Here is a 57,671-nt window from a genome sequence, read left to right on the forward strand (position 1 = left end):
CATTGGCTAATACGTTTATCAGTATTGGCGCTGCATCTTCCGCCATAGTTGCCGTGTCAGCATTTGCTATTGGAGCATCATTTACAGGTGTAATAGTGATAGTTAACGTTGCTGTACTGGCGCCGCCATTGCTATCACTAACATTATAAGTAACTGTTGCTAAGCCGTTGTCGTCGGCTGCCGGTATATATTGAATTTGATTGCCAACCACTGATACAGAGCCAATATTAGCTGATGCTGTGCTCATGGTAAGGCTGTCGCCATCCACGTCTGAGTCATTGGCTAATACGTTTATTAGTATTGGCGCTGCATCTTCATCTATTGTAGCTGAGTCTGCGTTTGCTATTGGAGCATCGTTTACGGGAATAATAGTAATTGTTAAGTTAGTAGTTGCAGTACCGCCGTTACCATCACTTATTGTGTAGTTAATAATTGCGGTTCCATTTGTATTCGGAGCAGGCGTATATTGGATTTTATTATCAACAACAGATGCAGAACCTCTATCTGCAGTAGCGGCTGTTATCACAAGAGTATCGCCGTCAATGTCGGAGTCGTTAGCTAATACGTTAACTAATAACGCAGGAGCATCTTCGTTCATCGTTGCTGAGTCAGCATTTGCAGTAGGGGCATCATTAACGGGTGTAACAGTAATCGTCACACTTGCTGTTCTGTCGTTTATACCTTCATTACCAGTGCTATAACCATCAGTAATGGTATAAGTTAGTACTATTTCACCTGAAAAATTTGCTGGTGGAGTAAACTGTATTTTTCCGGCGACAATAGTCGCTTCACCAGCAGTATTTTCTATATTAGAAATACTTATTGTATCGCCATCTGCATCAGTGTCGTTAGCTAGCACATCTAAAAAAGAGGCAGAGCTGTCTTCGTCTAACGTATATTGATCGTCATTGGCTTCTGGAAAAGTATTAACGCCGCTTTCACTTAAGGTTACTTGAGCTGTTGCAGTTAAACCTTGCTCATTTGAAATTGAATAGGTAAAGCTATCTACACCAATAAAACCTAAGTCTGGCTGATAGGTAAACGAGCCATCAGCATTTAATGTTAGTTCGCCATTTTGAGTTGTATTAATTGCCGTGGTATTAACCGATAAATCACCAGCCTCAATATTAAAGTCGTTAATTAACAAGCCATTTTGTACTGTTACTTCAAATAGTTTATTTTTGCTAAATTGATAGGCATCATTTTGTGCAACAGGGTTATCGGGTTCGCTGTTTATTACTAAAGTTACTGTGGCTGTAGAGGTTGCACCTAATGAGTCTATAGCTTGATATTGAAATTGATCAACACCATTAAAATTAGCATCCGGCACATAACTAAAGCTGCCATCAGTTGCTAATAATAGTTGGCCATGTGTGGGTGCCACCATAAACGTTTCATCAACTGAAAAACTGTCATTATTTGGGTCAGTATCGTTACTAAGCACACCATTGGCTGCTGTAACCACAAGTGTTTCATCTTCGCTTAAACTATAGCTATCATTGTTTGTTACAGGGGCTACGTTAGTGTTTGAACTTACAATGGTTACATTTGCAATAGCCTGAGCACCTTGTGCATCAACAACTCTGTACTGAAAACTGTCTTGGCCTTGCATATTTTGCTCGCCTTGGTATTCAAAGCCACCATTATCAAAAAGGGTTAATTGTCCTCTTGTTGGTTCGCTAACCGGCGTTGTATCAACAGTTAAGTCATCTAAGTCTATATCGCTATCGTTTATAAGTAAGCCTGGCGATAGGACAACTAAGGTTCCATTGTTTGTAACGCTGTAAGTATTATCAAGCGCAATAGGAGCGTCGTTAACAGCTAAAATGGTTATCTCTACAACTGCGGTGTCTGTCATACCTAGCTCGTTAGCAACTTGATAGCTAAAGGCATCTTCACCATTAAAGTTTGCAATAGGGATATAAGTAAAATCCCCATTTTCATTTATATTAAGAGTGCCATGCTGCGGTAGAATTAATGCATCTGCATTTACACGTAAATCGCCACTGTATTGATTCGTATCATTCGTTAGTACGTTACCTTGCAGAGTTTGATCTTCACTTATCTGAAACTGATCGGCATTTGCCTCTGGTGCAAATGCAAGCTCTCCACCCACTGGCGCTATGTTTATTATATTAGCAAAACCACTTTCACCACTGCCATCAACACCGGTAATAAGTACTTGGTAACTTTTATTAGTAAGTGACTCGGTAATGCTTAATGCAGTATCTTGAATACTTAAAAATTGTTGCCCATTCTCTAATTCATTAATATTAGTAGATGAGACTCCAGCTTGAGTTGCAATATAAACGTTGTAACGATTAAGTTCGGGGTTGGCTTGCCACGAAAGATTAATATTATCTTCGTCTCGTTGTGCTGTAACACCTTCAATTTGATATGGTTGCCAGTTAAAAGTGATTGCATCAGCAAGTGCTTGATTATTTAAAGTGTCAGTTATCCATATTTCAAGACGTATTTCCCCTGGAGTTACGCCATAAAGCGCAGGACTGAGGCCTATAATTGACTTTTCGTAGTCAACACCACAATCAGAAGAACAAAGTGATATGCTTTTATTAACGCTAGGGAGTACTAAATTAACTTCAGCAATGCCATCAGTATCCGAAGCTTCAAGTAAAAAAGAAACATTACCTTGTACGGTGTCGTTTGTTTGTGGAAAAACAATATTAGCGCGAGTATTAGCTAAACTTGCTCCAACAACTCCTCTACTTGAAGTGACAGCACCTAAAACTTTTGTACTCTTGGTTTGATTACTCGCTATAACACCAGCCAAATTTATATAGCTAGTCACCGTTGGCGGTATTACTTCAGCTGTAGGTGATTTTATAGCTTCTTGAGAAGGGCTTTCTTCTGAACCTCCACAAGCACTTAACAAAAACACCATAGAACCAAGCAAAAATATATTTTTTGCTGTCATTTTAAATACTCCATAATAAAAGCTTTGTATCCAATGTGTTTATGGTTCTAATTTAAAAGAACCGCTAGCATTTACATCAGGATTATTTATTTCGTTAAGATTAAAGTTGCCAGTAATGTTGTCTAGGTCATTCAAAAATATTGCATCAACATCGCCCTCGGCTTTATTGTTACCATGGGATGCAAATGTAACGGCCAGCTCAAGTTCGCTTAAATTTATTAAGCCGCTGTAGGCTGCATACCAATTTCCGCCGGCATCATTAAAACTAATTTCGCCATCAGGCACTGTGCCATTATCAAAATCAACGGCCATAGTCATAGCAAAGTCAGTAACAGCACCTACACTCGAATTTACATTAAAGCTTGATGCTTCATAGTTAAATACACCTTGGCGCTGAGCTATCTGATCAACTAAAGACGCGCTGCTAACTGTTTGAAATTGTTGTTCAGAATATACATCCATAGCATCTGCATCTGTTTCAAAGGCATTTACTTCAACTTCAGTTGCAGCTACTTGCTCAGTTTCTTCTTCGTTGTCATCTTTAGGATCGATCGTTACAATATTTTGATCAAACACACGTGCCGCACGCGTCGTTTTTAATACTTCACCAGTGGCTGTAATTTGCGCAAACGAAAATGCTTCGTTATCACCCAAAGAAACTACGCTACTATTTTCTAACGTTAAATCTATTGCGCCATCCCATACAGCTAAAAATACATTGCCTTCAACGAGCTGAACTTCAAAATGTGTTCCACGTATACCAATAGAGCCCACGGGAGTTTTTACACTATAAGAGCCGCCATTTTTTTTAATCACACCTGAAATAGAGCGCAAACCGCCTTTAAGTAACTCAATGGACGCGGAGCCTTGTTGGGTATTAGCATCAAATTCGTAGTTAGCAATATTTAGTTCTGAATTTTCTTTTAAAGCGATTAAACCACCATCCGACATCGAAAACTGCGCTTTACTTTTCTCTCCAGTCGTAATGCGATCTACACCAAAAACGGTATCTCTGCGCTGCAACTGTCGTTGTTGTTCAGAGCTTCCATCAACCGCAAGTACTGAGCCTCGCGCTAAAATAGTTTTACCAGCAGGATCATTTGCTTGCGTATAAAAACTTACACACAGTAAAGTGGTAATTACAGGGAGTAAATGTTTCATAAATACCTTAAATTAAAATGAGTAAGAAGCGCTTAAATTGATATCTAAACGGTCATATTCGAATAAAGAAATATTACTGGATTTATCTTGATAGTTTGCAGCCAACTGTATTGCTAAATCACGATTAACTAAATAGCGAACAGTAGTCGAAAGCATAAAGAGGTTATCGGCACGTTCTTGTAAAAATAAAGGGTGATCTTCTTTATAATTAATCCATTGGTATCCAGCAAGAGACAACAACTGCCAATGTTGAGCCAGCTGAGTGTTTGCTTGGTAGTACAAGCTAGTAATATTTCGGCTATTAAATTCGCCTTCAGTAATATCGGCTTTTTCGTTTTTGGCGTTAACGCTTAAACTTTGAAACCATTGATTAGTTGCATAGCTAGCACCTGCATTTAATGTATAAAACGAATTATCGAGCTTTTCATCAAACCTATTATTCAAAACACCAGCAGTCGCAGAGCTAAATAAATTAACTTGTTTATTTAGCGTAAAATTAGCTCCGGCCGTTAAAGCTGATTCAGTACGATAAAGTTCACCGTCAAGCATCAACGGAGTGGTAGCAACTCGTGCAAACCAACTTATGTCATTTTGTTTATATTGATAGGCGGCATTCATGTGCGCATTTAAACGATCGTATTGACTGAGTTCTTCAAACTTGTACCACCCGGTATCAATACTTAAAGTGATTAAGCTTTTTTGGTCAATAGGGTGAGAGTACTTTCCTCTGTAATTAAGTCGTGCATAGTTGTCTTGCGTACTTTTACTTTCTGGCGATAACAAAAACTCACCAATATTAGGAATTATAATCGTATTTTCTGCAGTACCTGCGTTTACGTTGCCATCTACGCCAAGGGCAAGCTCAATATTTTGCTTATAAGAACGCCTAGCTTCTTGTTTTTTAAGTGTGGTTGTATCAAGTAACGACTGTGCTGAAGATTTTATGTTATTAGGTGTATTAGGTGAGTTAATTAGTATTAAAGCTTGAGTATCGGCAGCAGGTAAATTATTAACTGTTAAATAAGCACGAACTAAGTACAAGCGAGCTTCATACCATCTAGGATTATTTTCAACCACGCGTTCAAAGGCAAATACAGCTGGCGCCGCATGCCCTGTTTTAAGTGCAGAGATCCCTAGTAAAAAATCGTATACGGGTTCACCCAGGTACTGGTATTCACTATTACTTTTTTGATAAGCCTGAGTATATTTTTTTTCAGAAACTAATTTTTGAAGTTCAATCAGTAGCTTATTATATTCATCATTGCTTTGAGCCAATGAGTTAAAGCTCATTACAGCTAAACAACTACACAGTAAATTTCTTAAAACCTGTTTAATCATGCTTAATTTTATATCCCAGTAGAAGTTTGATGTTTTGTATAAAAAGAGATGTATGTACTAGAAATTTAGCACTTTTTGTACTTAAGTACAGCCAATATAATCACATTGGTTAAATAAATGTTATTTAATTTAGGCTAAATACTTGTTTAATAAATTTTCTAATTAAACTTATTAAAACAGAAGAGGTTGCTGATAAACTGCTTTAGCTTAAAATAGTAATTAATTTGGGTAACAAAGGTTAGATATTCTGTATAGGATATAAAAAGATAATTTAGGGAGATTATTGAAATATAAATAAAGGGTATTACTAGGAGAAAAAGTGGGGCGATTGACGGGGCTTGAACCCGCGACAACCGGAATCACAATCCGGGGCTCTACCAACTGAGCTACAACCGCCACTACACACACCTTGTTTGGTGTGGCGCGCATAATACATAAAATAATAATTGTTGTGAAGCCCAAAAGTGAAATAAATTAAAATAATTTAAATCAGGCAAATATAATTAGTATTTAGTCGTTAATATTTTTTCAAAGTAGGCTATGTTTTATCGCATAAATGCCTCTAAAAAATAGAATATACTTGCATTTAATAGTATTAATTCATTATTTCATGAGAGTAAATTGTAAATTAATGTATAATAATGCCCGAAAACGCTTAATAAAAAACATTTGGAGTAAATATGGATTCAGTACTTAATTGGCTTAACGATAATTCAGGCCTAATTTTACACTACGGTATACAAGCTGTTGTTGCGCTTGTTATCTTTTTACTTGGTAGTCGTGTTGCTAAGTTTTGTTCTAACTTAACTGAAAAAGGTTTTGCTAAAAAGAAAGTAGATAAAGCTGTCGCTTCATTTGTTTCAAGTATTGTGTACACACTTGTATTTGCTGTAACTATTTTAATGGCACTTTCGCAAATTGGCATTGAAACAACTTCGTTCATTGCTATTTTAGGTGCTGCCGGTTTAGCTGTTGGTTTAGCATTACAAGGTTCATTATCTAACTTCGCATCAGGCGTACTAATTATTTTACTTCGTCCATTTAAGTCTGGTGACTTTGTTGAAGCAGGTAATAAAATGGGTACGGTTAAAAAAATCGAAATATTCTCAACTGAACTACGTACTCCAGATAACAAAGTAATTATCGTACCAAACTCTCAAATAATGTCTGGTGCTATTACTAACTTCTCACGAGAGTCTACTCGTCGTATCGATTTAGTTATTGGTGTTGGCTACGATGCTGATTTACGTCACGCAAAAGAAGTATTAAAATCTGTATTAGATGCAGAAACACGCATACTTAAAGATCCAGCTTACAATGTATCTGTAAATGAGTTAGGCGATTCAAGTGTTAACTTTATTGTTCGTCCTTGGGTTAACGCTGCTGATTATTGGCCTACTTACTGGTCATTAATGGAAAATATTAAAATCGCATTAGATGATGCAAATATTACTATCCCATTTCCACAAATGGATGTTCACTTTCACAAGCAAGACTAATTTTAAATAGTTATTTAATTAAAGTTATCTTTAATTGTTATAGTGCTAAAGAGCTATTAAACATAAAATTTTCATGCGGTATTTGCTGCATGAAAATTTTTTACATTATTACTTAGCTGTTTAGCTTGCTCTAACAAGTAATGCTTTAATAAAATAGATGTACATTTATACAAAGGTTATTTTTTAATGAAATTAAAGCTTTTATCAGTTTTAGTTGCGGCTTCTGCTGCAACAAACGCATTTGCTGCAGACGCAGAACAAAGAACATGGGAAGTTACCAGTGAATTAGGTGCTATTGTCACAAGTGGTAATACAGAAACGACCACACTTAAAGGTGGCATCAAAGTTCAGCACAATCTTGAACACTGGAACAACGAATACAAGCTAGACGGCATCTACAAAGAAGATGAAGTTGAAGATGCAAATGGTGACAAAAACAAGCAGCGCACTAACGAAAAGTATTCAATTTCTGCACAAGGTAATTACAAATTAAATGAAGATCATTCTCATTTATTCATTTATGGTTCACACGTTTCAGATTATTTTGGAGCGTATAGAAGTGAGTCAGTAATTTCTGCAGGTTACGGTTTACGTTTATTAAACGAAAAAACTATGTGGTTAAGTGCTGAAATTGGTCCTGGTTATAAATACTTTGAATACCCAGATGACAGCACTGAAGTTGATGACAACGGTAACTCTCTTGCTGGTGAATTTGAAGGCGAAGTAATTGCCTTAGGTAAGTTAGATTACAACTGGCAAATTTCTGAGAATGCACGTTTTACTCAATTAGTTGCTGTTGAGTACGGTGATACAAACACTAAAACTCGTTCTGAAACTGCATTACTTGCAAAAATAAACGGCTCGTTACAAATGAAAGTCGCTTTTAATGTCACTAACAACTCAGATGTTGCTGACGACAAAGAAAGCACTGACACTGAAACGTCATTCACGTTGGTTTACAGTTTTTAACCAATGTAGTTAAGTTAATTACACTAAAGTGACAAAAGGGACGAAAGTCCCTTTTTTATTTGCTTAAAATTAAGGTATTATAGCGGCCAATTTTGGTTGTAGACCTAGGGATATACCTACTCGTGAAAGTTTTTACACAATTTATTAGTGCTTTTATTCTACTTTGTAGTTTTAGTACTTTGGCTTTTACGCCAACAGCGTCTCAAATTGAGCAATTTAAAAAGTTACCTAAAGCTCAACAAGAAGCCCTCGCAAAACAATACGGTGTCGATGTATCAACGATCACTGGTACAAACCAATCTAATAATCAAAATAATACTCAGCAGCAAAATAGTATTGGTGAGCGCGCAGAACCCGAAAAAGAAAAGCTTACAGATGAAGAGCGCTTTAAACCAAAAACAGACGAATTAAAACCATACGGTTACGAATTGTTTGCAGGTGAACCAACTACATTTATGCCAAGCGAAAATGCTGCAGTACCAGATACATATATTGTGGGCCCTGGCGATCAATTAAAAATAAACTTTTATGGTAAAGAAAGTGACAGTTTTGAAGTTATAGTTGACCGTGAAGGACGTATTAGTATTCCAGATTTAAGCCCTGTAGAAGTGGCCGGTTTAACTTTTGCTGAAATTAAAGAATTAGTAAAAGTAAAAGTAGAGCAAGAGGTAATAGGTGTAAAAGCGTTTGTGTCGCTTGGTCAGCTTCGTAGCATGCGTATTTTAGTGCTAGGGGAAGCTTACAAGCCTGGTAGCTACAGTGTTTCTTCATTAACAACCGTTTCGCACGCATTATTCGTAAGCGGTGGCGTGTCTGACATTGCTTCTCTTCGTAATATTCAAGTTAAACGCGCAGGCAACGTAGTTGCAAACTTTGACCTTTACGACTTACTTATTAATGGCGATAGCAGCAACGACATCGTATTAAAACCGGGCGATGCAGTATTTATACCGTCAGTTGGCGCTCAAGTAACAGTTGAAGGTGCAGTTAAACGTCCCGCTATTTTTGAACTTAAAAAAGGCGAGTCTGCTAAGCAGTTATTAGCGATGGCCGGAGGCCTTAAACCCAATGCATACGCTAAAAGCGCAATTGTAGAGCGCTTTAATTTCGATCGTAAAGAAGTACTCTCGGTCGATTTTTCAAAACCACAAATTAACTATATCCCACAAGATGGCGACCGTATTCGTTTTAATTCGGTTAGCTCGCAATACCAAAATTCAGTTAGCTTAATTGGTGCAGTAGCACGCCCAGGTAATTATCAATGGCACCAAGGCAAGCGTATTTCAGATGTACTTAAATCTATACGCGGTGACCTACTACCGCAAGCCGATTTAAGCTACGGCCTCGTCATCCGCGAAATAAATGTAAACGGCGATATAGAAGCGCATCAGTTCGACGTTGCTCAAGCAATTATTAAAAATCCTGAAAACAACTTACAACTTAAAGCTAATGACAAGATAGTTGTATTTAGTCGTTTTGAAGAAAAAGAAGCAGAGCAATCAGCTCTAGCAAATATGGCCCTTAGCCAAGAGCAACAAGAGCAGCAACAAAAAGCAGAGCAATGGCACAAGTTTGAGCAAAAAGAGTTCGAAAAATATATTGGTGTTAATCAAGAAGACGAAGAGCTTGTTCTTGGAGACAATAAAATACTAACAATTGCTGGAATTTCTAAACGCAAAGCAAAAGAAGAAAACCAAGAACTCAAACCTGAAGATTACGCATTATTTAGCCGCCATAATTTATTAGCGCCAATTATTGCTAAATTTAAGCAACAAGCATCTGTAAGCCAAGCCATGCAACTTGTTGAAATTAGCGGGAACGTTACATTTCCAGGTATTTACCCATTAATGGTTGGTGGTGAGGTAAGTGATTTAATAACAGCAGCCGGTGGCCTGTTAGAGTCTGCCTACGTAAAACAAGCTGAAATTACACGTATTGTAGCCAGCGATGGTTCTAAAATAGAACACTTACGATTTGACCTTGAAAGCGCCATGAAAGGCGACCTTCAAAGTAATATTACATTACAAAGTAAAGACAGCATCAACGTTTTTGCAATTCCAAATTGGCAAGAAAATGTAAAAGTAGAATTAAAAGGTGAGCTTAAGTTTCCAGGCACATACACTATTCGCCGAGGTGAAACGCTTACTGATTTACTTAAACGTGCGGGCGGATTTTCTAATTTTGCAGAGCAAAAAGCAGCAATATTTACCCGCGTCTCTATTAAAGAGCAAGAGCAACAACAGCTAGCCCGTTTATCAACCGAGCTACGCCGTGATATAGCATCAAAAAGTTTTCAAAACTCAGTTAGCAGTAATTCACTCTCGTACGATGAAATGAATAAGCTACTAAATGACCTAGCAAGTGTTGAAGCGGTAGGGCGTCTAGTTATAGATTTACCTTTAATTGTAGATAACAAACAGAATTTAGTGCTTCAGGATGGCGATACACTTTACGTACCAAGTAAGCGTGATTCTATAAGTATTATTGGTGAAGTTAACTACTCTACATCGCATCTTTTTAAAGCTGGTGTAAGTGTTGATGATTACATTGATCTAAGCGGTGGTCTTAAAGAGCGTGCCAATGAAGATAGCATCTATATTATTAAAGCAAATGGCTCCGTAAAAATACCAAATACAGGTGGCTGGTTTGCTGCTAATAACTCAGAGCAGTTAGAGCCTGGAGATACAATTGTAATACCAATGGATACAAGCCATATGGATAAGCTGACGTTATGGAGTACTGCTACGCAGATTATGTACCAATTAGGTGTAGCGGTTGCTGCGATAAGTGGCATTTAACCCATTCAAATATTTTCGTAGTGTAAATACAAGTAACTTGCAAAAGTGTATTTATAATACTCAGGATTGGTAAATATTTTATATGAGCAAAAGTAATTTAAATTCCAGTAATGTACCTGTTACTGATGATGAAATCGACCTACGAGAGATATTTCGTGTAATTTGGGAAGGTAGGTGGCTAGTTATAACTTTAACAACTGTAGTTTCTGCTTTAGCAGTACTATACGCTTTAAATCAGCCTAACATATATAAAGCAGAGGCATTGCTAACGGCCTCTGAAAAAGAGCCAGTTAGCGGTCTAAGCTCACTTTCAGGTCAGTTTGGCAGCCTGGCTAGCTTAGCAGGAGTTAACTTAGGTGGTAATGGAGGCGGAAATAAAACGCAGTTAGCGCTCGAAATATTGAAGTCTCGCAAGTTTACTACTGACTTTATTAAAGCTCATAATATATTACCAGATCTAATGGCTGTAAAATCTTGGGATCGTCTCGATGATATAATTTATTATAATGAGGCTATTTATGACAAGAGCAAAAATAACTGGATTAGGGAGGTTGAAGCACCCTATAAGCCTGAGCCTTCTATGCAGGAGGCCTATAAAAAGTTTCGCGAACACCTAGTCGCATATATGGATAAAGAAAGTGGGATGATTACGATATCTATTGAGCACATGTCTCCCGTGGTTGCACAGCGTTGGGTTAATTGGTTAATAGAAGATATTAATAGCGTTATGAAATCGAGAGATGTTGAAGAGGCAATTAAAAGCACAGAGTTTTTAACAAGCCAACTAGAGCAAACTCAAATTACTGATATTAGGGCTGTACTATATAAGCTAATTGAAGAGCAAACTAAAACTATTATGTTTGCTAATGTAAGAGATGAGTATGTTTTTAAAACGATTGATCCCGCACTAGTGCCTGAACAGAAGTTTAAGCCTAAGAGGCCGCTTATATGTATATTCGGATTTCTTTTAGGGGGGATTTTAAGTGTTGTAACTGTTTTAACTCGATATTTTTTAAGAAAAGAGAGATAGCACCCAACTCTTTAAATTTAATTATAATAATAAATAGTGATTATAATTATTGTTAACCGAAGTCTCTAAGAGATTAATATATTCAACTTTTTAATTTAAGGTTTTCACATGAGTCAAATTATATCGCTAATCGGTAGAACAAAAGAATTATTCTCAACTGATATTTCAATGCATGAATTAAAACTAACTGAAGCAGTTAACAAGTCAAAATTTCTTGTTCTTGGTGGCGCAGGTTCTATTGGTCAAGCAGTTACAAAAGAAATCTTCAAACGTAACCCCAAAAAGCTTCATGTCGTTGATATAAGCGAAAATAATATGGTTGAGCTAGTTCGCGATGTTCGTAGTTCGTTTGGCTATATCGACGGCGACTTTCAAACCTTCGCACTTGATATTGGCTCAGTAGAATACGATGCGTTTATAAAAGCAGATGGGCAATATGATTATGTATTGAATTTATCTGCACTTAAGCATGTTCGTAGTGAAAAAGACCCATTTACTTTAATGCGTATGATTGACGTAAATGTTTTCAACACGGATAAAACAATTCAACAATCAATTGATTGTGGTGCAAAAAAATATTTTTGTGTATCTACTGATAAAGCAGCAAATCCAGTAAATATGATGGGAGCCTCAAAACGCATCATGGAAATGTTTTTAATGCGTAAAAGCGAAGAAATCGCTATTTCTACCGCTCGATTTGCCAACGTCGCTTTTTCTGATGGTTCATTATTACATGGCTTTAACCAACGCATACAAAAGCAGCAGCCAATAGTCGCTCCTAGCGATATAAAACGCTATTTTGTTACACCTCAAGAGTCTGGTGAACTATGTTTAATGTCATGTATTTTCGGTGAAAATAGAGACATTTTCTTTCCAAAACTAAGTGAAACTTTACACTTAATTACCTTTGCAGATATTGCTGTAAAATACCTTCAAGATCGTGGTTACGAACCTTTCTTATGTACAACTGAAGAAGAAGCACGTGAGCTAGTAAAAACGCTACCGGCTCAAGGTAAGTGGCCGTGTTTATTTACTGAAAGTGACACCACCGGCGAAAAAGACTTTGAAGAATTTTTTACCGACAATGAAACACTAGTTATGGAACGTTTTGAAAATTTAGGCATAATTAAAAATGACGCTATTTTCGAACAAACTTTGTTAGCCGAATTTGAAGAAGCAATTACTCAAATGAAAACTAATAAATCTTGGGCAAAAGACGAAATTGTGTCGCTTTTCTTTAAAATGCTACCTGACTTTGGGCATAAAGAAACGGGCAAATACCTTGATGGTAAAATGTAATTAGGCAAATATATTATGACTAAACAGCTTGTTTCATTTGTGAAAGATCTCTACCAAACTAACGAGTTCATTCCTTTACACGCACCAACGTTTTCAGGGAACGAACAACAATATGTATCTGAAACAATAAGCAGTACATTTGTATCTAGTGTTGGTAAATTTGTAGATGACTTTGAAGCCCACATTGAAAATTACACCGGAACCGCAAAAGCAGTTGCTACTGTAAATGGCACCGCAGCGTTGCATACAGCTCTGTATATGGTGGGAGTTAAAAATAACGATATCGTTATAACTCAAGCCCTTACTTTTGTAGCAACTTGTAATGCATTGCATCATATGGGAGCAGAGCCAGCATTTGTTGACGTATCACCCGTCAGCTTGGGGTTATGCCCTAAAGCTTTGTCTGCTTTTTTAGAGCAACATGCAGTATTAACCGAATCGGGCCCCGTGCATAAAACCACAAAGCAGCGCTTTCAGGCAGTGGTTCCAATGCATACATTTGGTCACCCTGTTGAGCTTGATGAGCTAATTAGTGTGTGTAACGAATGGCAAATCGCTTTAGTAGAGGATGCAGCCGAGAGTCTTGGATCTTTTTACAAAGGTAAGCATACCGGTACCTTAGGTGATTTTGGTGCAATTAGTTTTAATGGTAATAAAATAATTACCACCGGTGGTGGCGGTATGGTTTTATGCAAAACCTTAGCGTCGGGGCAGCACACCAAACACATAACTACCACAGCTAAAGTGCCTCATCCGTATGAATTTTTTCATGATGAAGCTGGCTTTAATTATCGCATGCCTAACTTAAACGCTGCACTTGGTTGCGCGCAAATGGAAAGCTTAGCCGCATTTATCGACAATAAACGCTATCTCGCGAATTTATATATAGACTTTTTTAATGGGTCTGATTTTAAATTTGTCACTGAGCCTAATTATGCAAAATCAAATTATTGGTTAAACGCCATTATTTGTCCAAATCAAAGTGAACGAGAAAAACTATTAAAACAGACAAATGCTGATGGTGTAATGACTCGACCAGTATGGCAATTAATGCATCGTTTACCTATGTTCGAAAAGGTAATGAGAGGCGATCTAAGCCATTCAGAGTTTATTGAGGCTCACTTAGTTAATATACCAAGCTCTCCAGTTAATAGTTTAGGCAAATTGTAATGACAAAAAAAATAGCTGTATTTACAGGTACTCGAGCAGAGTATGGGCTGCTGTATTGGCTAATAAAAGATATTCAAAATGATCCAGAGCTTACATTACAGCTATTAGTTTCAGGCATGCATTTATCATCTGAATTTGGTGAAACTTATAAACAAATAGAGCAAGATGGTTTTACCATAGATGAAAAAATAGAAATTTTACTCTCATCAGATACGGCCGTCGGTACCGCTAAAAGTATGGGGCTGGGTGTACTTGGATTTACAGATGCATTAAGTCGATTAAAGCCCGATGCATTGGTTATTTTAGGGGACCGCTTTGAAGCACTTGCAGCCGCTCAAACTGCGATGATAATGCGCATCCCTATTTTGCACCTACATGGTGGAGAAATCACCGAAGGTGCTTATGATGACGCTATTCGTCATGCCATTACTAAGCTGAGCTATTTACACGGAACCTCTACCGAGGGGTATCGGCAACGTGTTATACAGCTAGGTGAAGTACCTGAACGAGTTAAAAACATTGGCGCAATTGGCCTTGACCATTTAGCACGTAGTGAGTTTATGAGCGTAAATGAAATTGGCAACTCATTAAGTTTTAATTTGAAACAGCCTTACTTTCTTGTTACCTATCATCCGGTAACGCTAGGTGAAGAGCCTCCAGAGCAAAGCTTTATAGCATTACTAGATGCGTTAGATGAGTTTCAAGATCATCAAATTATTTTAACCTATCCAAATGCCGATGATGGTGGGCGCCGTATCATACCAATACTTGAAAACTATGCTAAACAACATCCTAATAGAATTTGTGCAATACCTTCGTTGGGGCAAAAGCGCTACCTAAGCACGGTAAAAAACGCCGCTGTTGTTATTGGCAACTCATCAAGTGGGATCATTGAAGTACCAGCATTTAATGTGCCTACAGTTAATATAGGCGTAAGGCAAAAAGGCCGTTTAGCTGCTAAAAGTGTACTTAATTGCATAGCAACAAAAGCCGCTATTTCTGCAGCAATAACGACTGCTGTTACTGGTACTTATAAAACTCCAGGCGAAACAATTATTAATCCATATGGCGCCGGCAATGCAAGTGCTCAAGCAATTCAAATGCTCAAATCTTTAGAGTTTGAGCCGAGCAAATCTTTTTACGATTTAAAGTGAGAACCTCCATGACATTAATTATAGCTGAAGCTGGTGTTAACCATAATGGCAGTGACGACATAGCGTTTTCTCTTGTTGATGCTGCGCATCAAGCAGGAGCCAATATAGTTAAATTCCAAACATTTAAAGCTAAAAATTTAGTCACTGAAGATGCACAACAAGCAGAGTATCAAGTCACTAATAGTGGTCAAAAAGAGTCTCAGTACTCAATGCTAAAGCGATTAGAGTTGAGCTACGAAACGCACCATAAGCTAGTGAAATATTGTAATGAGTTAGGTATTGAGTTTTTATCTACCGCATTTGACTCAGAAAGCCTTTCATTTTTAGTTGATGATTTAGGAATAACGCGCCTAAAACTACCATCGGGTGAAATTACTAACGCGCCATTAGTACTAGAACACGCAAGAACAGGTTGTGATCTAATCGTATCAACAGGTATGGCAACGCTTTCTGAAATAGAGCAGGTATTATCAGTAATTGCTTTTGGTTATTTAAACCCAGAAGGCAATCCAACAGAAGAAGCATTACAAACAGCGTATTTTTCAGAGCAAGGTAAGCAATTATTAAAAGAAAAAGTAACACTTTTACACTGTACTACCGAATACCCAGCACCATTTAATGATATAAATTTAAATGCCATGGACACCATGAAAGATGCCTTTAAGCTAGAAGTAGGTTACTCAGATCATAGTGCAGGAATTGTAGTACCTATTGCCGCTGTCGCTAAAGGGGCTGTTTTAATTGAAAAGCATTTTACAGTCGATAAAGCACTGCCAGGCCCAGATCACAAAGCCTCTCTTGATCCTATCGAATTAAAAGAGATGGTTGATGGTATTCGCATTGTAGAACAAATATTAGGTGATGGCATTAAAGGGCCACGACCTTCAGAAGTTAAAAATAAAGCTGTTGCGCGTAAAAGTTTAGTTGCGGCTCAAGCGATTAAAAAAGGAGATGTATTAACAGCTGAAAATATGTCAGTGAAGCGCCCTGGTGGTGGAATAGAACCAATCAATTATTGGAATTTACTAAATTCCCCAGTAACTAAAGATTACTCAATAGGGCAGTTGCTTGATGAAAAATAAGCCACTTATTATAATTGGCGGTGGGGGACATGCAGCGGTATTAGCAGAGATCCTCCTTAAGCAAAATAAAAAAATAGTGAGTGTAGTTGCACCTGAGTTAATAGCGGCCGGTAATCTCTTTGATAATATAGAATTACTTCACAACGATGATGATATTCTTAAATTTAACCCTCAAGAAGTTTTGTTAGTTAACGGTATAGGCTCGATGCCTTCCAAATCTGTAAGAGAGGCGATTTATAATCGCTTTAAAAAACTAGGCTATGAGTTTGCCACGGTCATTGCTGATTCAGCCATCGTATCAGACTATTCCGTAATAGGTTGCGGTGTTCAAGTAATGAATAATTGCGTAGTTAATATCGGCACTGTAGTTGGAGAAAACACGATTATAAATACCTCGTCATCAATAGACCATGATTGCAGTATTGGTGCAAATTGTCATTTAGCACCAGGATCTACATTAAGTGGCCAGGTTGTAATAGAAAATAATGTTCACATAGCTACGGGTAGTAATTTAATTAATGATATTACTATAGGCCGAAATAGTATAATTGGTGTTGGCGCAAATATAACAAAATCAATTCCAGCGAACTCAGTTGTTTATGGTGCGCGCGCAATAGTTAAAGGATTAGAAAGTAATGACAGTTAATTGGCAAAAAGTAGTAATTGAACCTTCAGTTTCAATCAAAGAAGCGTTACAAGTGATCGATAGAGAAGCGCTTAGAGTCGCGCTTGTTGTTGATAACAACAAGCTGGTAGGCATGATAACGGATGGTGATGTACGAAGAGGTATACTCAAAGGTATTGAGTTAACAGCACCAGTAAGTACGATTATGAACATAAGCCCAGTCAGTGCTAGCGCCTCGTTAAGCAGTAATGAGCTTAAGCTATTAATGCAATCTCGTAAAATATTATCTCTGCCGATAGTTAATAACAATAATGAGTTAGTTGGTTTAAAAACACTTCATGAAACGCTAATAATAGAGAAGCGTGAAAACCCAGTTTTTATAATGGCAGGTGGGTTTGGAACCCGATTACGTCCACTCACTGATAATTGCCCAAAGCCAATGCTACGGGTGGGCGACAAGCCAATGCTTGAAACATTAATTAATAATTTTAAAAATCATGGCTTTTACAAGTTTTATATTTCTACACACTACTTGCCAGAGGTAATCATGGATTACTTTGACAACGGCAATAATTTTGACGTTGAAATTACATATGTGCATGAAGAAACGCCACTTGGCACTGGGGGCGCGCTCTCACTACTGCCAGATGATTTACCGAAAGAACCATTAATTATGATTAATGGCGATATTTTAACGAATGTTGATTTTTCTAAAGTACTAGACTTTCATGTTAAAAAGGCTAGCGATGCCACAATGTGTGTCCGTGACTATGAGGTTAAAATTCCCTTTGGAGTAATTGAAGGTGAAGGGCATCAAATTACAGGCATGGTAGAAAAGCCAACATACCGTTACTTTGTTAATGCTGGTATTTATGTGATTTCGCACAATATTATTAATTCACTTCCAAAGAGGCAGCACTTAGATATGCCAAGTTTATTTGAACAAAAACAAGCAGAAGGGCTTAAAACATTGAAGTTCCCTATTCATGAGTATTGGTTAGATGTAGGGCGTCATGATGATTTTCAAAAAGCACAGTTAGATATCAATACCTTAGGAATTAATAATGATTAATGGTAAAAAAGTTTTGGCAGTAATTCCAGCCCGAGGAGGAAGTAAAAGGCTACCAAGAAAAAATATATTAAAATTAGCTGGAAAACCTTTAATTGCTTGGAGTATAGAGGCAGGGCTAAATAGTAAATATGTTGATGAAGTTATTGTTACTAGTGACGACAGTGAAATATTAAATATATCTAAAAATCATGGTGCAGATACCATCAAGAGGCCAGAGGTACTTGCTTCTGATATTGCTACTACTTTCGATGCAGTAAAGCACGTTATTGATAACACACAAGCGTATGACTATGTAGTTTTATTACAAGCCACAAGCCCTCTTAGAAGTCGCATACATTTAGATAGTGCAATAGAGTTATTAGTTGAAAAACAAGCTGATTCTATAGTAAGTGTATGCGAGATGGATCATTCACCCTTATGGTCGAATACCTTGAATAGTGAGCTATCGATGGATAATTTTTTGAATGACGAAGTGCTTAATAAGCGCAGTCAAGATCTAGAAAAGTACTATAGATTAAACGGTGCAATCTTTATTTGTAAGGTAGAAAAACTATTAGCTGCAGGTAGCTTTATGTTAAAAGCTAATACTTTTGCGTATTTAATGGATAGAGAAAACTCCATTGATATCGATGAAAAAATTGACTTTAAAATTGCAGAGTTTTATTTAAAACAATGAGAATATTAACCTATAAAATAAGTATAAACTATGAGTGAAAAATTCAATATTTTTTTTGTGGAAAGTCCCCTACAACTAATATCTGCAACTCAGGTTCGTGACTTATTAAAAATAAAAAAAACAATTATCTTCATTAATATACACGAAAAAAACAATAATAATCATAAGCAAATAATGAGTGAGTTAGATTCTAAATGGGCTAAAGTGCACATTTTTTACAATACCAACCTTTATTTAGGATATTTTTTATATTTTTCTTTTTTATTTAAATTGTTTTTTAAGTATCGGAATAGAGTAGAGCGTTTGTTCTATGGTGAATATAGAAACCCTGATTATGCTATTTATGAAGCTTGTATAGCTCCAAGAGAGTCGATCTTATTGGATGATGGAGCGGTTACGATAGCTATGCAGAAAAAATTTATAAAGCAAAATAAAAGTGTATTTGAAATAAAAGGCTTAAAAAAGAAACTTTTTAAAAAATTATTACTTAAACCAAGAAAGCCCAATTTATTTACCTTTTTTGACTTAAGTATGTTTATGCTTCCGGGGCAAACTAATTACTATAACTATAAAAGCAAGAAGGAAAATCATAAAATATCAGTAGATAATAGTCATTATTTCATAGGTGGAAAGTTGTCTGAAGCAGGTTATATGAAAGAAAATGATGAGTTGTATGTGTTAAGCACCATTTTTAAACACTACTACATTGATGATTTTTATTATATACCTCATAGAGAAGAGTCTGAAAAGAAACTCAATAAAATTAAAAAAATTGGATTTAAAATTAAAAACTTAAATCAACCTATAGAAAACTACTACCTGTCAACCAATATTATGCCTGTAAAAGTGCTTTCTTATTATTCGACGGCGCTTTACACGTGCTATTTAAATTTTAATTCGCAGGTTGATTTAGTCGCCGTAGATGTTCGCGAATATTTAACATCAAAAGTATCGCTAGAAAATGTAAATATTGTTTACGATTATTATGCAGATATTGGTATGGAAATAAAAAAAATTAGCTTTCAGATATAAATAGAAGTATTTGCATAATGACATTACGTTTAAAGTTAAGGGAAGAGCCTTGTTAAGAAATACGCTTATTTATACATTAAGTTCGATTGCTAGCTCTGCTATTCCTTTTATTTTGCTACCGATTTTAACTCGCTATTTGGAACCAGAGGAATATGGCCAAATTGCGATGTTTGGTATTTTCACAACAGCTTTAAGTTCTTTAATAGGCTTAAGTGTTTATGGCGCAGCAAATCGCCGTTACTTTGATGAAAAAATAACGTCTACTGAATTAGCTAGGTTCAATGGTAACTGCTTTTTGATATTGGTGGGTAGTACACTTATATCGGTAATTATTCTAGCACTTATTGATGGGCTCCTTGCAGCATATCTTGGTATTCCCTTGCTTTGGGTTTATTTAGGATTACTTAGTGTTTTTTGTAGTTTCACCCTAAACATACGTTTAGGCCAGTGGCAGATCAGGGGTAGAGCAAAGTCATATGGAACTCTTCAGGTAACTAATGCTCTCGTAGTTTTGCTGTTTAGCCTCTTGTTGGTTGTTCTATTTGAGTTAGGACCAAACGGGCGCATCTATGGGATTGTGATAACAAGTATTATTATTGGAATAATATCATACTTCACTCTTCGCAATGATAAGCTCGTAATATTTGAATACAACAAGGCTGACATAAAATATGCACTATCATTCGGCATTCCATTAATCCCCCACGTTCTAGGAGGCTTTTTATTACTTTCTATTGATCGTTTAGTAATAAATAAAGAGTTAGGGTTGGAAATGACTGGCATTTACATGGTTGCTGTTAACTTAGGTAATGCCTTAAATATAGTTTTCAATAGTATTAATAAGGCATATTCACCTTGGCTGTTTGGAAAGCTGAAAGAAAATGATAACTTTATAAAAAAATCGATTGTAAAAAAAACATATATATATTTTTTGTTTTTGACTCTTTTAATATTTTTATCATTCTTGATTGCTCCCGCAATTCTAAAACTCATAGTTGGTGAACAATTCCATGAAGCTGCGAGAGTATTACCTTTTATAGTTACCGGGCAAGTTTTTCTTGGGATGTATTTTATGGTGACGAATTACATTTTTTACATAAAAAAAACCAAATACTTATCTTATGTAACAATAACTTCAGGTGCATTAAATATTGTCTTGTTATTAATTCTCATACCAAATTATGGGCTAATAGGTGCGGCATTAGCTTTTTTAATTGCGAATTTTTGTCAGTTTATATTTACTTGGCTCATAAGCGCAAAGTTATTTGATATGCCGTGGAGATTAAAGGAGGAAAGATGAAAGGTTTATTCAATTTTATCAATAAATTTAGACGCCGTATAAGAAAAAGATATTATACAAATAAGGCTATTAAACAAATTACACATTATGACGAGTTACCAAATATAAACTTTAAAAGCAGTTTCAATAATCATACGTATTTAGGTAAAAACTGTCATTTTAATGGTATGCAGATATCAGGAGCGGGGAAAGTCACTATAGGAGATAATTTTCACTCAGGTTCATCATGTATGATGATAACGCAAAACCATAATATTAACGGAACCGCGTTACCTTACGATAATAGCTATGTTACCAAAGACATTAATATAGGTGAAAGTGTTTGGTTAGGGAGCCGAGTTATAGTTTTAGCTGGCGTAAACATTGGTGAGGGAGCCGTAATTCAAGCTGGTAGCGTAGTAGTTTCTGATATACCCCCGCTATCAATAGCTGGAGGTCACCCCGCTGTTGTTTTCAGCCAAAGAAATGCTGAACACTACTATAGGCTTAAAAGTGAAGGTAAATTCAATTAGCGCTATTTAAAAGTAGTTACTTTTAAATAATTTAGTTAGCTTTTGTTGCTAGTCCAATATTCGTATTCAGGCAAATAAAGCTAATTAATAAATGGAAAGGTGTAGGAAATTATGTTGGCAGAAATAAGATCGTTATGGATTGGTGGTGCTTTATCTAGGCTAGAAAGAGTGTGTTTAACCTCTTTTTTGCGTGCAGGGCATAAGGTGTATCTATATACCTACGATGAAGTACTAAACATACCGGAAGGTGTCGAGGTTTTAGATGCTAATAGCATACTACCAAAAAATAAAGTTTTTACTTACGGGTCTGTAACAGGTAAAGGTAAAGGAAGTTATGCTGGATTTGCTAACCACTTTAGGTACGAAATGCTTCTAAAGTGTAGCAATACCTATTGGGTTGATATGGACGTTATCTGCTTATCTCCATTTTACATTGAGAACGATCTTGATTTTGGTTTTGAGAATGAAACCTATATAAACAATGCTGTAATTGGAACGAAAGAATCAGGTAACAAACTATTTTCTAATTTAAGTAACTACTGTAATAACCCATTTCAATTTACAAGGTGGGATACATTTAAATTCCTAATAAGAAAGTTTATTGGCAGAACCTGGGGGCGCGGAGATTTTTCTTATTTGCCATGGGGTATTACAGGACCCAAAGCCCTTACTGGCTTTGTAAAGAAGGGTGAGCTAATAAACTATGCTGCACCAATGCAAAAATATTACCCAATTTCATCAGCTGACTGGAAGAAAATTTTCTTTGCCAGTGATGGGCACATTAATCTGGAAGGAGCTCAGGCAGTCCATCTGTGGAACGAGCAACTCCGAAGAGATAATTTAGATAAAAACACAGTATTTGACAAAGAGTCTTTATATGAACGGCTTATTTCAGGTCTGAAGTTAGATGAATAGTGCCCTTTAATAAATGATTTATCTTATACTTGTTGCCGTGCTTACACTTTTTTCGTACTCATCTATAGCAAAAAAAGACTATAGTTTTTTGGGCTATTCTTTAGTGCTGATACTTGCCTTATTTGCGGGGTTGAGGCATGAAGTAGGTGCTAAACCTGATTGGGAGGTTTATCACCAAGTATTTTATGATGCTCCCGAATATATCTCAAATTTATTTAATTATTTTTCTGACAATAGGCGCATAGAAAAAGGGTATTTAACTTATAATTTTATAATTCACTCCATAATTGATGACTTTAATTTTTTTCTTGTTGTTACAGCCTTAATTACTATAGGTTTAACCTATAAAAGTGTATCTATATACACTCCAATGACTATATTCGCACTACTAATTTATATGCGTTATGGTTATTTTCAGTTTAACATGATGTTTTTAAGGCAAGGTTTAGCTGTCGCAATATTCTTATATTCACTACAGTTTATAAAATCTAGAAATGCTTACGCTTATTTTTTATTGAATTTAATAGCAGTTACTTTTCATGTAAGCTTGATTTTAGTTTTTCCATTGTACTTTTTTGTAAATAAAAAATTTAAACCGCACGTTTTTATGTCTATCCTAATTAGCGCGTTATTTTTGCAAGGAATCAATGTAATTAAGCTAATAGCAGATGTTTTACCCAACTCAAACGTTATTTTTTACGCGTTTAAGTCATACGTATCTGCTGGCGAGCCAAAACCATTTTCTTTCTCATTTATAGAAAAACCATTAACGTTTCTTATTTTACTTTATTATTATGAGAGGCTCGCGAAAAGGTTTGAGTACTTTGATCTATTTTTTAACTTAAGCTTTATAGGGCTTATCTTAAGTATATTGTTAATGCAGTTTGAGGACTTAAGTGATAGGTTTGTGATTATTTTTAATATATCAAATATTGTGCTTTTAACCTATTTAATGCGAGTGTTTAAAGGTGAGGGAAGGTTAGTTTACCTATCTATCGTGTCATTTATAATTATGTTCTTTGTTTTTAAGATGACAAACTCAGAACAATATATACCCTATAATGTATTGGGAAAATTTAACCTCTAATAGTAAGGCCTCCATGTTAACAATTGCCATATCAACAGTTACTGCTTCTTTAAATAAGTTGACAGAATATCTTCAGACAAATATTGATAAAATAGATCATAGAGTCAACTTTTTAATATGTTCACAAAGAGAACCTACTAATACTGTAACTCAACTATCGGAAAGGGTTAAAGTAATAAAAACGACTGAATCTGGGTTAAGTCGCAGCCGTAATATGCTGATCGAAAATAGCCAGAGCAAGTGGTTGTGGATACAGGACGATGATATTGAATTAGAATTTGAAGCTCTGGATAAGTTAGTTTACATACTCCAAAACTCTAATAATGATCTTCATTTTATAAAAATTAAATCTTTAGAGGATCATAGTAAATTTTATAAGGATTATGCTTTTCACCGCTCGCACAAGTTAACAAATTCCTTAAAAATATCTTCTATTGAAATAATAGTAAGGCGAGAATTCGTCAATGCTAATAATATTAAGTTCGATACGAATTTAGGTTTAGGGACACAGCTTCCATGCTGTGAAGAAAATAAATTTATATTAGATTTATTTAAGGCTAATGCAAAAGTAAGTTATTTAGGTCTAGCCACTTGCTACCACACGACTAATATAGAAAGTCGAGCTATAGATCATGCTGGTCGATTCTGTGCTAGAGGGTACTTATTGCGCTTTTATCCCTTTTATATTCGCTTTGCGCTAATGCTACGGTGGGCAATAAAAATTCCTGCAGAGTTATCTTTCTATGAAAAAATGAAGCTAATGTTAAAAAACTACATTAGAAAATGATTATTTTATTTCTAAAGCTTTAATCTAAGGTTTATCTCTATATACTATGCAGGATTTTTTAAATAAATATATCTTAGCAAAATTTACTATTAAAGTATTTTTCAAACGAAGAGTTAAATATGCACCTTATCTCAATTATTACAGCGACTTATAATTCTAGTTCAGAATTACTTGAAACTTATAAGTCTATATCCTCACAAACGCTAGATAATTGGGAATGGCTAGTAACTGATGATTGCTCGTCAGACTCAACATATCAATTGCTGCAAGAGGTATCAGAAAAAGATCAAAGAGTAAAAGTTTTCAAAAATGCGGTTAACTCAGGTGCTGCTGTCGCACGCAACAGCTCATTAAGTAATGCTAAAGGTGACTTTATAGCGTTTATCGACAGTGATGATTGCTGGCATCCTAATAAGCTTGAAAAGCAAGTAGCCTTTATGGGGGATAGCATTGACTTTTCTTTTACTGCTTACGCCCTAATAGATCATAGTGGGGAGCCAATAGGTAAAACAGTAGATGCAACACAAACCGGCTTTTTTACCTATAGCGACATGCTAAGAAAAAAAGCAACCTTAGGATGCTCTACCGTAATGTTAAGACGTAATGCTTTTTCTGATATTACTATGCCATTACTAAGAACAGGGCAAGATTATGCAACATGGCTAAAGTTATTAAAATCGGGGAAAAACGCTTACCTATTAAATGAGATACTAACGTGTTACAGAATAATGCCTAACTCAATTTCAAGAAACAAATTAAAAAAGGCTAAGCGGCAGTGGCAAATTTATCGTGAAGTAGAAAAGCTTCCTTTTATAAAAGCAGTTACTTGCTTTGCCTATTATGCATGGAGAGCTGTGTTCCGTCAGTCGTGATACCTATAAAAGCCTAAGTGTTTAAATCTTACTCTCGGAATAGATCTTTAGTTTATATTTGTATTCAATGCGCGTTCAGAGTTCAGCCATAGAATAATGGACTAGCGTATTGCTAATCAAAAAAATGAATAATAAAATATATCTATTGTGTATTTGTATAATACAAAACTATTTAATTTACTCATTGTTGTTTAGAAAGGCTCTAAATAACCCAAAATACTTAGATGCTTTACTAGCTCATTAAACTTTGAGTTTTTTTATAGGCAAGTGTTATATTGTTTTCGCCAAGGAGTACATGAGTGTGTTTAGGGAAATTCTTACTTTAGCTGTAATTATTTAAAAATTCAGAAAGCACACATTAAATTTTTAAGTGCTTTAAATCAACTGAAACAACCAGATTAAGTTAACTTAGCCAGTTAACACGGAACTTTATATGATTTTAGATCTTCTATTTACCTTTGTTATTGCCTTCGCAATGCTATTCCTAATGCGAAAAGTAGCACGCAATATTGGACTTGTAGACATTCCCTCAGGCAGAAAAGCTCATACAGGTAATATTCCCCTAGTTGGCGGCGTGGCAATATGTATCACAATAGTTCATTACATTTATTCTCACCCAGGTATGATTAATCACGAAAACCTATTTATGCTTTGCATAACTGCGCTTACAGCAATCGGTGTTCTTGATGATAAATATGATTTAAGCGTTAAGTTTAGGATCATCATACAAACGGCTATCTCTATAGTTATGATTTACTTTGCAGGTGCTCAAATGCAGTCTTTGGGTAATATGTTCGGTATTGGAGAAATTTTTCTCACATGGCTTGGTCCTGTGATTACCGTGTTTGCAGTGATCGGCTGTATTAATGCTTTTAATATGGTTGATGGTATCGATGGGCTTCTTGGTGGTTTATCAATTGTTACATTTGGCAGCATAGCTATTTTATTATCTTTGTCGGGTGAGCAAAAACTTAGCTATTTATGTATATTGTTGGTAATTACTATGATCCCTTATATTATAATGAACTTGGGTTTATTCGGTCGTGCTAGAAAAGTATTTATGGGTGATGCAGGTAGTATGATGATAGGCTTTACTGTAATTTGGCTTTTAATTGGCGCTAGCCAAAATCCAGGTAGCCCAATGATCCGTCCTGTAACAGCATTATGGTTAATCGCAGTCCCTTTAATGGATATGGTTGCAATAATGATACGTAGAATTAAACAAAAAAAATCACCATTTAAGCCAGATAGAGAGCATTTACATCATATCTGCCAAAGAATTGGCTGCTCTCCCATGCAAACATTGGCGTTAATTTGTTTTATAGCCTCGGTGTTTGCTTCAGTGGGGATGCTGGGAGAGGTATATAATATCCCAGAGTACTATATGTTTTATTGCTTTCTAGTAGTATTTTGTCTTTATTTATATGCACTTGCAAACTATTGTAGAGTAATTAACTACATAAGGTGTAAGCTTGGGCTGCCTGAACTTACAATACAACAATAACTTGCTTGTTGTTTATAGAGTAAAATAAAGTTACATAAATACTAGAAAATCCAAATGGCACTTAAAGCTGAGTGCCATTTGAACATACTTTAACAACAGGTGCTGTGGGTTTATTTATACTTCACTGCGTGGCTCATTAACACCTTCCAATCTCTATTTTAACTTCACTACTTAACACTTCCTTGTACTTTGCTGCTAAGGCGTTTTTTGCTTCAACATCGCCATGTACAATTTTAATACGGCTTGGCTTTTTATGCATACCCGTTACAAACTTAATTAATCCGTTTTGATCGGCATGGGCGCTGTACCCGCTAATTGTATGTATTTTTGCGTTTATAGTAATGCGAGCATCATTTATAAAAACATACCCATTACGCGGGCCATATTTTTGAATTTCGCGACCTAGCGTTTTGTTTCCTTGGTAACCTACAAACAATACATCAGTGGTTTTGTCACTTAAAAATCGCTCAAGATAATTAACTATTCGGCCACCAGTGCACATACCGCTTGCTGCTAATATTATGGCTGGTGTTTGCCGGGTACTTAAATAGTTAATAACAGCCAAGTGCTCCTTGTGTGTATCAACCGTAGTTAGGTTTTTAAAATCGAGCGGGTGCCTACCGTTTGCAACTTTGCGTTTAGCTTCGCTATCCCATAGGTGTTTAAACTTTTTGTATTGCTCAGTAAAATTGGCTGCCATGGGGGAGTCGAGTATTACGTGAATGTCTTGCCACTTAGACTTTTTAGATGAGCTATGTATTAGTTGCTCAAGCTCATATAGCAGCTCTTGTGTGCGGCCAATACTAAAAGCAGGAACTAAAACAACACCATTGTCGGCTACGGCGCGTTCAATAATGTTTTTTAGCGTTTTTGTGCGCTCTTTACGGCCTTGATGATTTTTATCCCCGTAGGTTGATTCAATAACGAGGGTATCGGCTTTATAGGGCGGCTTAGGCGAAGGGAGTAGCGGGGTGTATGGCGCACCTAAGTCTCCCGAAAATACAACGCGATGTTTGTTGTTATTGCTATTTGTAACATCAATTTCAACGTAGGCAGAACCTAATATATGGCCCGCACGCTGAAACCGCGCTTTAGCTTTACTGGGCCCTTTGCAAGGTAGTTCAAACCACGTTTTATAGTCAACAGCTACGATACGCTTATTTAATAAGCTTAAGCAGGCAGCTATAATTTTAGGGTCGCGGGTTACACCCACTTTTAAAGCATCTTCTATTACCAAAGGTAATAAGCTGGCCGATGCAATACTTGTAAAAATAGAGCCTTTAAAACCGGCTGCTAATAGGTAAGGAATTCGGCCAACATGGTCAATATGGCAATGGGTAACAATAAGGGCAGTAACATGGGTAATAGTAAACTCAATTGAAAGGTCGGCTTTAGAGTCTTCGCCTTGAAATAACCCGCAATCAATAAGCACACTTGTTTGCTCGTTAACTACCAGCTCGTGGCACGAACCAGTAACGCCGTTAACCGCTCCGTGGTGAAGTATTTGCATTGTGCTTCCTTGTCATCAATTTGTTACATTGAATTTTAAGGTAGAAGTAAAGCCATAATTATTCAAGGTACTAACGCTTGGGCTAAATTAATAACCTTATCTAGAAGTATGTACCCACCTGTAGGCGCGAATTTACTTCGCGCTCTTATTTATATATTTATTAAAAAATATTAATTAAAGTTTTTAATAAATTTTCGCAGCTAAACTTTTGTTTGGCCCAATCTAAACATGGCTTTATAGGTACTAAACTAGCGTTAAAGCCTTTACTCTCTTTAAACTCAATAACAATATTAATTAAAGTGAGTGGCTATTAACCACTAAGGCTTATTTACATAGAGGCTTTATGTTGGCTATAATGCCGCCGTTGTTTAGTTTGTAATTGTATTTTTTGCAATTTAGTTGTGTATTAAGGGCTACTATGGAATGTTGGTATTTAGTCGTATGCAAACCTAAGCAAGAAGAGCGAGCTAAAACTAACTTGCAAAATCAAGGGATTGAAGCGTTTTACCCCCAATTAACTACCGAAAGGTTGGTTAAAGGTCGTCGGACCGTCAAACACACCGCTTTATTCCCTAATTATTTATTTGTATGCCTTGAATCAAAAAATGGTAACTTTTCTGCTGTAAAAAATACCCGTGGAATAGGTGGTTTTGTTTCTTATGGGGCAAATTATCAATTAGTTTCCGAATACATAATGAACCAACTAAAAAATGAACGTTCGCACACCACAGAATCAAAAATACCAAAAATAGGCGATGCAGTAAGTGTTAATAACGATTCATTTAATAATATACAAGCTATATATAAAGAGCCAGACGGCGACTTGCGCAGTATTTTACTCATTAACTTACTTAATCAAAAAATTGAAGTAAGTGTAGATAATAAAGATATTAAGCAATAATAACTAAAGCGTAGCAGCGGCTTTACGCGCGTGAATTAAAATGTAGCAGCAGCTTTATGCCGCGAAAAAATATTTTTATATCAGTAACTAGGAACTGTAACCTAAGGGCGGAAGCGTGCCTAAAGCACTTAAAACTGTGTTGTTAAGTCTACTGTAGACGCACAGGCAAGCTCACTGACTTCGATGTGATAAATGATAGCTAATCATTTATCAATGAGAGATACAAGACGCGCAGCGTGCTGGCGTGACGAGGAAAGCTCGTAATCTTTATATTTAAGTGGCATCTCATTGACTCAGTAAGAGGTTAAAAGCTACGCTTTTCGCGTGAGCAAGCTCTACGCCTTGTATCTCTACTTGCAAAGTTAGGCACCGTAGTTAGTCACTTGTAAACGCGCAGCTTGCTGGCGTGACGAGCAAAGCTCGTAATCTTTATATTTTAGTGATCTATCATTTACCTTAGTTCACTTTATTTAATGCAATTAGATATTAATGAGCCTGGTGTTTTACTAAAAACGGCTATCAATTAAATTTATTCATAAAGACCTTATGAAAATACTGATATAATTTCAGTGCTAATTAAAAACTTAGTTACAAAGCTTTTACAAAGCAAAGGCTATTGATTCACAATAGTGCACATGCTTTAATTAGTCGGCTAAAATACAAGTGCTCACCAAGGTTGGTGAGTAAGTGCAATATTAAAATAATTTTGGGATTCTACAATGGCGTTAAGCTGTAAATCACTCGCATCAATACTCGCAATACTAAGCATGACCGGCTGTACAATAGTACCAGGCAGCCACTTTGAAGGTATAGACTCAGGCGAGCAAACACAAAACCTCGAACAAGATCTCGAAAAAGTAAACATTCAAATAATCGACTCGCTACTAATAAATAAACAAAATCAAGCGCGTATAGCAGCTAAACCAATTTCAAGCACTGCTGGTTTAAACGTAAGTAACTACGAATACAAACTAGGTGTTGGTGACGTACTAACAATAGGCGTATGGGATCACCCAGAGCTAACAATACCTGCAGCAGTACAACGTACCGCAGAATTTGACGGCTTTAGAGTACAACGAGACGGCACCATTACTTACGCCTACGCACCAAATATACCCGCAGCAGGTAAAACAATAAGCCAAGTACGTAATGAGCTTGTTAAACGCCTAAGCCGAGTAATAGAAGACCCTCAAGTAGACGTAAAAGTAGTGGGCTTTAGAAGCCAAAAAACCTACGTTACCGGCGAAGTAAAGCAACCTGGTGTATACCCAGTAACCGAAATTCCACTTACATTAATAGATGCCCTAAACCAAGCAGGTGGTTTAACAGATGCAGCCGATTGGCGCACAGTTACATTTACCCGTGGCAACAAAACAGAAGTTATAAAACTTGATGACTTTTATGCCCATGGTGATATTTCGCAAAACCGCTTATTGCAGCATGGCGACATAGTGCACGTAAACCGTAACGATGCACAAAAAATATTTGTATTAGGTGACGTTAAAAAAGCAGGTTCAGTAACGCTTAACCGTTATGGTTTAAACTTGGCCGAAGCGCTAAGCGACTCGGGCGGCTTGAATGAGGCAACAGCAGACGCTAACGGTGTATTTGTACTGCGAAAAAGTGACGTAGAGCAAACCGGTATTATTGCAAACGTATACCAATTACATGCTAAAAATATAGCGGCAATGGTGTTAGCTGAGCAGTTTGAACTACAACCGCGCGATATTGTATATGTAACATCGGCACCACTTGCCCGTTGGAACCGTGTAATTAGCTTACTATTACCGTCTATTGCTACTGTAGATAGTGTTGACGATATAACTGCAAACTAAGGGTTTTTAAAAATGTTTGATTCAGTTTTAGTGGTGTGTGCAGGTAATATTTGCCGCAGCCCAACAGGTGAGTATGTTTTAAAGCAAAAGCTTGAAGGCAAAAATATTAAAGTATCGTCTGCTGGGTTAACAGCACTTGAAGGCAAACCAGCAGATGCAAAAGCAAAACAAATAGCACTCGCACATGGCGTTAATATGGATGCCCACCAAGGCCAGCAGCTTACATCAAGCTTAGTTGCGCAAAACAGCGTAATACTTGTAATGGAAGAACGCCATTTAAACGACGTACATGCTCGCTACCCAGAGGCGCGCGGTAAAACGTTTTTATTGGGTAAGTGGATTAATAACGCTGAAATACCAGACCCATATCGCCAAAGCCAAGAGGCTTTTGGACACGTTTACACATTAATCGACAGCGCGTGTAGCGCTTGGCAAAAGTATTTATAAGGAATGGCTAATTTAATGAATACACAGCCGAATAACAGCGCTAGTAGCGCTAATAATAAAAGCACTAATAATACACAACCAACGCAAGAAATTGATTTAATGGCGCTACTAGGCGCATTGCTCGATCGCAAATATTTTATAGTAGCTGTAACCGCACTGTTTATGTTTGTGGGTGTTATTTATGCAGTATTAAGTACCCCTGTTTACCAAGCAACAGCCATGATACAAGTTGAAGACGGCAGCGCATCAGTCCCTGGTTTTGACGATATGGCAGGCATGTTCGAAAGTACATCGGCTGCAGTAACCGAAATAGAGCTACTAAAGTCGCGTAGTATAATAGGTGAAGCTGTAGATACTTTAAAGCTTGATGTTATAGCAGAGCCTAAACTATTCCCGTTTATTGGTAGTCGCGCTTATCGTAAATTTACTCCAATGGAAGATGGCGACTTAGCAGAGCCAAGCTTTGGTGCTAATAGCTACGCATGGGGTGGTGAGAGCATAAATGTATTTAGGTTTGATGTACCACGTACTGCTGTAAATCAAGCATTTACTTTGATCGCACAAACTAACAACAGCCTTGCACTTTTAAATGGTGACGGCGAGAAAATATTATCGGGTAAAGTAGGCGAGGAGCTTACAAACGGTAAGTTTAACTTAACCATTCGTACTTTAAATGCGCGCCCTGGTACAGAGTTTACAATTACCCGTAAAGATCGTCTTAATACTATTTTAGATTTGCAAACAGCAATTGGTGCAAGTGAAAAAGGTAAAGACTCAGGCATAATTAACTTAAGTTTACAAAGCACTAAACCAAGCTACGCTGAAAAAGTACTTGATAAAGTGGCCGCTATTTATGTACGCCGCAATGTTGAGCGCAATAGTGCCGAGGCACAAAAGTCGCTTGAGTTTTTAGAAGTACAACTGCCTGAAATTAAAAAACAGCTTGAATACGCAGAGCAACGCTTTAACGACTACCAAATTAAACGCCAATCAATAAACATAACACTCGAAACACAAGGTGTGCTTGAACAAGTTGTAAAGCTTGAAACCAAGTTACAAGAGCTAAACCTAAAACGGTTAGAGCTTGGCCGTAAATTCAAAAAAGATCACCCAACATACCAAGGTATTCTGGAGCAAATAGAGGCGGTTGAAAGCCAAAAGCAAGAGCTTGTAGGTGAGGTAGGTAATCTGCCAGAAACTCAACAAGAGCTACTTCGCTTAAGACGCGATGTTGAGGTAAGCAACCAAATTTACACATTGTTACTTAGTAAAACGCAAGAGCTTGATATAGTTCGCGCAGGCACTGTAGGTAACGTACGTATAATTGACTACGCCGAGGTAAACACCAGCAAGCCAGTTAAACCTAAAAAAGCATTAATAGTCGTAATGGCGACTATGCTAGGCGGTATGTTAGCTGTGGCTATAGTGCTTATACAAAAGGCAATGCACAAAGGCGTTGAAGACCCTGCAGAAATTGAAGCGCTAGGCCTACCTGTATACGCAAGTGTACCGCACTCAGATTACCAAGATAAACTAAGTGGCTTTGCTGAACGAGCCCGTAAAAACAAAACAAATAAGCCTAGAAGCATATTAGCTCTTTATAACCCAGCTGACCTAGCAATAGAGGCACTGCGTAGCTTACGTACAAGTTTGCACTTTGCGATGATGGAAGCTAAAAATAATATTATTGCTATATCGGGCCCAAGCCCAAGTGTGGGTAAATCGTTTATATCGGTTAACTTAGCAAGTGTGCTTGCGCAAAGCGGTAAAAAAGTACTGATTATTGATGCCGATATGCGTAAAGGCTACTTACAAACGCAGTTTGGGTTAAAGTGGGACGATGGATTAAGTGATTACTTATCTGGCCGTTTAAACCTAGAGCAAGTTACTAAACCAACCAAAGTTGAAGGTTTAAGTGTTATTACGCGTGGACAAATACCGCCAAACCCTTCAGAGCTATTAATGCATAGCAACTTTAGTAAGTTAGTTGAAGAAGTAAGCGCCGCTTACGACATTATAATTATTGATACACCACCAATACTTGCAGTAACTGACCCCGCAATTGTAAGTGCGCATACAGGCACTACGTTACTAGTAACCCGTTTTGGACAAAATCATGTACGAGAAATAGAGCTAACTCGAAATCGTTTTGAGCAAAATGGCATAGACGTAAAAGGCGTTGTATTTAACGGTGTAGTTAAAAAAGCGAGTAATGCGTATGGGTATTATGGATATTACAACTACGAATACAAAAGTGATAAATAATTTATATGGGGCCTATTGGGCACTTTTTATAAAAATTACAAAAACAAGCAATTACAAGTAGATAGTCTAAATTGACTGTCTCAATTTAGAAAAAAGTGTCTCAGTGGGTTGTAATAAAGCTGAGATACAAAATTGCTAAAATGCAATTTAGTGGCTAGCCATTGTGTACTGATTTAGTTAATTCAGAGAATTATCATCATCGAAAATGAATGAAATTCCACTCGAAATAAATTATTAAAACGTGTTTTTTATCCAAGAATATCCATCTTGATACTCGATTTTTTATTGCACGTTTTAATATGAAACCAATTTTAAATTTAACTTTTACGAAGCTCGAAGCCTAAAGCTCGAAGCTCTATAACTAAACAAAGAGAGTACAACTATGCACGATTCATTAACGGACCTAAAAATTGGCATTATAGGATTAGGTTATGTAGGCCTTCCTTTAGCAGTTGAGTTTGGTAAGAAATTTCCAGCAACAGGCTTTGATATTAATCAAGGTCGAATTGCACAATTACAAGCCGGCCACGACTCTACACTTGAAGTAAGTGATGAAGAGCTTAAAGAGTCTCCACAGCTTAATTTCTCCTATACAGTGTCAGATCTTGAAAGCTGTAATGTATACATTGTTACCGTACCAACTCCTATTGATGAACATAAACAGCCTGATTTAACACCACTTATTAAAGCCAGTGAAATGCTAGGCAAAGTGGTTAAAAAAGGCGACATAATAATTTATGAGTCAACAGTATACCCAGGTGCAACAGAAGAAGCGTGTTTACCAGTAGTAGAGCGTGTATCAGGGCTTGTATTTAATAAAGACTTTTTTGCCGGTTATTCTCCAGAGCGTATTAACCCAGGTGATAAAGAACACCGTGTAACTAACATATTAAAAGTAACGTCAGGTTCTACTCCAGAAATAGCTGAAAAAGTTGATCAACTTTATAAGTCAGTAATTACGGCCGGCACACATAAAGCAAGCTCTATTAGAGTAGCTGAGGCTGCAAAAGTAATTGAGAACACACAGCGAGATGTAAATATTGCTTTAATTAATGAGCTGTCGATTATTTTTAATAAGTTAGGTATCGATACGCTCGAAGTATTAGAAGCGGCCGGCACTAAATGGAACTTTTTACCATTTCGTCCAGGATTAGTTGGCGGACACTGTATTGGTGTTGATCCGTACTACTTAACACATAAAGCACAAAGTGTAGGTTACCACCCAGAAATGATTTTAGCCGGTCGCCGTTTAAACGATGGTATGGGTAAACATGTAGTATCAGAACTGGTTAAAAATATGCTTAAAAAGCGTATCCATGTAGATGGCGCCAATGTACTTATTATGGGTTTAACGTTTAAAGAAAACTGCCCAGATTTACGTAATACAAAAGTTGTCGATATAGTAAGTGAACTTAAAGAATACAATATTAATGTTGATATAGTAGATCCATGGTGCTCAAACGATGAAGCGCAAAATGAATACGGTTTAAGCTTAACTGCTGAGCATAAACAAAATAACTATGACGCAATCATTCTTGCTGTAGGCCATAACGAATTTAAAGAAATGGGCGCAGAACAAATTCGTGCACTAGGTAAAGCAGAACACGTACTTTACGATCTTAAATATGTACTACCAAAACAAAGTGTAGATATGCGTTTATAGCTTTGTAGGCGTGGGTTTATCCCGCGCTCTTAAATTAGACTGCATACGCCAAGCACAATTAATAACTTAAACGCTGTTAGTTCATTATCCAGAGATTTTATAGAGGCATACATGACTCGCTACGAACAAATTAAAACAGAACTACTTTCATCACCTAAAACCTGGTTAGTAACAGGGGTGGCAGGGTTTATTGGCTCTAACCTTTTAGAGCATTTATTAAAATTAAATCAAAAAGTAGTTGGGCTTGATAACTTTGCGACCGGCCATCAGCACAATCTTGATGAAGTAAAAGAATTAGTAACAGCAGAGCAGTGGCAAGGCTTTAACTTTATAAAAGGCGACATTCGTAATTATCAAGATTGCGAAGCGGCTATAGCTAATAATGGCAATGGCGTTGATTACGTATTACACCAAGCAGCACTAGGCTCGGTACCACGCTCAATAGCCGACCCTTTAACAACCAATGCGGCTAATATCACCGGTTTTTTAAATATGTTACAAGCCGCAAAAGAGGCCAACGTAAAAAGCTTTACCTATGCAGCTAGTAGTTCTACATACGGCGACCACCCGGCACTACCGAAAGTTGAAGAGAACATCGGTAATCCATTATCCCCTTACGCTGTAACCAAATACGTAAATGAACTGTACGCGGGCGTGTATGCTAAAACATATGGCTTTAAAACCATTGGTTTACGCTACTTCAATGTTTTTGGGCAGCGCCAAGATCCAAATGGGGCATATGCAGCAGTAATCCCTAAGTGGACTGCGGCAATGATTCAAGGTGAAGATGTTTATATTAATGGCGATGGTGAAACAAGTCGTGATTTTTGCTTCATCGAAAATACAGTACAAATGAATATTCTTGCAGCAACAGCGGAAGATGAAGCTAAAAACGAGGTTTACAATGTTGCCGTAGGTGATAGAACAACGCTAAACGATTTGTATGGGGCTATACAGTCTGCTCTAAATGGGTGTGGTATAGAGGCATCAAAACAACCAATATATCGTGATTTCAGGATTGGGGATGTTCGTCACTCACAAGCTAATATTGATAAAAGCACTCATTTACTAGGGTATATCCCAGAGGTTGCTATTAAAATTGGTATTTTAAAAACAACATCTTGGTATTGTTCAGTATATGCTATCAATAAGTAGATTTTTAATAAGTATATTAGTAACAGCTATTTTGTTACTAATATACTATAACTATACCCCTTTAACTAACCCCATAGTTTTTATTTCTATAGCGATACTTTCGTTGGTGTTGTGTTACTCTATATTAAACTATTTTTATAGTGGTGAAATATCCAAAATACATGGTGTTTTCGCCATTGTATTATTTAATTTTTGTTTGGTTGCACCAGCTTTACAATTCTACTATTCCTATTGGTATCCTTATTTTTATGACAGTAGAGAGTCATATAACTGGCTTGCTGCAACAGAAACTTGGTTTATCTTTTCAACAATTATAATATTATGCTTTTTTGGTTTTAAATGGTTGTTAGTTAGTAAGGTGAAAACTAAATTTAACCTTATTCAAAGGGATATTAATAGGAAAAAATTAATTTTCTATAGTTCGTTTTTTTTGCTGATATCTTTTTTTTCACAGATATTTATATATGCAAAGTTTGGAGGTGTTGCTGGTTATATAAGTGCATACACCTTGAGAGGCGATGGAGATTCTGAATTTTCGGGCTTAGGAAAGTTTATGATTATCGGAGAAGCTTTCCCAGTCTTATTAGCAATGACTTTTGCTTTTTTTTATATGCTAAAAGAAGATAGAAAAGATGGGAAGCAATCGTATATATTATTGTTTTTGCTTTCTTTTTTATTTTTAATGCTGATTTTTGGTGGTTTAAAAGGAAGCAGGTCAAATACTTTATTAGCACTTTTCTGGCTTTTAAGTGTAATTAACTTTTATTATAAAACAATTACATTAAAAACTTTAGGTTTAGTTGGAGGGTTGTTTATTATATATATGATGATCTATGGAGTCTATAAGAGTGCAGGTGAACAATTTTTTAATGAAGTTAGTTATACTAATATACAAGAAAATTCTAAATATAGAGGGAATGCATTAACAGGTGTCCTGAGTGGTGACTTATCTAGATATGAAGTACAAACAGAGGTTATCAATAAAGTCATTTTTAAAAATGAGAACACTTGGCTTGGTGAGAGTTATCTTAGTGCAATATTAACACCTACACCTAAGAGTTTTCAAAAAGATTTGGGAGTTGATAATAAAACCGATTTATCGACTGTGTTATTTTTCGGTCGAAGTAATCTAGATACTAATAATGCAAAATCAACATTGATACTGGGGTTGGTTGGGGAGTCGATTGCAAACTTCCATTACGTTGGAGTTATATTCTCAATAATATATTTAATAGCTGTATACTTAGCTTTAATAATAATAAAAAGCTCTGTTTCGCCACTGGACCCTCGGTACATATTAGTTTTCTTTTTCCCAATAATTCTTACTAATGCTTTTACTGGTGATATGCAAAATCTTATATTTTATATTATAAAAAACTTAACGGTTCCTATTATATTCTGTTATTTAGTTTCGGAGAAAAGAAGTGAAAGTTAGTGTTTGCATCGTAACGTATAATCACGAAAATTACATAGCCAAGTGCTTAGATAGTGTATTGGGGCAAGAGGTAGACTTTGAATTCGAAATAGTTGTTGCACAAGACTGCAGTACAGATAGTACTGCAGATATAGTTAGAAAGTATCGTAAAAAGTATCATGACAAGATCAAATTAATCGATAGGCTCGAAAATGTAGGTGTTATGCAAAACTATGAGGATGTATTTAAAATCTCTAGTGGTGAATTAATTAGTTTTCTAGATGGTGACGATTATATGTTACCAGGCAAGTTAAAGGCTCAAGTAGAAGCCCTCGAAAAAAATCAAGATTGCAATATCTGTAGTCATCCTTTGTCTAACTTTGACACATTAACTGGTAAAGTACTTAGCACTCCTCATAAGTTCGAAAATGTTAAAAAGTTTACTTTAGAAGATTTAATAAAGAGTGGTTTTACTTTCTCACACAGCTCTAAAATGTTTAGAAAAGCCTCTTTACCCCAAGAAATTGTTGATAAGACAACACAGAACTGTACCGATTATCTACTACATATGCAAAACTGTTTGACAGGGGATATAATACATCTAACTGAGGTGTATGGTATGCATCGCGTTCATGTCGATTCGCTATCAAGGCATAATATGAAAAAAGGCAATATTTGCTTCGCGCTAAATGACCAATTATATGCGCTGGAAAAGATTTCTAAGCATATAGAGGTTAACAGCGAAGTTATGTCTCAAGGCTACAAGCGTCTCCTAAATTGGGCTATAAAAAAATCTTTAGCGGCAGATGACTTAAGTGAGCTACAACGTATTAAAGTTATTTGGAAAAGAAAATTATCTACCCCATTTCCTAATTTTTACACATTATTAATAAGTTACCCTATTGCCATTAAGATGTTCTCAAAGTTTTATAGTTTTGCTTACAAATTAAAATATAAAATTAAATTAGCTAGAAATGACTGATTTATTTTTTGCAGTTTTTATTAGATATGGTTCCTCATTTTTTTCATTACTAACTAGCTTATATATTGCTAGACAACTTGGGGCAGAAGATTTTGGGAACTTTTCTCTTTTAATTTTTATTTGTACTGCAGGAGCTTCAGTTTTAAGCTTATCTGTTCAAAGAACAGTTTTAATGTTCATTTCTAATGAGGTTGAAAAAAATGTACAAGATGTGTTTTCGGCCTATTTTACAGTAGCTATAGTTAGTGCAGTATTATCTTTTATTATTTCACTATTCTATACTGACTTTTTATTAGCAATAATAATTTCAATATCTGTCGCTGGTATACAATGGCAATTATTTAGTTCTTCACTTGCAGTTGTTAACGAAAACTATCTGATAAAGAAAAACCAGCTTTTTTTCTTTGTTGGTAGAGCATCTTGTTTATTATCTGCCTATGTTTTTTCATTTTTTTATAGTAGTTATTACGTCTATTTATTGATTTTTTCAATTTGCTTGGTCGTCCCATTGTTTTTAGAAGTTCTGTTGGTGTATAAAAAATACCTTTTGTCATTTGAACTCAACATGCATTACATAACAGATAAAATTAAGAAATCTAAATGGATGCATTTAGATACAATATTCTCCCAGTTAATAATATTTTCATCTTCGTTTGTTTTATCTCAGGCTAACAGTCAGCCAACGGAAAGCCTTGGTATGTATAACCTTTCACAACAGATAGTTATTTCTAGTTTGATAGTGGTTTCTGTTTTTCAAATATACATTAGTAGAATTATAAAAGATAAAATTGATAAGCGTAGCTTGAATTTGGTTGTAGTCCGCTTCTTTCAATTCTCGTTTGGCTACTTTTTTCTTCTTATACTAGTCTCAACTTTTTTCTATTTTAATTATGAAATTATAGGTGCTGAATTTAAGCAACTCTACTTTTATGTGTTTTGTATGTCTTTTGCTGGTGTTTTTTCTTTGGGAAGTAAAGTCATGCTACCTGTGTTTATGCGTTTAGGAGAAACTAAATTTATTAGCATAACTACAATGTTTAGTGGAAGCTTAAGTTTGCTACTATCTTTCTACTTAATAAATTCATATGGAGCATACGGTGCGGTTGCTAGCTTTTGTTTAGGGTATTTTATTTCTTTTATATTTTTTCTATATAAGTTTTTAGGTGTATTAAAATATGAACGCTAAAGTTGTACGAGTAAGTTTAGAGCATCGTTTCTATTTTTACGAAGGTAGTTACTATACCCAATTAGCTTTTCCTTATTTATATTGGAAAGATTATTTGAGGTATTTTGATCAAATAGAAGTTATCGCTAGAGTAAAAAAAGTTGATTTCATAGATGATAGCTTTAAAAGAGTTGATGGTAAAAATGTAAGCGTACTAGCAATGCCATATTACGTAGGTGTGAAAAGCTTTATTCTTAACCTCCCAAGGCTTTTGCAAAGAGCTTTTGGGTTAGTGAAAGGAGGAGATGTTTTTATACTAAGAAGTGGTAATGTGTCTAATGTACTGTGGATTTTTGTTATGCTTTTTAGGAAAGGTTACGTAAGAGAGTATCCCGGTAATATTTATGAAGGGATCACTGGGTTTGCTGGTAAAAGTATTCATATCAAAATACTAGCCCAGTTTCTAAATTTTTTAGCTAAAAAGCAGGCACAAATGTCAAAAGCTAACAGCTTTGTAAGTCAAGACTGTAAGGCTACTTACGCCACTAAGAAACCCAGTTATGTATTTTCAAGTTTCAATGTTGATGAAATTGTTACTAAGAAAAATAGTTATGAAGTGGAAGGTGATTTTAAGCTTGTTACCGTTGGCCGTTTAGAAGGAGAAAAAGGCCATAAAGATTTACTTAATGCTTTGGAAAAAACAGATGTAAATGTGGAGTTAACTGTTATAGGAGATGGTAGCCAATTTAAGGCTCTTAAAGAACAAGCGCAAAAAATAAAATCTAAAGTTAACTTCTTAGGCGCAATAACCGACAGAGATAAATTATTTAATACTATAGCTAATGCTGATTTATTTGTAATACCTTCGCACACAGAGGGGATGCCCAGATCGCTTCTTGAATCTATGGCTATCGGTATACCATGTATTGGCACTAATGTTGGTGGGATTCCTGAGGTACTCAATGCAGACTATTTAGCCCCCCCAAAAGACCCGCAAGCCCTAGCGGAATTAATTAAATGCGTTTCCTTAGATACCCAACTTAGAAAAAGAATGGGTACTGAGAATTTGCAAATTATCAAAAAAAGATACTCTAAAGAAAGTATGGATAAACAAAAGTCATTATTTTGGGGTGAGTTATATAAATGAATATATTGAAAGAAATACATTACCAATTAAGATATGCGCTTCCTATTTGGCTCATCCAACTTCTAACAGCTTGGTTACCCGATATATCTATTTTCATTCGTGTAAGAGGGGCTTTAGTTTCTTTATTTTTACCAGGACGCCCTAAAAACTTGACTCTTGGAAGAGATGTAACTCTTCTTGCTATTAATAGACTAAAGCTAGGGGATGGTGTTTATATTGCTAAAGGCAGCTGGATTAATGCTATTGGAGGTATAACTTTTGAAAATGAGGTTGTACTTGCACCGTATGTGGTGATGTCATCTAATAATCATGGCTTTAAAGATGGCTCTGTAAAAAGAGGTGGGGCACACCCAGGACCCATAACAATTGGCTTTGGCACTTGGATTGCTTCACATTCTGTAGTCGCTGCAAATGTAGCTGTGGGGAAGGGGAACTTGGTGGCTGCTAACAGTGTAGTGACTAAATCAACACCAGATAATAGTGTTCAAGCGGGAGTACCCGCAAAACATATAAAAACACGTTTAGACAACCCATCAACAATTAATAGTAAACACGACATTAAGCTATGAAAAAGAAATTATGCATTATTGTTACTGACGCAGTTTCATTCAATTTCTTAATGAAAGGACAGCTGGAATACCTCTCTAATTTAGATAAATATGAAATAACATTAATTTCAGGCGGGGATGAAAAGCAAATAGCTGATTTAGAAAGTAGAAATGTAGGAAAGTATATTTACTTTCCGTTCAGTCGTGAAATTGATATTAAAAAAGATATTTATTGCGTATGCAGGTTATTTATTTTCTTTATTTTTAATAGGTTTGATATTGTAGTTTACTCAACGCCAAAGGCTCTTTTGTTAGGCTCTATAAGCTCATTTATGACACTACAAAAGAAGCGAATTGCGATTGTTAGGGGTCGAGTGTATGAGAATTACTCAGGTAAAAAACGTAAGTTTTTTGAGGTTTTAGACAAATTATCTTTAATGATTAGCAGTAAATGTATTTTCATATCTAAGTCTCTCCAACAGAAATTTATTGAAGAAAAAATTGTAAATTACAAAAAATCAAGAGTACTGCTTCAAGGTTCGTCAAATGGATTAGATCTTAGTTGGGTTAGCGCCAGTTTAGATCAAAGTGAAACACTGAAACTTAAAAGTAAAATTGGCTACAAAGAGTCTGACTTCGTTGCGGTTTGTATTGGTCGAGTTTGTATAGACAAAGGTGTAATTGAGCTTGAGGAAATTTTTAGTAGTTTTAAAGGCTTTCCTGATTTCAAATTAGTTCTGGTTGGGCGGTTAGAAGATGAAGAAGCAACAAGCATTGTAAAAAAACTCTCGGAGTTTGATAACTTTTTCTATTTTGATCAAGTTTCTGACGTTAGATGTTTTTTCAAATTAGCTAATTTACATTTATTTTTGTCTCATAGAGAAGGGTTTGGTAACGTTGCTCTGGAGGCCGCAGGATTTGGTGTTCCTACTTTTGCGTACGATGTAGTTGGGGTTAGAGATAGTGTATGTGATGGTATTAGTGGTAAATTGTTTCCCTTTAGAGGTGTGGAACTAATCATAAAAGAAATTAAGAATTATATTCACTCAAGAAACAAGCTGGAGAATAACTTTTCGGGAAGCGCGGATTGGGCCGCAGAAAATTTCAGCTCAATAGTTGTTTGGGATGCTTATGAAAAGGAGTTTAATAAATGAAACGCCTCTTTGATTTTTTAGTTGCTCTTTGCGTATTACTTATTTTATTCCCAATAATAATTGTTGTCGCAATACTCATTCGTTTTAAATTGGGCTCACCTATTTTGTTTACTCAAAATCGCCCTGGTTTGAATGGTAAAGTATTTAAAATGATGAAGTTTAGAAGCATGCTTGATGGTAAAGATAAGCATGGCAACTTGCTGCCTGATGATGAGCGTATGACAAAATTTGGTACCTTTTTACGCTCGACTAGTTTGGATGAACTCCCAGGTTTATTTAATGTATTAAAAGGTGATATGAGCTTAGTAGGGCCAAGGCCTTTATTAGTGCAGTATTTACCGTTATATAGTAGCGAGCAAGCACGCCGACATAATGTGCGCCCAGGTATAACTGGCTGGGCTCAAGTAAATGGGCGCAACGCTATTAGTTGGGGGCAAAAATTTAAACTTGATGTTTGGTATGTTGATAACCAAAGTTTTTTACTCGATATTAAAATTTTATTACTTACCGTAAAAAAAGTATTTGTACGCGAAGGTATAAGCGCTGACGGGCACGTAACTATTGAGCCATTTAAAGGTTCTAATAATGACTAATAAGCTGGTTGTAGTTGGCGCCAGTGGCCATGGTAAAGTAATTGCCGATATTGCCGAACAGCTTGGTTTTATTGTTAACTTTTATGATGATGCCTACCCAAGTAAAACCTACATTGAACATTGGCCTATACATGGTACTTGTGCCGACTTAATAGCATTAAAAAATACAAGTACAACCCCTAATGACGTTGTTGTTGCTATCGGTAATAACGATATTCGCCAGCAAAAAATACAGTTGTTACAACAAAATAAGTTTAATTTAATAACATTAATTCACCCCACAGCTGTTATAAGCCAATACGCTACAATAGCGCAGGGAAGTGTCGTTTTTGCTGGTGCTATTATTAATGCGTTTGCCAATATAGGCGTTGGCTGCATAGTTAACACCTCAGCTATTATTGAGCACGACTGTGCTATTGGTGACTTTACTCATATTTGCCCTAATACTGCTTTGGCGGGCGGGGTTATTATTGGTAGTAAAAGTTGGGTTGGTATTGGTAGCCAAATTAAACAATTAATAGTAATCGGTGACAATTGTATGATTGGTGCGGGTAGTACCGTTATAAAAAATATACCGGATAACGTTACTGCATTTGGCTCTCCTGCAGTACCGAACAAATAAGACCTCATTTCTATATAAATTAATAGGAACATCATGTTAAATACCCCATTTTCTCCTTGGCCTAGCTTTACTCAGCAAGAGGCCGATGCCGTTAGTCGTGTAATTTTATCGAATAAAGTTAATTATTGGACTGGCACAGAAGGCCGTGAGTTTGAAAAAGAGTTTGCTACTTGGGCTGATAGTGAATATGCCATAGCGCTTGGTAATGGCACTTTAGCACTTGATTTAGCACTTAAAGCCTTAGATGTAGGCGCTGACGATGAAGTAATAACTACGTCTCGTACATTTTTAGCATCTGCCTCAAGTATTGTTACTGCTGGTGCTGCTCCTGTGTTTGCTGATGTTGATTTAAATAGCCAAGCAATTACAGCTGATAGTATTAAAGCAGTACTTACACCTAAAACTAAAGCAGTGATTGTGGTGCATTTAGCGGGTATGCCTGCGGAAATGGATGACATAATGGCGCTAAGTAAAGAACATGGCTTTTATATAATTGAAGACTGTGCCCAAGCTCATGGTGCTAAATATAAAGGTAAGTCTGTTGGCAGCATTGGTCATGTTGGCGCATGGAGTTTCTGCCAAGATAAAATCATGACGACTGGTGGCGAAGGCGGCATGGTAACCACTAACTCAAAAGAGTTATGGTCTGCTATGTGGAGTTATAAAGACCATGGTAAAAGCTTTGATGCGATATATAATCGTGAACACCCACCAGGATTTAGATGGTTACACGAAAGCTTTGGTACCAACTGGCGTATGACTGAAATGCAAGCAGTACTAGGCCGTATTCAACTAACCCGTATGGTTGATTGGACTGCTAAACGTCAAGCATATGGAGCTGAGCTAGATAAAGCTGCCAGTGAATTTGACTGTATTCGTTTAGTATCAGTGCCAAGCTACATTGAGCACGCTGAGTATAAACACTATATGTTTGTTAAACCTGAGGAACTAGCTGATGGTTGGGATCGCGACCGTATTGTTAACGAAATAGTTGAACGTGGTGTACCGTGTTTTCAGGGGAGCTGCTCAGAGGTTTACCTTGAAAAAGCGTTTGATAATACCCCATGGCGCCCAGAAAAACGTTTACCTAATGCAGTTGAGCTTGGCGAAACGTCATTGATGTTTTTAGTACACCCTACATTGACTGAAGCAGAAATAGCTAAAACAACCCAAGTGATGAAAGAAGTATTCGCGTTGGCGTCTAAATCTTAAAGGTGCGATTAACACTCAATTTCTAATTGTCAGTAAATAATGGCGATTAAAAGCTGTACTCGGTGTTTAGGGTTAATATAGAAAATTTGCTTATGAGATGCAGTTTTGAGTAAAGCGGGATGCTGACTTCATTACTTGGTTAGGTTTTATAGTTCTTAAGCGCAATCCCAATCGTATATTATATCGGGAGTACTTTTTTGATTTTTTTAACTAGTTAATTCTAAAGTATTTATTTTAAAATGCGTCTCAGGCTGAGACATTTCTGAGACACATTTAACCATCATTTATTACACCAATAGTGAGATATCTGAAATTATCAACTTCCCTCTATCGGGCTGTAATATTGTAATTCATTACTATTTACTCAACGATTGACTTCATTAAAGCTAATTACCCTAGTCTATTATTTGTTATAGTTACCAAATTGTTAATTTCACACACGATACTGGGTTGACCTCGTATTTACACCACAAAGGAACGTGCCATGGATAGTTTCATTCGCTCTATTTTAAACGCATCGCGTGCTAAAAAACGTATAATTACACTGTGTATTGATTCGTTATTTATTGTATTGGCGTTTTGGCTAGCGCTTATTGTAAGGCTTGATAGCTTTGAGTCGCTGCAGCGTTTAGATAATTGGCTTTTATTGGCAGTGTTAATTCCGGTTAGCTTATATACATTTATAAGTTTAGGCTTGTATCGTGCTGTACTTAGATACATGAACTCACAAGCTATTTGGGCAATTGTACTAGGCACTGTAATAACAACGGTCAGTTTGGTTTTAATCGCCTTTTTTATAGGTATAGATATACCGCGCACGATGCCATTTATATTTGCGTGGTTGTGCTTATTAACTGTCGGTGGGTCTCGCGTATTGGTACGCGCGATGATTGGCAGAATGACGACAAGTAAAAAAGAACCTGTCATTATTTATGGGGCGGGTTCTGCCGGACGACAATTAGCGACGGCATTAGGTGCTGGTCCAGAATATTTTGTTAGAGCGTTTATTGATGATGATGCAACTAAACATGGTTCAATCATTCAAGGTATACCCGTTTTATGCTTTAAAGGTATTTACGAGCTCATAAATAAACGCAAGGTAAGCAAAGTTTTATTAGCACTCCCAAGCGCAACTCGCGTACGCCGTAAAGAAATACTCGCTCAGTTAGAACCTTTAACAATTAACGTACTCTCAATACCGGGTATGGCTGATGTAGTCGAGGGCAAAGCAAAGCTTGCTGAAATAGCAGAGGTTGGTGTTGAAGACTTACTTGGTCGTGACCCTGTAGAACCAAATACTGATTTAATGACCGCTAACATTGAGAATAAAGTGGTTATGGTTACAGGAGCCGGTGGTTCTATCGGCTCAGAACTGTGTAGACAAATAGTTAAACAAAAACCTACAAAGCTTGTTTTATTTGAGCTTAGTGAGTTTGGTTTATATTCAATAGAAAAGGAGCTTAGTGAGTACATTACTAATAATAACCTTGATATTGAGTTAATACCTATAATGGGCTCGGTGCAACGTATTAACCGAATTGAAACTGTAATGACAGCATTTGGTGTGCAAACTGTTTATCACGCAGCTGCTTATAAACATGTTCCTTTAGTTGAGCATAACGTTGTTGAAGGTGTGCGCAATAATGTATTTGGTACTTATTACGCAGCAAAAGCCGCGGTTAATGCAAAAGTAGAAACTTTTGTGCTTATATCAACAGATAAAGCGGTACGTCCAACAAATGTAATGGGCGCGACTAAGCGTATGGCAGAACTCTCTTTACAAGGGTTAGCGCAAGAGCAAGGTGTAAAACATAAAACACGTTTCTGTATGGTGCGCTTTGGTAATGTATTGGGGTCGAGTGGCTCTGTAGTGCCGCTATTTCGCAGGCAAATAAAAGAAGGTGGCCCTATAACGCTAACACATCCTGATATAACACGCTTTTTTATGACGATTCCTGAAGCTGCGCAATTAGTAATACAAGCAGGGGCGATGGGCAAAGGTGGCGACGTATTTGTACTCGATATGGGCGATCCAGTTAAAATTAAAGATCTTGCAACTAAAATGGTTCGTCTTTCAGGTTTTGAAGTTAAAAGCGATACTAATCCACATGGCGATATTGAAATACTGTGTACGGGTTTACGCCCTGGTGAAAAGCTCTACGAAGAGTTATTAATAGGCGATAACGTGGGTGAAACATCACACGAACGTATAATGACAGCCAGTGAAGTTATGCTACCTTTAGCTGAGCTTAACGTGTTTATAGAAGCGTTAGATATTGCATGTCATAACTTTGATCATGAAACAATTCGCCAATTGTTGTTAGATGCACCCACAGGCTTTAATCCAACCGATGGCATATGCGATTTGGTTTGGAATGCAAAAATAGGACAGTCAAGCGCGGATAAACAAAAGGTTGTGAATATAAATTAAGAAATTTTTTCGCACTTTGTTGATGTAAGGGTATGTATTTAGCCTTATATATTAAATTAAATTTAAAGCGTGAGTTTAACTCGCGCTTTTTGTGCTTTGTAGTAAAGCTTTATTTTTAGAATAATAGAGTTAACTAAGATTAATGACGCGTATAGCGTATTTGTAACATTTATAAAGGAATAATTATGCCACGTAAATATTTTGGTACCGACGGAGTAAGAGGTAAGGTAGGGACTTTTCCAATTACGCCTGATTTTGCAATGAAATTAGGCTGGGCCGCGGGTACTGTTTTAGCATCAAGTGGTACGAAAGAGATTTTAATAGGTAAAGATACACGTAATAGCGGTTATATGTTTGAGTCAGCCATAGAAGCCGGCCTTTCTGCTGCGGGTGTTAATGTGGCATTTGTTGGGCCAATGCCTACACCTGCGGTTGCTTATTTAGCATCCACTTTTAGAGCCGATGCAGTCGTTGTAATTAGCGCATCACATAATCCATATTACGATAATGGTATAAAATTTTTCAATAATTCTGGTACGAAGTTAAACGACGAGCAAGAGCTTGAAATTGAAGCCTTACTTGAGCAAGCATTAAATAATAACGCTATGCAGTGTGTAAGCTCAGAACGCTTGGGTAAAGCAAGACGCATTAACGATGCCGCAGGTCGATACATTGAGTTTTGCAAAGGCATATTTGCTAAAGATTTAACACTTGAAGGGTTAAAAATTGTTGTCGATAGTGCAAATGGGGCTGCGTATCACATTGCGCCTAATGTTTATGCAGAGCTGGGTGCTGACGTTATTAGCATTAACGATAAACCAAACGGTTTAAATATAAATGAGCAATGCGGTGCCACGCATCTAGATAGCCTTCAAGCAGCTGTACTTGAACATAAAGCAGACTTAGGTATTGCGCTTGATGGTGATGCCGACAGATTAATGCTTGTTGATGACAGTGGCGCTGTGATTGACGGTGACCAAATCCTTTATATTTTAGCTAAAGCAGCAAAGCTGCAAGGCAAAATGCAAGGTGGTGTTGTTGGTACACTGATGTCTAACCTGGGGTTGGAACTAGCGCTTAAGGAAATGGATATACCGTTCAAGCGCGCTAAAGTAGGTGACCGCTATGTTGTTGAGCAGCTTAAAAATACGGGGTGGAAACTTGGTGGTGAAGGTTCAGGCCATATTCTACACTTAGATTATGCAACCACAGGTGATGGTATTGTCGCTTCTTTATTGGTATTAACAGCGCTTATTCAGCAAAAGCAATCATTAAAAGATTACGTAGCAGGTATGCAAAAATTACCGCAAGTACTCTTAAATGTGCGTTTATCACAAAATAATGCGAATGAAATCTTAAATACTGATTCAGTGAAGCAAGCAGTAGTAGAAGCTGAAACACTATTGGCAGATACAGGCCGTGTTTTACTACGAAAATCAGGCACTGAACCACTCATCCGTGTTATGGTCGAGTCAACTGATTCTGTCGCATCTCAAGCGCAAGCTGAGCATATTGCTACGGCAATAAAAGCGTTATTGTAGAAATATATAGGTTATAGAAGGTGAGGCTTCAATCTCACCTTCAAATATATCTATGGGCTACGTATATAATTGGGGTTGAAATTACTGGCTATATGGCACTATTATTTCCCGAGTTTGCAAGCTAAAACGTGGCTAATTTTATTTAGCATTTTAATCAAACGCTTCATGCAATCCCACGCTCAACCATCATCTCATTAAACGCAAATCCATCCTGCCTTGACGCATTAGCAACATAAGGCGCATATACTTCAAACAGTAAACGTGTATCGCTATGCCCTAACATATGTGAAATATAAAGCGGGTTTTCGTGCGCAGCAATATGCAGCACAGCCGCAGTGTGGCGTGTTTCGTAAGGACGTCTGCGTGCCAGACCCGCTTTTTTTAGAGTGGGAAACCAAAGCTGCTTACTCACAAAGTGATTATCAAGTGGATTGGACTTATGAGTAAATACAAACTCATTACTCGCTTGGCTTTTTAAGCGGTTGAACAATGCATAGAGTGTATCGCACATTTTTAATTCACGGCGTGACTTAGGTGTTTTTACATCACACAACTCACCATTGACCCAGTTATGGCGAATTCGAATCAACCTATGGTTGAAATCTATATCTCCCCAACGTAAACCGTGAACCTCACAGCTACGCATCCCTGTCCAAAAACGTACTTTAAAGTAATCTTTCCACTCAATAGGTGCCGCCTCTAAAAAGCATTGCACTTCATCTGCCGTTAGCGGGTTAGAATCAGCACGCTCTTCTTTAAGCGTTTTGTATCGACGCATAGGGTAAGCAAAGTCATGCTCTTCAGCCGCTAAACTTAAAATCGCAATAAGTGGCCACAGGATGCCATTAATGCGTTTATTGGTGAGCTTTCGTCGACCATTCTTTTTTATCATCGTTAGACTTTCACGAAAATAATCCACATTGGCGAGTGTAATTTCACTCACGAGAATATTCCCAAACTCAGCGATTAAATACGTATCGAGTGTATTGCGCATAACGCTTTGATAGCTTTTCTTCCATTTCGCTTTTTGGCGGTCAAACCATTCATTGGCGTAATCGTTAAAAAATGGATACAGGCGATCGGGGTCTTTAGTGCGTTGCAGTGTTTCAAACTTCGCGACTTTTTTGCTATCAGGAAAATAATCACGGTATTGAAACGTTTCTAAGTCAATTTCCGCGTTCATTTTTTTGAGGGTAGCATTGGCTTTTTTTAAATTAGCCGGCGTTGCCATGAGCTTAGTGCCTTCACGAAAGCGTTGCCCATACAGGTGTAAATCAAATTGAATACGCCCATTCGGGCGAATACGAATGTGAGCCATAATGGCCTCCATTAGTTAGTCGATCTATAAATAGATCTATCCCTCACCAATGGAATTCGTTAGAATTAAGCCATCGGCTGGGTAGGTTTAAATGTCGAGCAGCCGATACGGGGTAGGGAGGTTGCCGCCTCTTTACCCCAACTGCTTATAAGATACCAACTCGCAATAATACGTAATCAATCTGAAGTATTAGACCTGACGCTAACAGCGTTAAAAATTTCTGATTTAGAACCACTAAATAACAAAATTTTTGCCTTGTTTTCGACACGGTTTTCTTGCTTCACAATAGCTTACTAAATTAAGCGAATTGGTATTTTCCCCAATCATGCTAATACCATACACTAGGTACGAAATCGCACAACTGATTAAAAATACACTAATAAATATAACAGTAACTGTTTATTTGTCCAGTGTTTTTGTGTTAATACTCTTCCCCTTCATCAGCATAGAAAGCAAATAAATCCTCTTGTACTTCTTGTTTCTCATGCTGCGTATTACCTTGGTTTTTATTAAAACTTTCAAGCATTGCTAGCACCCTCGGTAGCTCGCTTTCGTTTTTTTCTATCGCAATGCTACGATAAGGTAGTTTATCTTCTAGTGAGTAATACACCCCTAGCTTCAGTTCACCATTTTGATATTTAATAATTTCTAGCCGCGTACTTGTAGCACCAATTAAATCTTTGATTTTTATACTTAGTAAGTCTCTGGGTGAAAAGCGATACAGAGAACCATTATTACTCTTTTTACCACTTACTTTTGATACCGTTACACGGTAAACAAATTTATATGGGCCTGTAAATACAGCAATTGCAGCTTCTTCATTGCTCAAATACAACAATGCGTCATTTGCTTTTTTGATGACTCCATACGATATAAAACAGTGTCTAAGTTCTTTTTTAAATGCATGAAAGTCTAACTCAGCGTACTGTAGAGTCTGTGTTTTTTCTGGCGTTTTTGTATGAAACTCGTTGAGCCCAGCTACAGAGCTGGTTACTGAACCTTCATCTACTTTAAATATGAGTAATTCCCCTTGTTGGGCTATTTCAATCTCATTACTATTTGTGCTGTAACACAAGTCAGTTAATTGTTTAGTAATTTCAGGCGTCATAACCATAGAGATAGGCAGTTCTATGTCGTTGGGTAAATGCTTGTCTTCAACTTTTCCATCGCGTTGTACTCGAATACGCTGGTGTTTCTTATCGAGTTCACAAAGTTCAAAAGGCATATGCTCTGTAGATTCAAAAACTATACGTTCAATAACTGATTTGGAGACGATCGTGGTTGGGAGCTTCTTATTATCTTCAAGGTAAGTTAAATGTTCTTTAAAAGTATCACTGCATTCACATCGACGTAATGTTGCTTGATTGTCTTTGAGGCCAATTTGAAACAACTCTATGAAAGAGGAGTTAGCTGATGAATTTTGAAAGCCTAATTCAATATCTTGGTTTGATGCAAAGTAGTAAGGTAGCTGTTTTGCGTAGCTACCATCAATAGAAAACGTCGAGTCTTTTAAGTTAGTCGATCGTTTATCAAGTATAAAAACACAATGCGCAAACAGCGGTTTTTGACCGGTGACTAACGTTAAAGAACGTTCTTTCTTGTTTATTAATACTGTTGCTGAGCTATCAGCATAACGAGTATCAATATTTTCAGTTATGTTTTTAAGTAGCTCTTTTTTATTACGGGGAATAATCATTTTCATTGTTGAACCTCATGAGGTTGGAAAGACTGAATAAAATTTTGTGCAAATTTGAGCACATTGGGGGGAAGTGATGTTTTGGGACTTAAATAAATAGTCAGCTGAGTTTTTCCTGCTGATTGTTTATAGATTTGAACAACTTCGTTTTTCTGAATAAACAGTTTCTTTAGTAACTGTAGTTGTCGGTCGCTGTTGATTTTTCGATTGACTGATAATACAAATTTACTCGTTAACCAACCCCAATCGCTATGTCTAAAAGCGGTGGTAAATGCACGAGCGTTTTTGCTATTGCAGGCCAGCGTGATTTGTAATGATTGGCCATCATCAGAAAGTGCAACGGGAGGTAGATTGCTTAGAGCTGTATGCTGCTTTTTAGAAACCGGTTGAATATGATGCTTACTGCCATTACCCCATATAAAGCTCAGTGAATATAAGTCGAGGGCTTTATTTTTTAGCATGGCTTTAAATATGAAGCCGAGTAACGTGCGTTTACTGTTATTAATTGATTTTTGCCAAGCTAAAGCATAATCAACAGTTGATAGCGTTTTTTTTGTTTGGACCCCTTGGCCAAATATGACCTCTCTGAGCTTGTTATCGCACAGTCTTACAGGTTGACTACGTTTTTGTCCCAGTGCTTTATTGGCATAATCAGGGCTCAGCTTAAGTAATATACGGGATAGGTCGTTAGAATTAGGCTTTAGCCCAAATAAATAGCGCAGTTCACTGTGAGTATATTCACGAGATATATACGGTGAATGAGTACGGCTAACGATAGGTAGCAACCATTCAATATCGTGTAAGTATGACCAACGTGTCGTGCTGTAGTGAATATGGCCAATTTGCAGACCCATTTCATCTAAAAGTGCGGCATCATTAATCTCACACACGGATCTGCCTTCAAACCAATAATCAAAGCGTATACTCACTGCCTTACTAGATAGGAATTCACACTCAAGTATTGTTTCCCCTCGTAGCTCATCAGGTGTATTACTTACGCAATGAAGTGTTTGCAGCATAAAAATATGTACCCCACTGTGTCTTAAATGATGAAAGTTAAAGTGCGAACCAAACAAACAGCGCAATGCTCGTGACACGGGTAATAAGTAATAAAGCTGCCGCGAATGATATTTTTCACCTTCAAATCCAAGCAAAGGTTGATCGCGATCAGAGTGTTTCTTAATTTCAAATAGATAAATAAGCAATTGACGATACTGTTTAGGGATTGTGGTGTATATCTCTCGTGAAGTATTACCTTTTGTTTTGCCTTCAGGGGTATTAGCAACGGTAACGGTTAAAAGCCCAGTACGTGGTTTAAATCGAATATCTTTACGGCGTAATCTCAGAACTTCACCGCGGCGAAGCATAGCGTAAAATCCCAATAGCGCAGCGATCGTACAAAACAGACTACGAAAAGGGTATTTAGATTTATTATCTATAAGCGTTTTAATTAGGTGATCAAGTTCGTCTATGTTTAATCGAGCAGGACTCACCGAAGGCGGTACTAGAGGCGAACTAAAGTTGGATAAATCAAGCGTATCCGTTTGTTCCTGGTAGCTTAAAAAGCGTAAAAAGTTATAGAAGGTTACTTTTACATTGTCGGAGTCTATCGAGTCATAGACAGTTTTGGCCCATGCATTAATAACCTCTTCACTAATAGCATCGGCGTAGCATAGCGGGTAGGGCTCAAGTTTACTTTTAAGCGAGGTATAACTTTTAATAGACCCGAGTGCAAGGATCGCTTTCTTAACTCCTCCATACACGAGTAGCTGTTTCGTATAATCGAACAACAAGCGCGGTAGAATATTATTGGCATCCCAAGGAGGTGTTTCGATAGTTTCCAAGCTTTCTGAATGTTTAAGTAGTATTTCGTGTGGCCAGCGTATTTTTTTTTGTGATTTAGCTAATGAATCAAACCACTTCGTATCCCAGTCAATGGCATAAATATCAGCCTCTTTTATTTTGGATGCCGTAATGGTGTTTGACAGGCCTACATGTCGCTCAGGGTTAGCCAAATCCTTAATGAAAACAGGCGGTAGCTGAAAACGAAGATACCAATGGATTTGAAATCGTTTCGGCCATATTTGCTTTCTAATACAGGCCGGTAACCCATTTTCTTCCAACCAACTTGATAAGTCTGCATACAAACATTTTGAGCTTATTCTTGGAGGTGATTGCGCATAATAATTCTCTAAGAAACGATAGCTTTCGATCGATAAATAATAATGAGTTGCTCTTAATTCATCTGCTCCATACCCCATGTGAGTAATAGCAAGGCGTGGATTATCTTCTTTATCTATAATCGAATTTGGATTATTTAAAATAGCGCTGATATGCGCAAGTGATAAGGGAGCCACTTCAAACCCTATCATTAATGCCATAAAGCTAGGTGTTAATGTCCCTCTTGTATCAAAAAAATAAGTTTTTTGTTGCTGGTAGCGAGAAAAAATTAGCTGTGCATGCGCAGTACCTTTTGCAAGTTCCTCAAAGTATTTAAGATTAGTATCGCTTATTGTGTGTTTAACAAACTCAGGGACTTGCCAATGAGCGATGTCAGCTAAATAAAAAAGAATCCCTTCAAGCGCTTGCCGATATATTCGTTGTTTTCCTGTTGGAATAGTATTGATCTGCCGATTGATACACCTAAGATCGCTATTATCGATAATACGCGTTTTCTTTTCTGCTAGTTGCCAACGATCTAATACCCAAAAGATTGCGTCTTCAGTGACCTTTAGTGGCCAAAAGTGAATCAAATAATCAGAGATTTGTTTAGTGTGCAGATTTATTAATCTTTCAGACATATGTTAAAGCCTTTAGTCCTAGACGCTCTGGTAGAGAATTTAGATAGCTTTTCATTGCATCGAATCGAGCTGGAAACAACATATCGCTTCCGAGTCGCTCTCCCAGGTTTTCATGCCCCATGAGACGGTCAATATCCTGATCGAATAGCTTTTCTGAAAATGTATGGCTATTAGCGCAATGACAAAAGAAATGACGTAGTTGGTAAGGCACAATACCAGGCCAAACCTTTGCCATGAATAAGCGTAATTCGCGACTAGTCAGTGGTGTTGGTGTGTTTTGTTCATCACACTTATACCAAAGCTCATCTAACTCTTTATGTATATTAAGTTGCGAACGAACAACTGATTGTAATAATAAGTACTGGTTAATTTCTTGCTGCAAGTAATCACAGAGTAAGAGTTGTCTAAGGCGTCCTTTATCTTTAATAAAGGTAATATCAGAATCTGAATAGTAGACAGATAAAATACTGATGCTATGGGTAGGCCTTGCGCCTGTAAGAGCAATAAATAGCAGTGCAATGCGATAGGTCGCATAATTGTAGTAATCACGTAACGCTGATTTATTTACGTTTTGAGTATTTTTACTGCCGGCTTTTACAAACGTACTTTGGTGAGCGCTTTCGACTAATGTATGTAGTTCGTGGAAAAACTGACTGACGTGGTTATCTTCAAGTGAGCGAAGGCTACCTATTAAAGTTGCTGGAATACGTTTTTTATTAATGCCATTTTGTGCGGTATCAAGTTCAAACTGACTTATCTCCCCCGGTTGCGATAAATAGCCAGCCTTTTTTATTGACGCTTTAATAAGGTTTATAGAAACCCCTTTTAGAAAAAGTTCAAAATACGCGAAAAGTTGAGCGTTCCTTGCTTCGTCTATGAGTCGTGATAAGTAGCGGTTATGCGCATCAAATAACTTATAGCGGATACGATCACTATTGAGCTGCTGGTAATACATCGCGCTAGTATGATGTGCTTTATCAGGTTCAATAAGCTGTAGTCGAACAATCGCACCCAGTGTATTGTCGGCTCGAGCACAATTAATAAAGTAATGCTGGAACGTATCTTTGTGCATTCGCGGATGCTTTGTTAATGTGCTTGGTGTTTTCCAAGTAGACTTCATCAGCTCAAACAAATGTACTTTGCCAGTTGGGCTTAAAAAAGGCGTATCGTAAGATTGAACACTAATAAACTTTTGAAAAAATGTATTTAAGTACGTAGGCATAGGCTGCCATAAATACATAATATGTTTTTTGTACTTACAAGGTCGCGCATACTCAGCCCACGATAGTGTGCCATCAAAGTAAGTTCTAAAGGTATTTTCCTGACAGGGAGTCGCGCCAGATATTTTAACAAAATCAGGAATATCTTTTGGCATACTAATCTGTTTCCAGTCTTGTGTTAGCCACATAAACATTGCCACCGCGGTCATCGCCGGGCGAGTTTTAGCATCAACCTTAGCCAGCTTCTTCAACATAATGGCTAAGGTTGTGGCATGCGCTAATGCATTAGGGTAACAACCACCGGAATTATTTAAACGGTTACTTCTTGCAATATGGTCAGTTAAACTCACGCTTGGCACCTCATTTTCGAAAAGCAGAAGGCGAGGTATTGGCTAAATTAGCCAATACCTGTTGTTTAGATATTGGTATACATTGTTCTTCGAAACAACTAAGCCGGCGTTTCAGGTTTGTGCTTAAGTTAGCTTTCAAAGACAGTGTTAGTGCGTGGTCGTATAGCAATGTAGTTGCAAGTACATACTCGACGGCTTCTTGGGGATAAATCTGTAATTTTATATTTAATTCCGCTTTTAGCGGGTGTGCTTTAAAGCGCTCAAACATACCACTTGATGCAAGCGTTAAGTAACTATCGTCGTGAGTATTGGTAGTGACAGCTAAAGGGCGCAAATCTAGCAACAATTGCACGACTTTAATTGGCAATGCATGAATACTTTGATTGGCTTTTAGCTGTACCACATCATTTTTTGTCAGTTCAATTAACAGCGGGTGAGCTTTTAACTCAGCCTTTGAAAGTGGGATCGATTTCTGTCTGTATTTCATAAATTCGTTTTTCCATACGTTTTAATTATTAAAGGATCATAAAACTTTAATTTTACTGCTATGACGATTAAGTCATGCTAATAAGGCCTACATAATCGAAGCAGAATTAAAAAAGTTACCTTGTTAGAAATACAGAAAAGGAATAATTAGCTTCATAAATACAGAGCTAATCGCAAATTGATTTTAAATAAATTACTTTTATTTCAATTTTTAGTGATTATTCTGTTTTTATGCTTAAAGCGGATTTGAAGATGGTGAATAAGATTCTTTATATATTTGATACATATGAAAGGGGAAAAGTTACTGATGAAGTATCATTGATTTGTCACCTTTTTGAAGTTTGTCGATTTACCCCAAAAACGTAAATAGTGTCATTAAATCGTTCATTTTAGACACG

The 57,671-nt window shown here is 36.8% G+C and carries 45 protein-coding genes and 1 tRNA gene; 36 read left to right on the plus strand and 10 right to left on the minus strand.

Annotated features, from left to right (window positions below):
* The 4 genes from H4J63_RS07005 to H4J63_RS07020 form a co-directional block, all read right to left on the minus strand.
* On the minus strand, window positions 1–2,935 hold a 2,935-nt coding region (locus H4J63_RS07005; protein ID WP_182195588.1), incomplete at its 3' end, for an Ig-like domain-containing protein.
* Window positions 2,936–2,974: 39 nt separating this feature from the next.
* Window positions 2,975–4,096, minus strand: coding sequence for a FecR domain-containing protein (locus tag H4J63_RS07010; RefSeq protein ID WP_182195591.1), 1,122 nt, complete (start codon window positions 4,094–4,096; stop codon window positions 2,975–2,977).
* Window positions 4,097–4,108: 12 nt separating this feature from the next.
* Complete coding sequence (locus H4J63_RS07015) at window positions 4,109–5,434, minus strand: hypothetical protein (RefSeq protein ID WP_182195594.1); 1,326 nt, start codon at window positions 5,432–5,434, stop codon at window positions 4,109–4,111.
* A gap of 320 nt (window positions 5,435–5,754) precedes the next feature.
* Window positions 5,755–5,830, minus strand: a tRNA-His gene (locus H4J63_RS07020).
* Between the two features lie 284 nt (window positions 5,831–6,114).
* Here H4J63_RS07020 and H4J63_RS07025 point away from each other — a divergent pair.
* The 19 genes from H4J63_RS07025 to wecA all read left to right on the plus strand — a co-directional run bounded on the left by H4J63_RS07025 (window position 6,115) and on the right by wecA (window position 26,817).
* Entirely contained in the window at window positions 6,115–6,933 is an 819-nt protein-coding gene (locus tag H4J63_RS07025) for a mechanosensitive ion channel family protein (protein WP_182195597.1), read from the plus strand.
* Between the two features lie 186 nt (window positions 6,934–7,119).
* Window positions 7,120–7,902 carry a YdiY family protein gene (locus H4J63_RS07030; protein ID WP_024596589.1) on the plus strand — a complete coding sequence of 261 codons (783 nt, stop codon included), beginning with the start codon at window positions 7,120–7,122 and terminating at the stop codon, window positions 7,900–7,902.
* Between the two features lie 122 nt (window positions 7,903–8,024).
* Window positions 8,025–10,700: an SLBB domain-containing protein gene (locus H4J63_RS07035; RefSeq protein ID WP_182195600.1), complete on the plus strand. Its 2,676-nt coding sequence runs from the start codon at window positions 8,025–8,027 to the stop codon at window positions 10,698–10,700.
* An 82-nt stretch (window positions 10,701–10,782) separates the two neighbouring features.
* Window positions 10,783–11,730 carry a Wzz/FepE/Etk N-terminal domain-containing protein gene (locus H4J63_RS07040; RefSeq protein WP_182195603.1) on the plus strand — a complete coding sequence of 316 codons (948 nt, stop codon included), beginning with the start codon at window positions 10,783–10,785 and terminating at the stop codon, window positions 11,728–11,730.
* 108 nt (window positions 11,731–11,838) lie between these two features.
* Window positions 11,839–13,029: a UDP-N-acetylglucosamine 4,6-dehydratase gene (locus H4J63_RS07045; RefSeq protein WP_182195605.1), complete on the plus strand. Its 1,191-nt coding sequence runs from the start codon at window positions 11,839–11,841 to the stop codon at window positions 13,027–13,029.
* A gap of 15 nt (window positions 13,030–13,044) precedes the next feature.
* Window positions 13,045–14,199, plus strand: a complete 1,155-nt coding sequence (locus H4J63_RS07050) for a LegC family aminotransferase (protein WP_182195608.1) — start codon at window positions 13,045–13,047, stop codon at window positions 14,197–14,199.
* The gene (gene neuC / locus H4J63_RS07055; RefSeq protein ID WP_182195610.1) at window positions 14,199–15,353 is read left to right on the plus strand and encodes a UDP-N-acetylglucosamine 2-epimerase; all 1,155 of its coding nucleotides are present in this window, start codon (window positions 14,199–14,201) and stop codon (window positions 15,351–15,353) included. The genes H4J63_RS07050 and neuC overlap by 1 nt, the downstream gene beginning before the upstream one ends.
* Before the next feature lie 8 nt (window positions 15,354–15,361).
* Window positions 15,362–16,435: an N-acetylneuraminate synthase gene (gene neuB, locus H4J63_RS07060; RefSeq protein ID WP_182195613.1), complete on the plus strand. Its 1,074-nt coding sequence runs from the start codon at window positions 15,362–15,364 to the stop codon at window positions 16,433–16,435.
* Complete coding sequence (locus H4J63_RS07065) at window positions 16,425–17,081, plus strand: acetyltransferase (protein ID WP_182195616.1); 657 nt, start codon at window positions 16,425–16,427, stop codon at window positions 17,079–17,081. Before neuB ends, H4J63_RS07065 begins: the two co-directional genes overlap by 11 nt.
* Window positions 17,071–18,132, plus strand: coding sequence for a nucleotidyltransferase family protein (locus tag H4J63_RS07070; RefSeq protein WP_182195619.1), 1,062 nt, complete (start codon window positions 17,071–17,073; stop codon window positions 18,130–18,132). The genes H4J63_RS07065 and H4J63_RS07070 overlap by 11 nt, the downstream gene beginning before the upstream one ends.
* Window positions 18,125–18,808: a cytidylyltransferase domain-containing protein gene (locus H4J63_RS07075; RefSeq protein WP_182195622.1), complete on the plus strand. Its 684-nt coding sequence runs from the start codon at window positions 18,125–18,127 to the stop codon at window positions 18,806–18,808. Before H4J63_RS07070 ends, H4J63_RS07075 begins: the two co-directional genes overlap by 8 nt.
* Before the next feature lie 30 nt (window positions 18,809–18,838).
* On the plus strand, window positions 18,839–19,840 hold the full coding sequence (locus H4J63_RS07080; protein WP_182195623.1) for a hypothetical protein: 1,002 nt from the start codon (window positions 18,839–18,841) through the stop codon (window positions 19,838–19,840).
* A gap of 49 nt (window positions 19,841–19,889) precedes the next feature.
* Complete coding sequence (locus H4J63_RS07085) at window positions 19,890–21,140, plus strand: lipopolysaccharide biosynthesis protein (RefSeq protein ID WP_182195627.1); 1,251 nt, start codon at window positions 19,890–19,892, stop codon at window positions 21,138–21,140.
* Window positions 21,137–21,652 carry a DapH/DapD/GlmU-related protein gene (locus tag H4J63_RS07090; protein ID WP_182195630.1) on the plus strand — a complete coding sequence of 172 codons (516 nt, stop codon included), beginning with the start codon at window positions 21,137–21,139 and terminating at the stop codon, window positions 21,650–21,652. The genes H4J63_RS07085 and H4J63_RS07090 overlap by 4 nt, the downstream gene beginning before the upstream one ends.
* 111 nt (window positions 21,653–21,763) lie before the next feature.
* Complete coding sequence (locus H4J63_RS07095; protein ID WP_182195633.1) at window positions 21,764–22,567, plus strand: hypothetical protein; 804 nt, start codon at window positions 21,764–21,766, stop codon at window positions 22,565–22,567.
* A 13-nt stretch (window positions 22,568–22,580) separates the two neighbouring features.
* Window positions 22,581–23,654, plus strand: a complete 1,074-nt coding sequence (locus H4J63_RS07100) for an EpsG family protein (RefSeq protein ID WP_182195635.1) — start codon at window positions 22,581–22,583, stop codon at window positions 23,652–23,654.
* 13 nt (window positions 23,655–23,667) lie between these two features.
* Window positions 23,668–24,441, plus strand: coding sequence for a glycosyltransferase (locus H4J63_RS07105; protein ID WP_182195638.1), 774 nt, complete (start codon window positions 23,668–23,670; stop codon window positions 24,439–24,441).
* Window positions 24,442–24,560: 119 nt separating this feature from the next.
* Window positions 24,561–25,313 carry a glycosyltransferase family 2 protein gene (locus H4J63_RS07110; RefSeq protein ID WP_182195641.1) on the plus strand — a complete coding sequence of 251 codons (753 nt, stop codon included), beginning with the start codon at window positions 24,561–24,563 and terminating at the stop codon, window positions 25,311–25,313.
* Between the two features lie 433 nt (window positions 25,314–25,746).
* Complete coding sequence (wecA, locus tag H4J63_RS07115; RefSeq protein ID WP_024605760.1) at window positions 25,747–26,817, plus strand: UDP-N-acetylglucosamine--undecaprenyl-phosphate N-acetylglucosaminephosphotransferase; 1,071 nt, start codon at window positions 25,747–25,749, stop codon at window positions 26,815–26,817.
* A gap of 136 nt (window positions 26,818–26,953) precedes the next feature.
* Here the strand turns inward: wecA and H4J63_RS07120 are convergent, their stop codons facing one another.
* On the minus strand, window positions 26,954–28,327 hold the full coding sequence (locus tag H4J63_RS07120; protein WP_182195644.1) for an MBL fold metallo-hydrolase RNA specificity domain-containing protein: 1,374 nt from the start codon (window positions 28,325–28,327) through the stop codon (window positions 26,954–26,956).
* 418 nt (window positions 28,328–28,745) lie between these two features.
* Between H4J63_RS07120 and rfaH the strand changes: the two genes are divergently transcribed.
* From rfaH to glmM, 17 genes are all read left to right on the plus strand, one after another.
* Complete coding sequence (rfaH, locus tag H4J63_RS07125; protein WP_182195647.1) at window positions 28,746–29,228, plus strand: transcription/translation regulatory transformer protein RfaH; 483 nt, start codon at window positions 28,746–28,748, stop codon at window positions 29,226–29,228.
* A gap of 719 nt (window positions 29,229–29,947) precedes the next feature.
* A complete protein-coding gene (locus tag H4J63_RS07130; RefSeq protein ID WP_182195649.1) occupies window positions 29,948–31,063 on the plus strand; it encodes a polysaccharide export protein in 1,116 nt (371 codons plus the stop codon).
* Window positions 31,064–31,075: 12 nt separating this feature from the next.
* A complete protein-coding gene (locus H4J63_RS07135; RefSeq protein WP_182195652.1) occupies window positions 31,076–31,510 on the plus strand; it encodes a low molecular weight protein-tyrosine-phosphatase in 435 nt (144 codons plus the stop codon).
* 15 nt (window positions 31,511–31,525) lie between these two features.
* Complete coding sequence (locus tag H4J63_RS07140; protein ID WP_182195655.1) at window positions 31,526–33,775, plus strand: polysaccharide biosynthesis tyrosine autokinase; 2,250 nt, start codon at window positions 31,526–31,528, stop codon at window positions 33,773–33,775.
* 382 nt (window positions 33,776–34,157) lie between these two features.
* Window positions 34,158–35,438, plus strand: a complete 1,281-nt coding sequence (gene tviB, locus H4J63_RS07145) for a Vi polysaccharide biosynthesis UDP-N-acetylglucosamine C-6 dehydrogenase TviB (RefSeq protein ID WP_182195658.1) — start codon at window positions 34,158–34,160, stop codon at window positions 35,436–35,438.
* 111 nt (window positions 35,439–35,549) lie between these two features.
* The gene (locus tag H4J63_RS07150) at window positions 35,550–36,593 is read left to right on the plus strand and encodes an NAD-dependent epimerase/dehydratase family protein (protein ID WP_182195660.1); all 1,044 of its coding nucleotides are present in this window, start codon (window positions 35,550–35,552) and stop codon (window positions 36,591–36,593) included.
* Window positions 36,577–38,028, plus strand: a complete 1,452-nt coding sequence (locus H4J63_RS07155) for a hypothetical protein (RefSeq protein ID WP_182195663.1) — start codon at window positions 36,577–36,579, stop codon at window positions 38,026–38,028. The genes H4J63_RS07150 and H4J63_RS07155 overlap by 17 nt, the downstream gene beginning before the upstream one ends.
* Complete coding sequence (locus H4J63_RS07160; RefSeq protein WP_182195665.1) at window positions 38,018–38,989, plus strand: glycosyltransferase family 2 protein; 972 nt, start codon at window positions 38,018–38,020, stop codon at window positions 38,987–38,989. The genes H4J63_RS07155 and H4J63_RS07160 overlap by 11 nt, the downstream gene beginning before the upstream one ends.
* On the plus strand, window positions 38,982–40,175 hold the full coding sequence (locus tag H4J63_RS07165) for a hypothetical protein (protein ID WP_182195668.1): 1,194 nt from the start codon (window positions 38,982–38,984) through the stop codon (window positions 40,173–40,175). The genes H4J63_RS07160 and H4J63_RS07165 overlap by 8 nt, the downstream gene beginning before the upstream one ends.
* Window positions 40,165–41,301: a glycosyltransferase family 4 protein gene (locus H4J63_RS07170; RefSeq protein WP_182195671.1), complete on the plus strand. Its 1,137-nt coding sequence runs from the start codon at window positions 40,165–40,167 to the stop codon at window positions 41,299–41,301. The genes H4J63_RS07165 and H4J63_RS07170 overlap by 11 nt, the downstream gene beginning before the upstream one ends.
* Entirely contained in the window at window positions 41,298–41,870 is a 573-nt protein-coding gene (locus H4J63_RS07175; protein ID WP_182195674.1) for an acyltransferase, read from the plus strand. The genes H4J63_RS07170 and H4J63_RS07175 overlap by 4 nt, the downstream gene beginning before the upstream one ends.
* Window positions 41,867–43,003, plus strand: coding sequence for a glycosyltransferase (locus H4J63_RS07180; RefSeq protein ID WP_182195677.1), 1,137 nt, complete (start codon window positions 41,867–41,869; stop codon window positions 43,001–43,003). The genes H4J63_RS07175 and H4J63_RS07180 overlap by 4 nt, the downstream gene beginning before the upstream one ends.
* The gene (locus H4J63_RS07185) at window positions 43,000–43,596 is read left to right on the plus strand and encodes a sugar transferase (protein ID WP_182195680.1); all 597 of its coding nucleotides are present in this window, start codon (window positions 43,000–43,002) and stop codon (window positions 43,594–43,596) included. The genes H4J63_RS07180 and H4J63_RS07185 overlap by 4 nt, the downstream gene beginning before the upstream one ends.
* A complete protein-coding gene (locus tag H4J63_RS07190; protein WP_182195683.1) occupies window positions 43,589–44,218 on the plus strand; it encodes an acetyltransferase in 630 nt (209 codons plus the stop codon). The genes H4J63_RS07185 and H4J63_RS07190 overlap by 8 nt, the downstream gene beginning before the upstream one ends.
* Before the next feature lie 33 nt (window positions 44,219–44,251).
* Entirely contained in the window at window positions 44,252–45,430 is a 1,179-nt protein-coding gene (locus tag H4J63_RS07195; protein ID WP_182195686.1) for a DegT/DnrJ/EryC1/StrS aminotransferase family protein, read from the plus strand.
* A 484-nt stretch (window positions 45,431–45,914) separates the two neighbouring features.
* The gene (locus H4J63_RS07200) at window positions 45,915–47,861 is read left to right on the plus strand and encodes a nucleoside-diphosphate sugar epimerase/dehydratase (RefSeq protein ID WP_182195689.1); all 1,947 of its coding nucleotides are present in this window, start codon (window positions 45,915–45,917) and stop codon (window positions 47,859–47,861) included.
* Window positions 47,862–48,046: 185 nt separating this feature from the next.
* On the plus strand, window positions 48,047–49,402 hold the full coding sequence (gene glmM / locus H4J63_RS07205; RefSeq protein ID WP_182195692.1) for a phosphoglucosamine mutase: 1,356 nt from the start codon (window positions 48,047–48,049) through the stop codon (window positions 49,400–49,402).
* 163 nt (window positions 49,403–49,565) lie between these two features.
* Here the strand turns inward: glmM and H4J63_RS07210 are convergent, their stop codons facing one another.
* From H4J63_RS07210 to H4J63_RS07230, 5 genes are all read right to left on the minus strand, one after another.
* On the minus strand, window positions 49,566–50,720 hold the full coding sequence (locus H4J63_RS07210; protein WP_182195695.1) for a site-specific integrase: 1,155 nt from the start codon (window positions 50,718–50,720) through the stop codon (window positions 49,566–49,568).
* A 421-nt stretch (window positions 50,721–51,141) separates the two neighbouring features.
* Window positions 51,142–52,422 carry a hypothetical protein gene (locus H4J63_RS07215; RefSeq protein ID WP_182195697.1) on the minus strand — a complete coding sequence of 427 codons (1,281 nt, stop codon included), beginning with the start codon at window positions 52,420–52,422 and terminating at the stop codon, window positions 51,142–51,144.
* Window positions 52,419–55,217, minus strand: a complete 2,799-nt coding sequence (locus H4J63_RS07220) for a site-specific integrase (RefSeq protein WP_182195698.1) — start codon at window positions 55,215–55,217, stop codon at window positions 52,419–52,421. Before H4J63_RS07220 ends, H4J63_RS07215 begins: the two co-directional genes overlap by 4 nt.
* Window positions 55,210–56,787, minus strand: coding sequence for a hypothetical protein (locus H4J63_RS07225; protein ID WP_182195700.1), 1,578 nt, complete (start codon window positions 56,785–56,787; stop codon window positions 55,210–55,212). Before H4J63_RS07225 ends, H4J63_RS07220 begins: the two co-directional genes overlap by 8 nt.
* A 10-nt stretch (window positions 56,788–56,797) precedes the next feature.
* Complete coding sequence (locus H4J63_RS07230; protein ID WP_010555241.1) at window positions 56,798–57,274, minus strand: hypothetical protein; 477 nt, start codon at window positions 57,272–57,274, stop codon at window positions 56,798–56,800.
* Between the last annotated feature and the right edge of the window lie 397 nt (window positions 57,275–57,671).

Origin of the sequence: Pseudoalteromonas sp. 5Ae-yellow, assembly GCF_014077565.1 — a bacterium.
Classification (GTDB): Bacteria; Pseudomonadota; Gammaproteobacteria; order Enterobacterales; family Alteromonadaceae; genus Pseudoalteromonas.

Coding starts and splice junctions, on each gene's coding strand:
- H4J63_RS07230 (WP_010555241.1), bottom strand. CDS start 57,274: ATGAAATACAGACAGAAATCGATCCCACTTTCAAAGGCTGAGTTAAAA.
- H4J63_RS07150 (WP_182195660.1), top strand. CDS start 35,550: ATGACTCGCTACGAACAAATTAAAACAGAACTACTTTCATCACCTAAA.
- H4J63_RS07215 (WP_182195697.1), bottom strand. CDS start 52,422: ATGAAAATGATTATTCCCCGTAATAAAAAAGAGCTACTTAAAAACATA.
- H4J63_RS07210 (WP_182195695.1), bottom strand. CDS start 50,720: ATGGCTCACATTCGTATTCGCCCGAATGGGCGTATTCAATTTGATTTA.
- H4J63_RS07105 (WP_182195638.1), top strand. CDS start 23,668: ATGTTAACAATTGCCATATCAACAGTTACTGCTTCTTTAAATAAGTTG.
- neuB (WP_182195613.1), top strand. CDS start 15,362: ATGACATTAATTATAGCTGAAGCTGGTGTTAACCATAATGGCAGTGAC.
- H4J63_RS07135 (WP_182195652.1), top strand. CDS start 31,076: ATGTTTGATTCAGTTTTAGTGGTGTGTGCAGGTAATATTTGCCGCAGC.
- H4J63_RS07185 (WP_182195680.1), top strand. CDS start 43,000: ATGAAACGCCTCTTTGATTTTTTAGTTGCTCTTTGCGTATTACTTATT.
- tviB (WP_182195658.1), top strand. CDS start 34,158: ATGCACGATTCATTAACGGACCTAAAAATTGGCATTATAGGATTAGGT.
- H4J63_RS07140 (WP_182195655.1), top strand. CDS start 31,526: ATGAATACACAGCCGAATAACAGCGCTAGTAGCGCTAATAATAAAAGC.
- H4J63_RS07030 (WP_024596589.1), top strand. CDS start 7,120: ATGAAATTAAAGCTTTTATCAGTTTTAGTTGCGGCTTCTGCTGCAACA.
- H4J63_RS07080 (WP_182195623.1), top strand. CDS start 18,839: ATGAGTGAAAAATTCAATATTTTTTTTGTGGAAAGTCCCCTACAACTA.
- H4J63_RS07110 (WP_182195641.1), top strand. CDS start 24,561: ATGCACCTTATCTCAATTATTACAGCGACTTATAATTCTAGTTCAGAA.
- H4J63_RS07195 (WP_182195686.1), top strand. CDS start 44,252: ATGTTAAATACCCCATTTTCTCCTTGGCCTAGCTTTACTCAGCAAGAG.
- H4J63_RS07100 (WP_182195635.1), top strand. CDS start 22,581: ATGATTTATCTTATACTTGTTGCCGTGCTTACACTTTTTTCGTACTCA.
- H4J63_RS07010 (WP_182195591.1), bottom strand. CDS start 4,096: ATGAAACATTTACTCCCTGTAATTACCACTTTACTGTGTGTAAGTTTT.
- H4J63_RS07165 (WP_182195668.1), top strand. CDS start 38,982: ATGACTGATTTATTTTTTGCAGTTTTTATTAGATATGGTTCCTCATTT.
- H4J63_RS07200 (WP_182195689.1), top strand. CDS start 45,915: ATGGATAGTTTCATTCGCTCTATTTTAAACGCATCGCGTGCTAAAAAA.
- H4J63_RS07050 (WP_182195608.1), top strand. CDS start 13,045: ATGACTAAACAGCTTGTTTCATTTGTGAAAGATCTCTACCAAACTAAC.
- H4J63_RS07045 (WP_182195605.1), top strand. CDS start 11,839: ATGAGTCAAATTATATCGCTAATCGGTAGAACAAAAGAATTATTCTCA.
- neuC (WP_182195610.1), top strand. CDS start 14,199: ATGACAAAAAAAATAGCTGTATTTACAGGTACTCGAGCAGAGTATGGG.
- H4J63_RS07065 (WP_182195616.1), top strand. CDS start 16,425: ATGAAAAATAAGCCACTTATTATAATTGGCGGTGGGGGACATGCAGCG.
- H4J63_RS07130 (WP_182195649.1), top strand. CDS start 29,948: ATGGCGTTAAGCTGTAAATCACTCGCATCAATACTCGCAATACTAAGC.
- H4J63_RS07190 (WP_182195683.1), top strand. CDS start 43,589: ATGACTAATAAGCTGGTTGTAGTTGGCGCCAGTGGCCATGGTAAAGTA.
- H4J63_RS07155 (WP_182195663.1), top strand. CDS start 36,577: ATGCTATCAATAAGTAGATTTTTAATAAGTATATTAGTAACAGCTATT.
- H4J63_RS07095 (WP_182195633.1), top strand. CDS start 21,764: ATGTTGGCAGAAATAAGATCGTTATGGATTGGTGGTGCTTTATCTAGG.
- H4J63_RS07075 (WP_182195622.1), top strand. CDS start 18,125: ATGATTAATGGTAAAAAAGTTTTGGCAGTAATTCCAGCCCGAGGAGGA.
- wecA (WP_024605760.1), top strand. CDS start 25,747: ATGATTTTAGATCTTCTATTTACCTTTGTTATTGCCTTCGCAATGCTA.
- H4J63_RS07025 (WP_182195597.1), top strand. CDS start 6,115: ATGGATTCAGTACTTAATTGGCTTAACGATAATTCAGGCCTAATTTTA.
- glmM (WP_182195692.1), top strand. CDS start 48,047: ATGCCACGTAAATATTTTGGTACCGACGGAGTAAGAGGTAAGGTAGGG.
- rfaH (WP_182195647.1), top strand. CDS start 28,746: ATGGAATGTTGGTATTTAGTCGTATGCAAACCTAAGCAAGAAGAGCGA.
- H4J63_RS07040 (WP_182195603.1), top strand. CDS start 10,783: ATGAGCAAAAGTAATTTAAATTCCAGTAATGTACCTGTTACTGATGAT.
- H4J63_RS07180 (WP_182195677.1), top strand. CDS start 41,867: ATGAAAAAGAAATTATGCATTATTGTTACTGACGCAGTTTCATTCAAT.
- H4J63_RS07070 (WP_182195619.1), top strand. CDS start 17,071: ATGACAGTTAATTGGCAAAAAGTAGTAATTGAACCTTCAGTTTCAATC.
- H4J63_RS07175 (WP_182195674.1), top strand. CDS start 41,298: ATGAATATATTGAAAGAAATACATTACCAATTAAGATATGCGCTTCCT.
- H4J63_RS07170 (WP_182195671.1), top strand. CDS start 40,165: ATGAACGCTAAAGTTGTACGAGTAAGTTTAGAGCATCGTTTCTATTTT.
- H4J63_RS07220 (WP_182195698.1), bottom strand. CDS start 55,217: ATGTCTGAAAGATTAATAAATCTGCACACTAAACAAATCTCTGATTAT.
- H4J63_RS07015 (WP_182195594.1), bottom strand. CDS start 5,434: ATGATTAAACAGGTTTTAAGAAATTTACTGTGTAGTTGTTTAGCTGTA.
- H4J63_RS07120 (WP_182195644.1), bottom strand. CDS start 28,327: ATGCAAATACTTCACCACGGAGCGGTTAACGGCGTTACTGGTTCGTGC.
- H4J63_RS07090 (WP_182195630.1), top strand. CDS start 21,137: ATGAAAGGTTTATTCAATTTTATCAATAAATTTAGACGCCGTATAAGA.